Source organism: uncultured Roseibium sp. (assembly GCF_947494555.1).
GTDB lineage: Bacteria > Pseudomonadota > Alphaproteobacteria > Rhizobiales > Stappiaceae > Roseibium.
On the sequence record NZ_CANLVF010000001.1, the window covers coordinates 1318696 to 1373529 of the forward strand.

General features: G+C 56.0%; 58 protein-coding genes (1 of these 58 only partly in view). 25 read left to right on the forward strand and 33 right to left on the reverse strand.

The annotated features are described in order from the left end of the window. Positions 1-331 carry the 5' portion of a class I SAM-dependent methyltransferase gene (locus Q0915_RS05925; protein WP_299480665.1) on the reverse strand. The gene continues 299 nt to the left of window position 1, outside the view, so 331 of the gene's 630 nt are visible here — the first part of the coding sequence; it begins with the start codon at positions 329-331; its stop codon lies off the left edge, out of view. After that, positions 300-1763 carry an MFS transporter gene (locus tag Q0915_RS05930; RefSeq protein ID WP_299480668.1) on the reverse strand — a complete coding sequence of 488 codons (1464 nt, stop codon included), beginning with the start codon at positions 1761-1763 and terminating at the stop codon, positions 300-302. Before Q0915_RS05930 ends, Q0915_RS05925 begins: the two co-directional genes overlap by 32 nt. A gap of 136 nt (positions 1764-1899) precedes the next feature. On the opposite strand from Q0915_RS05930, the gene Q0915_RS05935 reads away from it, so the two are divergent. Then, positions 1900-2346 (forward strand): Rrf2 family transcriptional regulator, encoded by a 447-nt coding sequence (locus Q0915_RS05935; RefSeq protein WP_299480671.1) that lies wholly within the window; start codon positions 1900-1902, stop codon positions 2344-2346. Positions 2347-2686: 340 nt separating this feature from the next. On the opposite strand, the gene Q0915_RS05940 is transcribed toward Q0915_RS05935, so the two are convergent. The 3 genes from Q0915_RS05940 to Q0915_RS05950 form a co-directional block, all read right to left on the reverse strand. Beyond that, positions 2687-2905 (reverse strand): hypothetical protein, encoded by a 219-nt coding sequence (locus Q0915_RS05940; RefSeq protein ID WP_299480674.1) that lies wholly within the window; start codon positions 2903-2905, stop codon positions 2687-2689. Positions 2906-3305: 400 nt separating this feature from the next. After that, positions 3306-3827, reverse strand: a complete 522-nt coding sequence (locus Q0915_RS05945; protein WP_299480677.1) for an aggregation factor core — start codon at positions 3825-3827, stop codon at positions 3306-3308. Between the two features lie 350 nt (positions 3828-4177). Continuing rightward, complete coding sequence (locus Q0915_RS05950; RefSeq protein ID WP_299480680.1) at positions 4178-4666, reverse strand: LysM peptidoglycan-binding domain-containing protein; 489 nt, start codon at positions 4664-4666, stop codon at positions 4178-4180. A 362-nt stretch (positions 4667-5028) separates the two neighbouring features. Here Q0915_RS05950 and Q0915_RS05955 point away from each other — a divergent pair, with 362 nt between their 5' ends. The 3 genes from Q0915_RS05955 to ttcA all read left to right on the forward strand — a co-directional run bounded on the left by Q0915_RS05955 (position 5029) and on the right by ttcA (position 8335). Beyond that, positions 5029-5301, forward strand: coding sequence for a hypothetical protein (locus tag Q0915_RS05955; RefSeq protein WP_299480683.1), 273 nt, complete (start codon positions 5029-5031; stop codon positions 5299-5301). A gap of 40 nt (positions 5302-5341) precedes the next feature. Beyond that, positions 5342-7240 (forward strand): S8 family peptidase, encoded by a 1899-nt coding sequence (locus Q0915_RS05960; RefSeq protein ID WP_299480686.1) that lies wholly within the window; start codon positions 5342-5344, stop codon positions 7238-7240. 153 nt (positions 7241-7393) lie between these two features. Further along, on the forward strand, positions 7394-8335 hold the full coding sequence (ttcA, locus tag Q0915_RS05965) for a tRNA 2-thiocytidine(32) synthetase TtcA (protein WP_299480689.1): 942 nt from the start codon (positions 7394-7396) through the stop codon (positions 8333-8335). A 50-nt stretch (positions 8336-8385) separates the two neighbouring features. Here the strand turns inward: ttcA and Q0915_RS05970 are convergent, their stop codons facing one another. Next, positions 8386-9270, reverse strand: coding sequence for a LysR substrate-binding domain-containing protein (locus Q0915_RS05970; protein ID WP_299480692.1), 885 nt, complete (start codon positions 9268-9270; stop codon positions 8386-8388). A gap of 116 nt (positions 9271-9386) precedes the next feature. On the opposite strand from Q0915_RS05970, the gene Q0915_RS05975 reads away from it, so the two are divergent. The 7 genes from Q0915_RS05975 (at position 9387) to Q0915_RS06005 (ending at position 17349) form a co-directional block, all read left to right on the forward strand. Beyond that, positions 9387-10379: an NAD(P)-dependent oxidoreductase gene (locus Q0915_RS05975; RefSeq protein ID WP_299480695.1), complete on the forward strand. Its 993-nt coding sequence runs from the start codon at positions 9387-9389 to the stop codon at positions 10377-10379. Beyond that, a complete protein-coding gene (locus Q0915_RS05980; RefSeq protein WP_299480698.1) occupies positions 10379-11803 on the forward strand; it encodes an aldehyde dehydrogenase family protein in 1425 nt (474 codons plus the stop codon). The genes Q0915_RS05975 and Q0915_RS05980 overlap by 1 nt, the downstream gene beginning before the upstream one ends. A gap of 420 nt (positions 11804-12223) precedes the next feature. Then, a complete protein-coding gene (locus tag Q0915_RS05985) occupies positions 12224-12748 on the forward strand; it encodes a PAS domain-containing protein (RefSeq protein ID WP_299480701.1) in 525 nt (174 codons plus the stop codon). A gap of 51 nt (positions 12749-12799) precedes the next feature. Further along, the gene (locus Q0915_RS05990; RefSeq protein ID WP_299480704.1) at positions 12800-13948 is read left to right on the forward strand and encodes a methyl-accepting chemotaxis protein; all 1149 of its coding nucleotides are present in this window, start codon (positions 12800-12802) and stop codon (positions 13946-13948) included. Positions 13949-14351: 403 nt separating this feature from the next. After that, positions 14352-14837, forward strand: coding sequence for a DUF427 domain-containing protein (locus Q0915_RS05995; RefSeq protein ID WP_299480707.1), 486 nt, complete (start codon positions 14352-14354; stop codon positions 14835-14837). A 208-nt stretch (positions 14838-15045) separates the two neighbouring features. Then, positions 15046-15687 (forward strand): GDSL-type esterase/lipase family protein, encoded by a 642-nt coding sequence (locus Q0915_RS06000; protein ID WP_299480709.1) that lies wholly within the window; start codon positions 15046-15048, stop codon positions 15685-15687. An 84-nt stretch (positions 15688-15771) separates the two neighbouring features. Continuing rightward, complete coding sequence (locus tag Q0915_RS06005) at positions 15772-17349, forward strand: DUF427 domain-containing protein (protein WP_299480712.1); 1578 nt, start codon at positions 15772-15774, stop codon at positions 17347-17349. Between the two features lie 6 nt (positions 17350-17355). Here the strand turns inward: Q0915_RS06005 and Q0915_RS06010 are convergent, their stop codons facing one another. The 7 genes from Q0915_RS06010 to Q0915_RS06040 form a co-directional block, all read right to left on the reverse strand. Beyond that, positions 17356-17637, reverse strand: coding sequence for an antitermination protein (locus tag Q0915_RS06010; RefSeq protein ID WP_299480715.1), 282 nt, complete (start codon positions 17635-17637; stop codon positions 17356-17358). 380 nt (positions 17638-18017) lie between these two features. Beyond that, positions 18018-18353, reverse strand: a complete 336-nt coding sequence (gene grxD, locus Q0915_RS06015; RefSeq protein ID WP_299480717.1) for a Grx4 family monothiol glutaredoxin — start codon at positions 18351-18353, stop codon at positions 18018-18020. Next, entirely contained in the window at positions 18350-18487 is a 138-nt protein-coding gene (locus Q0915_RS06020) for a hypothetical protein (RefSeq protein ID WP_299480720.1), read from the reverse strand. Before Q0915_RS06020 ends, grxD begins: the two co-directional genes overlap by 4 nt. A gap of 96 nt (positions 18488-18583) precedes the next feature. After that, positions 18584-18817, reverse strand: a complete 234-nt coding sequence (locus Q0915_RS06025; protein WP_008196307.1) for a BolA family protein — start codon at positions 18815-18817, stop codon at positions 18584-18586. Between the two features lie 42 nt (positions 18818-18859). Next, positions 18860-21058 (reverse strand): phosphoribosylformylglycinamidine synthase subunit PurL, encoded by a 2199-nt coding sequence (gene purL, locus Q0915_RS06030; protein WP_299480731.1) that lies wholly within the window; start codon positions 21056-21058, stop codon positions 18860-18862. A gap of 188 nt (positions 21059-21246) precedes the next feature. Then, positions 21247-21453 carry a hypothetical protein gene (locus Q0915_RS06035; protein ID WP_299480734.1) on the reverse strand — a complete coding sequence of 69 codons (207 nt, stop codon included), beginning with the start codon at positions 21451-21453 and terminating at the stop codon, positions 21247-21249. 378 nt (positions 21454-21831) lie between these two features. Beyond that, a complete protein-coding gene (locus tag Q0915_RS06040; protein WP_299480737.1) occupies positions 21832-23343 on the reverse strand; it encodes a PLP-dependent aminotransferase family protein in 1512 nt (503 codons plus the stop codon). Positions 23344-23448: 105 nt separating this feature from the next. On the opposite strand from Q0915_RS06040, the gene Q0915_RS06045 reads away from it, so the two are divergent. Continuing rightward, on the forward strand, positions 23449-23724 hold the full coding sequence (locus Q0915_RS06045) for a DUF1127 domain-containing protein (protein ID WP_299480740.1): 276 nt from the start codon (positions 23449-23451) through the stop codon (positions 23722-23724). A 74-nt stretch (positions 23725-23798) separates the two neighbouring features. Here the strand turns inward: Q0915_RS06045 and Q0915_RS06050 are convergent, their stop codons facing one another. After that, positions 23799-24335, reverse strand: a complete 537-nt coding sequence (locus Q0915_RS06050) for a peroxiredoxin-like family protein (protein ID WP_299480743.1) — start codon at positions 24333-24335, stop codon at positions 23799-23801. A 109-nt stretch (positions 24336-24444) separates the two neighbouring features. On the opposite strand from Q0915_RS06050, the gene Q0915_RS06055 reads away from it, so the two are divergent. Continuing rightward, positions 24445-25248, forward strand: a complete 804-nt coding sequence (locus Q0915_RS06055; protein WP_299480746.1) for an AraC family transcriptional regulator — start codon at positions 24445-24447, stop codon at positions 25246-25248. A gap of 5 nt (positions 25249-25253) precedes the next feature. Here the strand turns inward: Q0915_RS06055 and Q0915_RS06060 are convergent, their stop codons facing one another. The 5 genes from Q0915_RS06060 to purC all read right to left on the reverse strand — a co-directional run bounded on the left by Q0915_RS06060 (position 25254) and on the right by purC (position 27481). Continuing rightward, complete coding sequence (locus tag Q0915_RS06060) at positions 25254-25508, reverse strand: DUF2164 domain-containing protein (protein ID WP_299480749.1); 255 nt, start codon at positions 25506-25508, stop codon at positions 25254-25256. Between the two features lie 23 nt (positions 25509-25531). Beyond that, positions 25532-26200: a phosphoribosylformylglycinamidine synthase subunit PurQ gene (gene purQ / locus Q0915_RS06065; protein ID WP_299480752.1), complete on the reverse strand. Its 669-nt coding sequence runs from the start codon at positions 26198-26200 to the stop codon at positions 25532-25534. 19 nt (positions 26201-26219) lie between these two features. After that, entirely contained in the window at positions 26220-26327 is a 108-nt protein-coding gene (locus tag Q0915_RS06070; protein WP_299480755.1) for a phosphoribosylformylglycinamidine synthase-associated small membrane protein, read from the reverse strand. 16 nt (positions 26328-26343) lie between these two features. Further along, positions 26344-26583 carry a phosphoribosylformylglycinamidine synthase subunit PurS gene (gene purS / locus Q0915_RS06075; RefSeq protein WP_299480758.1) on the reverse strand — a complete coding sequence of 80 codons (240 nt, stop codon included), beginning with the start codon at positions 26581-26583 and terminating at the stop codon, positions 26344-26346. A gap of 133 nt (positions 26584-26716) precedes the next feature. Continuing rightward, positions 26717-27481, reverse strand: a complete 765-nt coding sequence (gene purC / locus Q0915_RS06080) for a phosphoribosylaminoimidazolesuccinocarboxamide synthase (RefSeq protein WP_299480761.1) — start codon at positions 27479-27481, stop codon at positions 26717-26719. A 325-nt stretch (positions 27482-27806) separates the two neighbouring features. On the opposite strand from purC, the gene Q0915_RS06085 reads away from it, so the two are divergent. Further along, positions 27807-28130 carry a DUF1476 domain-containing protein gene (locus Q0915_RS06085; protein WP_299480764.1) on the forward strand — a complete coding sequence of 108 codons (324 nt, stop codon included), beginning with the start codon at positions 27807-27809 and terminating at the stop codon, positions 28128-28130. A 308-nt stretch (positions 28131-28438) separates the two neighbouring features. Here the strand turns inward: Q0915_RS06085 and Q0915_RS06090 are convergent, their stop codons facing one another. Then, complete coding sequence (locus tag Q0915_RS06090) at positions 28439-28690, reverse strand: hypothetical protein (RefSeq protein WP_299480766.1); 252 nt, start codon at positions 28688-28690, stop codon at positions 28439-28441. Positions 28691-29029: 339 nt separating this feature from the next. Between Q0915_RS06090 and Q0915_RS06095 the strand changes: the two genes are divergently transcribed. Next, positions 29030-29839 carry an aldolase/citrate lyase family protein gene (locus Q0915_RS06095; protein WP_299480768.1) on the forward strand — a complete coding sequence of 270 codons (810 nt, stop codon included), beginning with the start codon at positions 29030-29032 and terminating at the stop codon, positions 29837-29839. A gap of 67 nt (positions 29840-29906) precedes the next feature. On the opposite strand, the gene Q0915_RS06100 is transcribed toward Q0915_RS06095, so the two are convergent. The 3 genes from Q0915_RS06100 to purB form a co-directional block, all read right to left on the reverse strand. Then, positions 29907-30461 (reverse strand): alpha/beta hydrolase, encoded by a 555-nt coding sequence (locus Q0915_RS06100; protein WP_299480770.1) that lies wholly within the window; start codon positions 30459-30461, stop codon positions 29907-29909. Positions 30462-30488: 27 nt separating this feature from the next. Further along, positions 30489-31238 (reverse strand): metallophosphoesterase family protein, encoded by a 750-nt coding sequence (locus tag Q0915_RS06105; protein ID WP_299480772.1) that lies wholly within the window; start codon positions 31236-31238, stop codon positions 30489-30491. 251 nt (positions 31239-31489) lie between these two features. Then, positions 31490-32818, reverse strand: a complete 1329-nt coding sequence (purB, locus tag Q0915_RS06110) for an adenylosuccinate lyase (RefSeq protein ID WP_299480773.1) — start codon at positions 32816-32818, stop codon at positions 31490-31492. A 163-nt stretch (positions 32819-32981) separates the two neighbouring features. On the opposite strand from purB, the gene Q0915_RS06115 reads away from it, so the two are divergent. Continuing rightward, positions 32982-33464: an NUDIX domain-containing protein gene (locus Q0915_RS06115; protein WP_299480775.1), complete on the forward strand. Its 483-nt coding sequence runs from the start codon at positions 32982-32984 to the stop codon at positions 33462-33464. Positions 33465-33470: 6 nt separating this feature from the next. Here the strand turns inward: Q0915_RS06115 and Q0915_RS06120 are convergent, their stop codons facing one another. The 5 genes from Q0915_RS06120 to Q0915_RS06140 form a co-directional block, all read right to left on the reverse strand. Continuing rightward, a complete protein-coding gene (locus Q0915_RS06120; RefSeq protein WP_299480777.1) occupies positions 33471-35084 on the reverse strand; it encodes an APC family permease in 1614 nt (537 codons plus the stop codon). A gap of 170 nt (positions 35085-35254) precedes the next feature. After that, a complete protein-coding gene (locus Q0915_RS06125; RefSeq protein WP_299480779.1) occupies positions 35255-35941 on the reverse strand; it encodes an FkbM family methyltransferase in 687 nt (228 codons plus the stop codon). Positions 35942-36235: 294 nt separating this feature from the next. After that, entirely contained in the window at positions 36236-36904 is a 669-nt protein-coding gene (rpe, locus tag Q0915_RS06130) for a ribulose-phosphate 3-epimerase (RefSeq protein WP_299480781.1), read from the reverse strand. Between the two features lie 120 nt (positions 36905-37024). Continuing rightward, positions 37025-37795, reverse strand: a complete 771-nt coding sequence (locus Q0915_RS06135) for a DUF2259 domain-containing protein (protein WP_299480783.1) — start codon at positions 37793-37795, stop codon at positions 37025-37027. A 58-nt stretch (positions 37796-37853) separates the two neighbouring features. Further along, positions 37854-38828 carry a sodium:proton symporter gene (locus Q0915_RS06140; RefSeq protein ID WP_299480785.1) on the reverse strand — a complete coding sequence of 325 codons (975 nt, stop codon included), beginning with the start codon at positions 38826-38828 and terminating at the stop codon, positions 37854-37856. A gap of 112 nt (positions 38829-38940) precedes the next feature. Here Q0915_RS06140 and Q0915_RS06145 point away from each other — a divergent pair, with 112 nt between their 5' ends. The 4 genes from Q0915_RS06145 to Q0915_RS06160 all read left to right on the forward strand — a co-directional run bounded on the left by Q0915_RS06145 (position 38941) and on the right by Q0915_RS06160 (position 41805). Next, entirely contained in the window at positions 38941-40209 is a 1269-nt protein-coding gene (locus Q0915_RS06145) for an FAD-binding oxidoreductase (RefSeq protein WP_299480787.1), read from the forward strand. A gap of 179 nt (positions 40210-40388) precedes the next feature. Continuing rightward, complete coding sequence (locus tag Q0915_RS06150) at positions 40389-40691, forward strand: PepSY domain-containing protein (RefSeq protein WP_299480789.1); 303 nt, start codon at positions 40389-40391, stop codon at positions 40689-40691. A 154-nt stretch (positions 40692-40845) separates the two neighbouring features. Then, positions 40846-41409: a helix-turn-helix transcriptional regulator gene (locus Q0915_RS06155; protein ID WP_299480791.1), complete on the forward strand. Its 564-nt coding sequence runs from the start codon at positions 40846-40848 to the stop codon at positions 41407-41409. Positions 41410-41523: 114 nt separating this feature from the next. Continuing rightward, positions 41524-41805 (forward strand): PepSY domain-containing protein, encoded by a 282-nt coding sequence (locus tag Q0915_RS06160; RefSeq protein ID WP_299480793.1) that lies wholly within the window; start codon positions 41524-41526, stop codon positions 41803-41805. 67 nt (positions 41806-41872) lie between these two features. On the opposite strand, the gene Q0915_RS06165 is transcribed toward Q0915_RS06160, so the two are convergent. Next, on the reverse strand, positions 41873-42352 hold the full coding sequence (locus tag Q0915_RS06165; RefSeq protein ID WP_029064513.1) for an Lrp/AsnC family transcriptional regulator: 480 nt from the start codon (positions 42350-42352) through the stop codon (positions 41873-41875). Positions 42353-42498: 146 nt separating this feature from the next. On the opposite strand from Q0915_RS06165, the gene Q0915_RS06170 reads away from it, so the two are divergent. Then, complete coding sequence (locus Q0915_RS06170) at positions 42499-46020, forward strand: indolepyruvate ferredoxin oxidoreductase family protein (protein WP_299480796.1); 3522 nt, start codon at positions 42499-42501, stop codon at positions 46018-46020. 145 nt (positions 46021-46165) lie between these two features. Here Q0915_RS06170 and Q0915_RS06175 read toward each other — a convergent pair whose 3' ends face one another. Beyond that, complete coding sequence (locus Q0915_RS06175; RefSeq protein ID WP_299480798.1) at positions 46166-46402, reverse strand: hypothetical protein; 237 nt, start codon at positions 46400-46402, stop codon at positions 46166-46168. Positions 46403-46907: 505 nt separating this feature from the next. Between Q0915_RS06175 and Q0915_RS06180 the strand changes: the two genes are divergently transcribed. The 4 genes from Q0915_RS06180 (at position 46908) to Q0915_RS06195 (ending at position 52630) form a co-directional block, all read left to right on the forward strand. Next, positions 46908-47993 carry a DUF2336 domain-containing protein gene (locus Q0915_RS06180; RefSeq protein WP_299480800.1) on the forward strand — a complete coding sequence of 362 codons (1086 nt, stop codon included), beginning with the start codon at positions 46908-46910 and terminating at the stop codon, positions 47991-47993. Positions 47994-48169: 176 nt separating this feature from the next. Further along, complete coding sequence (locus Q0915_RS06185) at positions 48170-50572, forward strand: mechanosensitive ion channel domain-containing protein (protein WP_299480803.1); 2403 nt, start codon at positions 48170-48172, stop codon at positions 50570-50572. 163 nt (positions 50573-50735) lie between these two features. After that, positions 50736-51743, forward strand: coding sequence for a hypothetical protein (locus Q0915_RS06190; RefSeq protein WP_299480806.1), 1008 nt, complete (start codon positions 50736-50738; stop codon positions 51741-51743). A gap of 26 nt (positions 51744-51769) precedes the next feature. Continuing rightward, positions 51770-52630 (forward strand): hypothetical protein, encoded by an 861-nt coding sequence (locus Q0915_RS06195; protein WP_299480807.1) that lies wholly within the window; start codon positions 51770-51772, stop codon positions 52628-52630. A 32-nt stretch (positions 52631-52662) separates the two neighbouring features. On the opposite strand, the gene Q0915_RS06200 is transcribed toward Q0915_RS06195, so the two are convergent. From Q0915_RS06200 to Q0915_RS06210, 3 genes are all read right to left on the reverse strand, one after another. Further along, the gene (locus Q0915_RS06200; RefSeq protein WP_299480809.1) at positions 52663-53301 is read right to left on the reverse strand and encodes a VOC family protein; all 639 of its coding nucleotides are present in this window, start codon (positions 53299-53301) and stop codon (positions 52663-52665) included. Between the two features lie 158 nt (positions 53302-53459). After that, complete coding sequence (locus Q0915_RS06205) at positions 53460-54209, reverse strand: hypothetical protein (RefSeq protein WP_299480811.1); 750 nt, start codon at positions 54207-54209, stop codon at positions 53460-53462. Between the two features lie 71 nt (positions 54210-54280). Next, positions 54281-54709, reverse strand: a complete 429-nt coding sequence (locus Q0915_RS06210; RefSeq protein ID WP_299480814.1) for a hypothetical protein — start codon at positions 54707-54709, stop codon at positions 54281-54283. Positions 54710-54834: the final 125 nt, after the last annotated feature.

A 54834-nucleotide genomic window follows, 5' to 3' on the forward strand; every position in this document is an offset into this window, starting at 1 on the left:
AAACTAGATCGAACTCTCCTTCAGGAAACGAATGTGTGAGGTCGTGCTGCTGGAAATTGATCTTGCCGAAAACTCCATGCGCCTGTGCATTGGCCCCGGCATAGGAAAGGGCGGTCGACGAGATATCGACGGCAACAACCATCCAGCCCATGTTGGCCAGCCACACGGCATCGTCTCCCTTTGCGCAGCCGAGTTCCAGAGCGTGACCGGGCAGGCGATCTGAAGCAAATCTTGCCAATGCGGCTGATGGCTGCCCTTTGGTGCGCGGAGATGCGTTTGCATAAACCTCTTCCCAAAATTCAACGGGTGACTGGTTTTCTTTCGGCTTCATGACGTGACCTTTTGTTTTCGTAAACATTCCAAATGCCTGTGATTACAAGCAGCAAATAGATCCCGACCGGGAAGAGCAGAGCCGTTTGGGCAGCGCGCACGTAGTCGGTGCGACTTTCCGACGGGTCGAGTGTTGCGAAGAAGATCTGCCCGACAATGCCGATACCGACTGCAATGCCAACCTGCTGCGCTGCCTGCAAAACGCCTGACTCAGCGCCGGCATCGGCCGGAGAAACGCGGATCAGCACGGCCTGGAACATGGCGGCAATGGCCGTGCCCATGCCCAAGCCAACCCCGAGCATGGGAAGGAACAGATCAGCAGAGGTCATATCCGCTGAATTTTGGCCAAGAATGCTCCTGACCCAGACCATGCCGGCAAGAAGGAGGCCGCCGCCGAAGACAGTGCGTATTTCCAGCCACCGATTGCCCAGCCGACCTGTCAGCGTGGATGCGATCATGACGCCAACCGGGTGTGGTGCGGTTGCCAGACCTGCCTGTAGCGGTGTCATGCCGAAGCCGGACTGCAGCACGATCGCCAGCATGAAGTGGATCCCGGCAATTCCCGAGAAAAACGCGGTCACTACGGCAAGGCCTCGCATAAATGCACTGTCCGTGATCAGTTTGGCGGGAAGGATTTGTGGCAAGCCTTGCCGCGCTTGTTGCATCTGCGTTTGAACGAAAAACAGCGCGAAAGCAGCAGCAAGGCCGAACAGTCCAAAGCACCACCAGGGCCAACCAAGATGTCTTCCCTCGGTCAGCGGGTAGATGAGGCAGACGATTGCAGCAGCAAACAGCAGCGCGCCTGCCCAATCGGGTCTTGTGCGTGCTGACACCTCGATCCTCGGTAGGAAACGCATCGCGACGAACAACGACAGCACACAGAGCGGCACATTCATCAGAAAAATCGGCCGCCACCCGAGGCCGGCAATGTTGGCTGTGATCAGAAGACCACCGAGCAACGGGCCCGCGACAGCGCCGAGTGCATTGACGGTTCCAAAAAGCCCGATGACCTTCCCTTTCTCTTTGGCAGAGAAGATCACATGCACGATCGCCAGGACCTGAGGGATCATCATGGATGCTGCGAGACCCTGGACGGCACGGGCCGCAATCAGGGTTTGGATGTCCGGGGCGAAACCGCAGACCACCGAACTTCCCAGAAATCCGGCGACACCTGCACAAAAGACGCGCTTCCGGCCGAAGGCGTCGCCGAACCTTCCAAAGGGCAGCAGACCCGCAGCGAAGGTCAGTACGTAGACAACAAGAACCCATTCCAGCTGGGTTGTCGTGGCGGTCAGTTCTGTTCGGATCGCGGGCAGGGCGAGATTCACGATGGTTACATCGAGAATGTTCATGAAAGCGGCCAGAAACAGAGCCGCGACAGCCAGCGGTCGATGTCGTGTGCCGATGGCCGGGTCTGCAGCGACAAGTGACATGCGAATACTCCGGTCGGGAAAGATAGGAACGAATTATGTAACTTAATAAGTTTCATGATTGAACGTGTCAATATCTTGTAACTTTGTTTATTACAAAACGCCGTGTCATCTATGATCCGCAAAAACGGAGAGTGATTTGCCGACAGACAGCCGCCTGCCACGAGTGCTTCATGTCCTGCTGCATCTGGACCAGATCGACGGCCCGGTCACGTCTCAGCAGATCGGCCAGATGCTGGCGACGAATCCCGCACTTGTGCGCAGGGTCATGGCCGGGCTTCGGGATGCTGGATTTGTCGCTTCGACAAAGGGGCATGGCGGAGGCTGGTATTTGCTCAAACCGCTGACCGAGATTTCGCTGGCGGATGTTTATACTGCCTTGGGCGCCCCGCAGCTGTTCGCGGTGGGGCCATCATCGGACAATCTAACATGTCTTCTTGAGAAGGCGGCCAACGAGGCGACAGCCCATGCGCTGGAAGCGGCACGGTCGGTTTTTCAGGCAGAATTGGCAAAAATGACGGTCGCCGACCTTGTTGCGCCGCATGCAGAAACGATCAAGGCCTTTCAGCAAAGTCGACCAACCTAAGCCATTGTTTAGAAAAGAAATTTGAGATGGAAGTGAATATTAGCCTGGTATATTGCTGAGCTGATTGGGTAGCAATGACAATCAGAGCGGCGCGTTTGCGGAGTGCCCGACCTGCAGACCGCAGATCGATATCATGAACATTTGTGAATATGCGGAAGATCCGGATCACAATGTTTGCAGCCGCGAGAACGAAACCCTTCTGCTTGGCGTTGGGATCGCGCTTTAGGGCGATAGCACGGGAGATGTGCGCTGGGTTTATGTAGGGGCCTTATGCAGAAAATGTGGACTTGCGGGCGTCTACACCAGCCACTCCAAACGCGTAGATCCGGGGAAGCAGGCCTTACCTGGAGAAGTTCTGGAAGATGGCCGATTGTTGAAACGAGTTCCCGCGAACTGAGCCTGCAATGGCAACGGAGTGCAATTGGTAAGCCTTGACGGGGGTTGAGTCTTTCTGGGTGTCGCGCGACCAGTCGGTCCAGACAGTCACAGTAGCCGGTTGAACCTTGCTCAGCTTGTCGCTGGCGTGTGTTGCACCTGTGCTGGAATTCAGATTGCTCATGGCGATCTCTCCAATGTGACTTTGCCGTCTATGCGTGGACAGTATGCCAATCGCGTTTGACAGACTGTGATCTTGAACACTTTTCCGGGCACTTTAGTTTTAGGGCGTTAAGAAACCGCCTCTGCAAATGGTCAAGAACCTGACATTTTCGACAAGAGAGTCTTAACTTTCAAAGCCCCGCAGACTGCGCTCCTGCAGAATGGTCATTCAGAAAGGTCTGTTTCTTACGGCTTCGTCGAGAGGTTTGCCGATGAAGGTCTTTCCGAACGGCTCAGCTTGGATGTGCGGCTACGGGCGCCGAGGACATGCAGGGTGGGCCAGCGGGTGAGGTCAAGCACTGCTTCTGCCAAGCAAAGGCAGAAACAGCCCGGCCGCAAAAGAGCAGCCGGGCATCATGTTCTCAGCAGGACCCTGTCTCGATCAGTGCCCTGGCGTTGGACGAGATGAGCGCCGATGATGTCCTGCCATCGGCTTTGTGAACCAGGGCTGTTCCTTCAATTTCAGAACCGGAAACCGTTATCTCGCGCTGGCCCGCAGTGTCATCGACATCGATTGTGAAGGCAATCGTGTCACCTGGCTGCAGTTCGCGAATGCTGAGTGTGATGGTCTTGTCACCATCCGCAACCGGTGTCACGGCGGTAAGCGATGCCGATCCTGCAACGATTTCAAGTGGCTGGTAAACTTCGACGCCCGCACCCTTGCCGGTGGTATCGAATATGAGGCCGGACGCCGAACCTGAGATGTCCAGCGTCAACTCAGAAGACCCTATTGTGCAACTTCCGACGTTCTCGAAACTGAATCTGTCTTTGGGAGCGCCCTCGTCAAAGCGCACGGCAATGTCTGCGAAGGCAACACTTGCTGTCAGGGTTCCGATACACAGGCTTGCGCATAGGGTGGCAAATCGGGTGTTTTGTCGTTTCATGTGATGACGCATCCTTCTCATCGGGTTCGGTTCGACACTTTGATCTTGCCGGTTTGAAACGTCCGGCCTTCAATTTTGACTGCCGATGGTGCAGAAGCTCGGATCGGCGTCTCGCAATGAGATACGAGTGGACATGCCCCGCGGTTCGAGAAATCGCGAAAAGATCTGTAAAATTATCAAAAACGGTTGTTTTTCATATGCTTGAGCAGTGACGATTTTAAAGAAGCGCCAATGATTGCTTGATATTGCGCCGCTGACACGGCTTTTCCATCGACCACCTGCGTTATGCGGGCGGACGTTCGCGGGAATCTTTGTGAATTGCTGCGCCCTGCAACGGCAGCCGTAAGCGCTCAGATATCGTTGCGCGGTATGCGAAGCAGCTGGCCCGGGAAGATCAGGTTCGGATCGCTCAGAATATGCCGGTTGGCTTCAAAAATCGGCTGAAAGTTCGAATTGCCGTATTGCTGCTGCGCGATCTGGCTCAGCGTATCACCCGATTGAACGGTGTATGGCTGCCAGCCGCCATATCCCGGCAGGATCTTCGGGCCGAAAAGCACCGGGATGACAACCGAAGGCCCGTTTTCGTTGCCCGTATCGTCGGCGAGGGTCAGGAACAGCCGGTTAAGCTGAAAGCTGTTGTTGTCAGGAATTGCAATCGATGCCTGAAACTGCCGGAGCCCGAGTGAACCGACATTGGTGAAGGACGTGTATTCATCGTGACCTTCCGAAACGCGAATGCTCAAGGTGCCTTCGAACGCGGTCGCGTTGCCTGCAATCAAAATAGTCGAGCCGACAAGATCAAAAGGTTGCGGCTGCTGAATATCGAGAGTAACCGTCATTTTCAAATCCTCCCACTTTGCACCACCGGCTTTTCAATCCGAACGACCCGGCAGGCATGGCAAAGACTACAACGCTATCGCGGGAGATTCATAGATACAACTTATGATGCAATCTGAAGTATGCGTCCTTTAATAGTGTCATTTCTTTTGAATTTTTGAAGTCGTAATCGCAGCGGTGTTAATTAGTTGGTTTGGTTTTTTCCAATTGTACGTTGTTTATTAACCCGTATTTTGTTTTGCCGCTACGGCATCTTCTGGTTGTTTCCTAAGTTGAATCTTTGAGTGTCGTGACATGTTGTTGTCATGCATAAAATTTGATCATAGACTTATTTTGTTATTTGTTTGTTTTGAAGGTTGCTTCATTGGCTGAGATTGCTGTTCTTATGGCTGATTTCCTGCTGTTCGACTTGCAAAAGGGTGAGCCGGCGGGTGAACAGGCGAGAGAGCTGGCAACACAAAGCAAAACCTATAACGCGCATTCGAATTTCAGTCTTGCAACGCCCAACTCTGATACGGGCAACAGTTATTTTGTATCGTTTTTTGTGGACGAACGGGCCGGTGAATTTGCCGAAAAAATAAGGGAAATCGACGGAGTTTTATCCGTCATTGTGAAGCCTGAATTGGGGCTTCCTTAATACTGCCGGTCAGTCCGTCCTCCAGACAGGAGGAAGTCCAATGGCCAGGAAGACCAGAAAAGTTACTGCAGCGCCGTCACGTCAGCCGGAACTCATTGCTGTCGCCAAACCCGATGTGGGTTTGCGCATGACCGGCGCTTCGCTTCGTTCCCTGGGTGGGACGAAAACGACAAAGGCGGAGAAAGCGCTGAAAAAACACAATTGCGTGGCCTCGCCACTGTTTGGGCCTTCTGAGGAGCGGGTGGAGGCTGCTGTTGCCGCTCAAGCGCCTCACGCCATGGCGCCACTTGAAAACCTCTCAGGCTTTTACAAACTGACTGCACCGGACGCGGACCTTGAAGACCTGCAGAAAGAACTGCTCGACAACGATCTGTTCGAAGGTGTCTACATAAAGCCGCCAGTGGAATTGCCCGAAGAAGCGAAGGGTGTTGAAGCTGCGATGAATGAAATGGTGGCGCTTGCGAACGTTCCGCCACCAGCAACGCCGAACTTTGTAGCGCGACAGATTTATCTGGACCCGGCACCTGCCGGCGTCGATGCGCGCTGGGCCTGGAATCAGGCTGGAGGGCGAGGGACCGGAATTCACATCACCGACATCGAAGGGGCGTGGCGGTTCAGCCATGAAGATCTGACCGAGCGGCAAGGCGGCGTTGTCGGAGGTGTCGAATTCAACGATGTCAGCTGGCGCAATCACGGCACCGCAGTTCTCGGTGAATATGGCGGCGATGTTAATCCCTTTGGCGTCACCGGAATTTCTCCGGACGCGATCTGCACGGCGGTTTCGCACCGGACACTCGGCTCCGCGGGCGCAATCAATCATGCCGCAGCCAGGTTGAGTGCTGGGGATATTCTGCTTCTGGAAATGCACCGTCCCGGCCCCAGGCACAACTTTCGCTTAAGGCCGGATCAACGTGGGTACATTGCCGTTGAATGGTGGCCCGACGATTTTGCCGCCATACTTAACGCTTCCAGGCGCGGCATAATCGTCGTGGAGGCGGCCGGAAACGGAGCAGAGGATCTTGATGATGCTCTCTACGAAACACCCGGATTTGGCTTCCCTGCTGGCTGGACCAACCCGTTCAGACGGGTAAACCGGGATTCGGGCGCAATCGTCGTCGGGGCAGGCGCGCCACCTCCTGGGACGCATGGACGGACCCATGGACCTGACAGGTCCCGGCTGGGCTTTTCGAATTACGGAGCCTTGGTCGACGCGCAGGGGTGGGGCCGAGAGGTCACAACATGCGGCTACGGCGATTTGCAGGGTGGTGGAGACGAAGACCTCTGGTACACCGATACGTTCTCAGGAACGTCCAGTGCTTCACCGATAGTAACGGGAGCCCTGGCCAGCGTTCAGGGAATGGCACGTGCGCGCAACAGGCCTGTTTTCACGCCGGACGAACTGCGCAACGCACTCAGGACCACCGGTTCGCCACAACAGGATGCGCCTGGACGCCCGGCCACGCAGCGTATCGGCAACCGCCCCGATATCCCCGCACTTGCGGGCGTGCTCTTCGGTGTGGGTGGCAACCGGCGCTCGACAGCCTTCCGACGCGAGGTTGAACGTTGGCGGCCGCTGGAAGTTCGCGCGTTCATCGACATCAGCCCGCAGTTGGTTTCCGCTCATTCAACACTTGCCTTGCAGCAGGCGCTCGTATCCGCCCAGCCTGTTCAGGCGAATGCGGACGGTATCCTGTCGAAGATGGCCATCATGTTCCGCGTGTCCGCGCTTGCAGGGCAGGCGATTGAGATCGCGGGACCGGTGGGTGGCTCGCGCTACCGTTGGTGGGGCAGCATCGCGGCTGACGGCCTCGGCCGGCTTTACGTCGATGAAGGCTATTCCTCCACCGGCAGTGACAATTTCGACCTCATTGCCGAGATCCGGGGTGTTGATACGCGATTTGCTTTCGATGTAACCGCGCAGCAATACCGGCCGGTTTGAGGAGCCTGTGTGCGGTGTCGACCGCACGGTTAAAGGTCGTGAAACGGCATTTTGCCTGCAAGAACGAAGGGACCTGCCGTCTGGCAGGTCTTTTCATTTCGCTATGGTTCCGTTACACGCTTCAGCAGAAAATTCTCGAACCCGAGCGCTCGAATGAACGACATTGCCAACAGCACCGACACCGACGTTCCGGCACTTCTTCGGGGCGCGCCATCCAGCGTGGAGTTCAAGAAACTGCGGAAGCGTCTGCTGCGCCAGGCACGAGAGGCGATCGGCGATTTCGGCATGCTGCCGGCGGATGTCTCGAACGAGAAGAGACCGAAATGGCTGGTCTGCCTATCCGGTGGCAAGGACAGCTACACGCTCTTGGCGGTGCTGATCGAATTGAAATGGCGGGGTTTGCTGCCAGTCGACCTGATCGCCTGCAATCTCGACCAGGCGCAGCCCGGATTCCCAACCGACACTTTGCCGAAGTTCTTTGAGGAAAACGGGATCGAGCACCTAATCGTGCGCGAGGACACCTATTCCATTGTAACCGACAAGATCCCGGAGCACCGGACCTATTGTTCGCTGTGTTCGCGGCTGCGGCGCGGAATTCTCTACCGGATCGCCCGCGAGCAGGGGTGCGAAGCCATCGTGCTCGGTCACCACCGGGACGACATTCTGGAAACCTTCTTCATGAACCTGTTTCACGGCGGACGTTTGGCGTCCATGCCGCCGAAGCTGATCAATGACGAAGGCGATCTGCTTGTGTTGCGTCCGCTTGCCTATGCGGCTGAAAGCGATATTGCGCGTTTTTCAAACGGTATGCGGTTTCCGATCATTCCCTGCAACCTTTGCGGCTCGCAGGACGGACTGCAGCGCGAGGAAGTCAAACGCATGCTTCAGGGCTGGGAGAAAGAAACGCCGGGCCGGCTTGGCGTTATGGCCAGGGCGCTCGCACACACCCGGCCGTCTCATCTTCTCGACCGTTCGCTCTACGATTTCGCCAATCTTCGGCCCTCAGAAAGCCAGGCAGAAACTCCAGGCGGGGAAGCGGAAGAGCCCTGCGGCGCAAGTCTCGCCATGACGGCGAAACTGTTTGCGGCAGAATGAGCTGAGAATTCAAGCAAACGTCGGTCTTACGACGGGTCGGCGCGATCGCTTTAGCCGTCTCCGGCAAACAACTGTCGCAGCCATGCCTCGACAACGCGAGCGACCGGTTTTTGAGGCCCGGCATTTTCTCTGTGCAGCAGGTAGTGGCTCTGGCTCGACGGTATTTTCGTTTCAAACGGAATTACGAGACGTCCCGTTGCTGCAAGCCTGAGGGCGATGCGTTCGAGGACGAGGGCGACGCCCCCTTGCGCAGCTGCGAGTTCAACGGCGGCCAGTGACGTGTCGACTGTGACACCGGCAGACCTGGATGGCGGGTCAAGCCCGAGCTCCTCAAAGTATCGCTCCCAATGGTCATCAAATCCAAGCGTATGTATCCGTTTTTTTTCAATAAGATCTGATGGTTTCTTCAATTTCTTTGTGAATTCTGGATGGCACACGGGCACGACGAATTCCGTTCCGAGTGCCTCAGAGCGCATATTAGGCCAGTATCCGGTTCCAAGACGGATTTCGAGGTCAATTCCGGTCTCCAAAACAGTGTCGGCCCAGATGGCGGAGAGCAGGCGGATGTCGAGACCGGGATGATCCAGCTGCAACCCGGGGAGAGCGGGCGCGATGATCAGAACGCTTTCAGAGATCGGTGCGCGGATCGTGACCGAGCCTGGCGTTCTATTCCCGAAGAGACCCTCCGTTGAACCGGCCAGATCCTGCAACGCTTTGCGGACAGCTGGTAAATAGGCTTTCCCGCTGGCGGTGAGATCCACCTTGCGTGTTGTTCGCTCCATCAACTGGTGACCAAGCTGGCTTTCCAGCGAGCTGATGTGATTGCTGACGGCTGCCTGTGTCAGGCCAAGCTCCTGTCCGGCAGCGGTAAAGCTTCCGAGACGACTGGCAGCCTCGAAGCTTCGGATCCAGATCAGGTTAGGGAGCGTCTGCATGGCTTTAATTGATAAAAAAAACAAAGGAATGTCCATAGATTATATCGTTTCTCTTCTTTTTCCCAGCGGCGCAGACTGACCCACTTGATCAATTGTGCTTCGGGGAGGAGCTTGGAATGCATATCGGCTTTATCGGGCTCGGGAATGTTGGCGGGAAACTGGCCGGAAGCATCCTGCGGAACGGACACGATCTGAGTGTTCTGGATCTCGACCGGAATCTCATGCAAAACTTCATTTCGCAGGGAGCTCATCGTGGCGAAAACCCGGGCCGGCTGGCTTCAAGCTGCGACATTGTCATTACCTGCCTTCCAAGCCCAGCGGCGTGTTCGGCAGTCGTTGAAGGCCCCGAGGGTATCCTGGAAGGCATAGGTCCGGGCACGATCTGGGCGGAAATGTCCACCACCGACGCAAGCGAAACGCGGCGTCTGGCAGATCAGGTCATTGCCCGTGGTGCGGAAGCGATTGAATGTCCAGTATCGGGCGGATGTCACCGGGCTGCGACAGGCAACATCTCCATATTTGCCGGATGCACCCGCGAAACCTTTGAAAAGGCGTTGCCATTGCTCACGGTGCTCGGGCGGCGCGTTCTCCATACCGGCGATATTGGGTCGGCATCGATCCTCAAGGTGGTCACCAACTATCTCGCCACGGCAAATCTCGTGTCGCTTGCAGAAGCCCTGGTTACGTGCAAGGCCGCAGGCATCGATCTCAATACCTCTTATGAGGCAATCCGCATTTCGTCAGGCAATTCCTTCGTCCACGAAACGGAAAGCCAGGTGATCTTGAACGGGTCGCGGGATATCTCGTTCACGATGGATCTTGTTGCCAAGGACATCGGTTTGTTTCAGGCGATCGCAGACGCGCATAATGTGCCGCTCGAAGTGTCACCGCTTCTGAACAGCCTCTTTGCGGATGCGATTGAACGGTTTGGGCCAAGAGAGCTCTCCCCGAACATCATTCGCCGCCTTGAGGAAGCGACTGGCCTGAATATACAAGCGCCGGGATTCCCTCCGGAAATGCTTGACGACGAGCCTGAAGAAGCCGGATATGAGGTTGTGCCGAGTCGAGGCGCACAGTTTGGGCAGAGCATTCGGAAAGCAGTGGGTTGATGATTGAAAAGCGGCAGTTCTATATCGGTGGCGCATGGGTAGACCCGGTTGCCACACGGGATCTGGCAGTGATTGATCCTGCGACGGAAAATGCTGTTGCGGTGATATCGATTGGAAGCGCTGCTGATGTTGATCTGGCCGTTGAGGCTGCAAAAAATGCCTTCGTTTCCTGGTCGGAAGTGAGCGTCGATGACCGCGCCGGATTGCTGAAACGCATCATCGACATATACGAGCGCCGCTCCGACGACATGGACGAGGCGATCCGTCTCGAGATGGGAGCGCCTGCCGACTTTGCGCGGACACAACAAACGCCATCCGGCGTCGGGCACCTTCAGGCAACGCTCGAGGCGCTGAAGGCGCACGAATTTGAACGTCCAAGCCCACGTGGTGGGAGTTTGCTGCGCCATGAACCAATCGGCGTTTGCGGTCTGATCACGCCCTGGAACTGGCCGATCAACCAGATCACCGCCAAGGTTGCGCCGGCCCTGGCGGCGGGGTGCACCATGGTCTTGAAGCCGAGCGAGATCGCCCCGCTTTCCGGTTTGCTGTTTGCGGAGATCCTGCACGAGGCCGGATGTCCTGCGGGTGTATTCAATCTGGTCAACGGCGATGGTCCGGGTGTCGGAGCGGCCATGTCCGCACATCCGGATATCGACATGATGTCGTTCACCGGATCCACCCGTGCCGGGGTCGCTGTCTCGCAAAGCGCTGCGCCGACTGTGAAGCGTGTCGCGTTGGAGCTTGGTGGCAAATCCGCGAATCTGCTCTTTGCCGATGCCGATCTCGAGACAGCTGTGCGGTTTTCGCTTGAAAGCTGTTTTTCCAATACCGGCCAGTCCTGCGATGCCCCGACGCGGTTGCTCGTTGAAAACAGTGTCTACGAGCAAGTCGTTGCACTGGCGGAGAAGATTGCGCCCGACACAAAGGTCGGCAACCCGCAGGACGCAGGGGATCACATCGGGCCGGTGATCTCCGAACTGCAGTTTGAGCGCATCCAGGGTCATATCGAAAGGGGCGTTGCCGATGGTGCGCAGGTCGTAGCCGGCGGTCCGGGCAAGCCGGAAGGATTTGAAACGGGTTATTTCGTCAAACCAACCGTTTTTGCAGATGTCACGAACCAGATGTCCATTGCGCGGAATGAGATTTTCGGGCCGGTGCTCGTCATGATCCCGTTCGAAACCGAGGACGAAGCCGTTTCCATGGCCAATGACACGCCTTATGGCCTCGCGGCTTACATCCAGACAGGCGATCCGGAACGCGCTAAACGCGTTTCCAGAAAACTGCGCGCGGGCAGCGTTTACATCAACGGGGCAAGTCCTGACTGGGATGTGCCATTCGGCGGCTACAAACAATCCGGTAACGGCCGTGAATATGGCGAATTCGGTCTGGAGGATTTCCTGGAACTCAAGGCAATTACAGGGTGATTGCGCCACAGGGTTGAGCAAGCAAGCCCGGCTACTTTTAGGAAGTGAGACCTGACTTTTTCGGCGCATTGATACGTAAGCACCAACCGCGTATGTAGTAATACGTATACAAGCATTCGTTGCTTGCTAGACAGTTTTTATATCAAAAGTAGTTTTGTTTGACATGTCGCGCAAAAACATGTCCCGATTGATAACTTTCTCTAACGGATTAATATCTCAGAAATATTTCTGCGTCTAATAACGAAGTCAAGATTTCCGAAGGGGAATAAGTGTATTGAGGGAAATTTGCGATACAATTATTGATTGTATTCCATTTTTTAATCAATCATTTCGAATTTTATTCTCGTTTCGCAGCTTCTATTCTTTGATTTGCTGAGAGCCTTCGGTGTCTGGACTGTTTATTTCGTTGTGGGGGCAAATATGTCTAGAGATGTACTTGTAACAGGTGTTGAGCAATTCTTTGGCGAAGACGAGCTTATTGTCAGTAAAACAGACCTCAAGGGGCGTATCACTTACTGCAACGACGTCTTTTTGAGAATTGCGGGCTACACCGAAAAGGAATGTGTCGGCCATCCGCACAGCATCATTCGTCATCCCGAAATGCCGCGTTGTATTTTTGATCTGCTCTGGGAATTCATCCAGGGTGGGCGTGAAATTTTTGCTTACGTCAAAAACCGGTGCAAGAACGGCGACCATTATTGGGTTCAGGCGCATGTAACTCCAAGCCGGGACCGGTCCGGATCGATACTTGGCTATCATTCCAACCGGCGTGTACCTGATCGCGACATTCTGGAAAACGCTATTTTTCCGCTCTATGACGACCTGCTCAAGGAAGAACAGCGTCATGGAAATCGAAAGGAAGGCCTGCAAGCCTCCAAGCAGCTGATCGATGATTTCCTCAGCAAAAATGGCATTGCCTATGACGAGTTCATAGCCCGCCTTTGATCCACACCGGTCCGTATCCCTTTCAATTATTCCATACCCGTTGAGGACATCATGCTTGGAAACAACAAATCGGCTGTCACGAAAGCCCTTGAGATTGTCGAACGTTTTGCAGAAGGTGATTTTGAAGCCCGTGTGCTGAATATCACCGAAACCGGAGACGCCGGACGGCTCCTTCATGCGATCAACCGGATGATCGACCGTACCGACGCCTATGTGCGCGAAACAAAGGCTTCACTCGATTACGTGTCTCAAAACAAGTATTTCCGGCGCATTTCCGTCCGCGGGATGACGGGCTCCTTCGGTGAGGCGAGCGAATCTATCAATCATGCGATGGAAGCGATGGAAGGCCGTGTGACCTCGTTCCGGGCCGTGGTTGGTGATTTCGAAGCACAGATGACAAGTGTCGTTGAATCCGTCAGCGCAGCCGCCGAACAGATGCAGGTCAATGCCAAGTCGATGAACCAGACGTCAACGTCCATGAGCGATCAGGCATCAGTGGTGGCCGGCCATGCCGAGGAAGCGTCTTCCAACGTCGGTTCGGTAGCCGCGGCAACGGAAGAGATGACCCAGTCCGTGAACGAGATCAATCAACAGGTCAGCCAGTCCGCCAGGATCGCCAGTGAAGCAGTGGATGAAGTCGAGCAGGCGAACAGGGGGATTACCGGGTTGTCCGACGCCTCGGAAAAAATCGGCCAGGTTGTCTCGCTGATCACTGACATTGCCAATCAGACCAACCTGCTGGCGCTGAATGCGACGATCGAAGCGGCTCGTGCCGGCGAGATGGGCAAGGGCTTTGCCGTCGTTGCAGCAGAAGTCAAGGAACTTGCCAGCCAGACAGCAAAGGCGACCGAAGAGATCGGTCTGCAGATCAAGGAAATCCAGTCCTCGAGCGGCCAGGCGGTCGACTTTATCCGTTCGATTGGCGGAACAATTTCCAAGGTGAACGAAATTGCGGCGGCGATTTCGGCAGCTGTCGAGGAGCAGGGAGCTGCCACATCAGAGATCGCCCGAAACATCAATCAAGCGTCCAGCGGGGCGATGGAAGTCAGTTCAAACATTGGTTCCATCAGTGCAATGGCAAACGAGACGCTTGACGGGACGGCTCAGGTGCTGGGTGCCGCAGACGAGTTGCAACAAAAAGGAAACGTTCTGCGCAACGAGGTGGGCGCATTCCTGGAGCAGGTGCGTCAGGTCGTGTGACAACCCGGGGCTCGGCCAAGTCTGCGCTGAAGGCACAGGTATGCGGCGCAATGCCGCCATCCAATCTCGCCGGATTTACGTAGGCGGTTCATGGGGAACGCAGGACGGTCTTTGTGAATATGCCAGACCCCAAACCAATCGTAATGCTGGGGCTTGGCCCGCCGCGGGCTGAGCCACGTTACTGCCGGGTGAAGACCGCTAACCTAGCCGAATGCCAACGAAACCTTCGGCATCTTGGCCCGTTTGCGTTTTCGATCTTGACCACCCGGCAAATGCTCATGCCGGTGAACGACTGCGCACGCGAAGCGCGGAACAAGCCATGTTTCAAGGCACTTCGTAGCCTTTCAATGACCGTAACCTTTGCATTCATTGCCGCTGCCGCTTATGTCCTGACGAGGTTCAAATGACGTTCGAGTTTCCCGAGCTTGAAATCGAAAACGTCCAGGACTATCCCCGGCCTCCGATCGTGGAAGCTGTTCCGCAAAGGATAAGAATAGAGCTTTCGCAGCTCACGATCGTTGACACAGTCAATGCGGTGCGCGTTCTCGAAACACATCACCCGCCGACCTACTACATTCCGCTTGCAGACGTTGAATGTGACATTATTCCCGTGCCCGGGACCAGTTTTTGCGAATGGAAAGGGGTGGCGCGGTATTTCGACCTGAGGGCCGGATCAGTCTCTGCGTCACGCGCTGCCTGGTGTTACGAAAAACCGGTGTCTTCTTTCTCCAGTATCAGAGACTGTTTCGCATTTTACGCGACCAAAATGGATTCGTGTTTTGTTGGCGAAACACGCGTTGATCCCCAAGCCGGCACGTTTTACGGCGGCTGGATTACCCCAAACCTTCGCGGGATGCCAAAAGGCGCTCCGGGTACGGAATTCTGGTGATCTCGGCGGTCACACAAGAGAGCCAGGAGCGCTTGAGCCCCGCCATTTGAAAGACGTTTTCTGAGACAAGGATATCGGTGTTTGGACAGAATCGTTGGATCAGACGCCGTCAAAGCAAAAATAACCTGCATGGTCTGTTCCGCAACAAGGCACTGGACCTGTCGCGAAAATAGCGCGACGGTATCGCAAATTGTTCGGGAGGAACTGCATGCGGGACCTGCGTATCTGCTTCGTCGGTGACAGTTATATTAACGGGACCGGCGACGAGCGCTGCCTTGGCTGGATCGGGCGTTTATGCGAGAGGCGTTTCGCTTGGGACTATCGGTTGTCGTTTTATGACCTTGGAATACGCGGAGAAACCACACCGGAAATCAGGACGCGTTGGAAACAGGAAAGCGATGCCCGTTTCCTGGAAGGAGCCGATAACCGGGTCGTTCTCCAGTTCGGTATGAACGACATTGCCGAAGTTACCGGCAAGGGGCGGCAGGTGGAGGAAGATGTTTCCGTTTCCGAGGCCGAAGCGCTTGTGAGTGAAGTCTCTGCGTTATATCCGACCTTGTGGGTCGGGTTGCCTCCGGCAAATGAAGTCTGTTCACCCATGCAGCCGAGTGAGGGACTGGAGGTTTCGTTTACGCAAAAAAGGGCCCAGGAACTCAACGAGCGCTTCAAGGCCGTTGCAGAGCAACTTTCGGTGCCCTATTTCGATCTGCAAACACCGCTGCTTGCCAATCGCGATTACATGAGCAGCCTCTCCCGGGGTGACAAGATGCATTGTGATGGCACCGGATATGCCATGATCGCCAATCTGGTCGACAACTGGGACGCGTGGGACGCCTGGTTTTCAGACTAGCAATGGCTGGAATCGGCGGTAAATTCGGATTTCACAAAAGCCTCAAGTCTGGACAGAGTCTTTGCTCTCACCTATCTCTTCGCCATGACCATTCGTGTGCAACAGACATCAAATGACTACGGAATACTTGTAGAGCCGTTGTCAGGAGAGGTGACTGCCTGGCGGAACGGGAAATTGCTCGCGCGTTCGACCAGGGCACGGGTGATGTATGAAACCCGCTTGCCACCGGTCGTCTATTTTCCTTCCGAAGATATTCTTGCCAACCTGCTTCCCGCGCCGGATCACAAGACCTTTTGTCCCTTCAAGGGCACGGCTTCCTACAGGCATGTTCAAGCGGACGGGGAGGTGATCGACTATGGCGCGTGGCACTATCCCAACGCGCTGCCGGAGGGCCAGGCCGTCGACGGATGCTATGCGTTCATGCCGAGCGTTGCGACCCGGATCGAGCACCAGGGTGCCGAAATCGCGGAAATGCCGACCGGCAATATCTCCGGTCCGGTCGTTGACTGGCTGCTGCGGGAAGCCTGGCTGGCGAAGACGCCGCAGGATTTGCTTGCAGCAATGGGAAAAAAACTCGTTGAAGACGGCGTCGCGGTCAGCCGGATGAGCATCCTCATCTGGTCGCTTCATCCGATGATTGCGGGCCATAACTGCATCTGGGTCCGTGACAGTGACGAGGTGACGAGCCGCTATCCTTCCTATGAAATACTGGACAGTCCGGTTTTCAAGGAGAGCCCCTTTCAGCATGTTGCCGAGGGGCTCGGCGGCGTACGCCAGAAACTCGATACCAATCCGAACGAATTCAACTTTCCGATCATGGAGGACCTGAAGGAGCAGGGGGTTACCGACTATGTGGCGATGCCGCTGCCGTTTTCCGATGGACGGATCAACGTTCTGACTCTGGCGTCGGATCATCCAACCGGCTTCACGACGGCCAATCTCGGTTTGATTTTCGAATGTTCTGCTCTTATCAGCAGATTGTTCGAAGTTTTCGCGCTGACATCCAACGCGACGTCGCTTCTTGAGACCTATCTCGGAAAACGTACCGGCGCGCGGGTGCTGGGGGGAGAAATCCGGCGCGGCGACGGAGACATTATCGACGCGGCGATCCTGTTCTGCGACCTGCGCCACTCCACGCGTCTTGAAGCCGAACTCGGACGCGATGACTATGTTGCCGTCTTGAACAGGTTTTTCGAAACTGCAACAGATATCGTCAACGCGCATGAAGGCGAGGTGCTGAAGTTTATCGGCGATGCCGTTCTTGCGATTTTTCCGGCAGGATCGGGGCATGATCATGCCTGCCGGCAGGCGGTTGAGAGCGCGAAAGAAATCGTACGAACGCTGGCAATACCCGACGAAAACCTGAATGATCTGACGCTCTCCTGCGCCATAGGTATCGCCTATGGCGATGTGACCTATGGCAACGTTGGATCAAAAGAGCGGCTTGATTTCACCGTGATCGGCAGCGCGGCGAACATCGCCGCCCGGCTCGGGGAGTATGGCAAAGCCCATGGAAAAGAAATTGTCGCCTCGGGCGATGTCGCAGATCAAGAAAGGTATGCCGTGGAAGGCCTGGGCAGCCTGACCCTGCACAACGTGTCGGAATCTGTCGAGGCATTCGCGATTACCGCCAGAAACACCGATAGCGCCGAAACGGTTTGAACGCGTTCAGCGCACCGTGTTTTCACCCAGGAAGCCGCCCATAGGCTGATTGCGCACAAGGATGACGAGGCCGGATTTGCTTGGCTCGGATCCGTTTTCCGCGACGCCGCCGTAATTGGCGCAAAGATCTTCGGCACTTTTGCTTTGCGCTGGTGTGAACATCGTAATGGCCTGACAGTCGACCCGCCGCAATTCGCTATCAGATGATGGACTTCCCGATACGGCGAATCCAAGGCCCGCCAAAGCCAGTGCAAAAGTGGAGGTGGTTGCAACAGCAAACTTGTTCATTGTCCCCGGTCCCATTTCCCGGCCCGTCATTGTGTTGGGCCCCGTGATATGGTCGGAGAATGGCGGAACGCACCTGTACTTACTCTGACATCCGCATTCACCTAGCATTCATATTAGGTGATTCGTCTGGTTTTTCCGAGCGCTTGCCCAAATTCGGCCTGATTTGATTCGAGTTAACGTTGGATAAAGCGCAATCCAGGGTGGTTTCATGCCATCGGAAGGTTTCTTTCAATGTCAGCCACGCAATCGGCGCGCCTCAGTACTTTTCTCGAAGGCGTCGGGCGGACGTGCGGTCAATCGTCAGGGCCAGCGCAGGTGACAACACGAAAAAGGGCGGAAGATCCGCCCTTTGCATTGATCGCTTCACAATCTGAATCAGCTTATGCAGGCTGCTGCGCTGTCTCGATACCTTTGTCGGTGAGAAGGCCCTGAAGTTCCTGGTTCTGGAACATCTCGCGGATGATGTCGCAGCCGCCGACAAACTCGCCTTTTACATAGAGTTGCGGGATTGTCGGCCAGTTGGTGAATTCCTTGATTCCATGGCGCAATTCATCGTCTTCCAGGACATTGATGCCCTTGTAAGGCGCGCCGACATAGTCGAGGATCTGTATGACCTGGCCCGAAAAACCGCATTGCGGAAAGTTCGGCGTGCCCTTCATGAACAAAACCACATCGTTGCTGTCGACTTCGTTCTTGATCCAGTCCTGGATGCTCATGGATGTGTGTCCTTGTGTTTCACGGGTGCGCTTAGTCTGCGGCCCGTGCGATAAATCAGTAGTGCAAACGCTCTCCAGATACGCAGTTCCATGATCAGCATGATCGTCAAAACAGTAAGGAGGAGCAAAACCATCGAATTTCCTATTGCTTCGTCAGCATATGTGTTTCAGCACGGTGGAAGTTCAAGGGGCCGGACAAAGTGTGGAGCGATTTGTTTCGTCCGTCACTCTCAATCCGGCGCCTTAGTCTGAAGTGCAAGAGCGTGCAACGCACCGCCCATATTTCCCTTCAGTGCTTCATAGACCATCTGGTGCTGCTGTACGCGGCTTTTGCCCCGGAAGGATTCCGAGACCACGTTCGCCGCGTAGTGATCGCCGTCGCCAGCCAAATCCCGGATCTCAACCTGAGCATCGGGCAGCGCCTCTTTGATCAGGGTCTCGATCTCGTTTGCGTTCATCGGCATCGTACGTCAGTCCTCATATTAAGTTCCTGAAAGGCATGCAGGTTAGCTGCCCGCCATGTAGTTCGGGAACCAATCTTCGTGCGCTTTTTGCAAGTTTGCAACGGATATGGTGAGTATGCCCTCAACAGTCAAATCCGTACCGCCGGTTTTGCCGATTTGTTGAACCTCGATCCCGGCGTCCAGTACGTCTTCCAGGACAGCGTCAAGCTTGTCCTCGGCAACGGTCAGGACATACCGGCCCTGGTCTTCGCCGAAAAGTGCCGCATGCGCGGGGCCGTCAACTTCGACCGTCGCGCCGATCCCGCTTGCAATGGCCATTTCGGCAAGGGCGACACCGAGGCCACCGGACGAAATGTCGTGAACACCGCTGAGCCGTGCCGCCCCTATCAACTGGCGCACGATGGTGCCTCGGCGCTTTTCTACTGCAAGATCGACGGGGGGAGGTGCACCTTCCTCACGGCCGAGTACATCCGCAAGATATTGCGTGGCTCCGAGATGCTTGCCCTGCCCGCCTATCAAAAGGATGGTGTCTCCTTCGCGAGCAAACGCAGCGCCTGCGCGAACCGTGACATCCGGCAGAAGACCGACACCGCCAATGGCGGGGGTTGGCAGGATCGCTTCACCGTGGGTCTCGTTGTAAAGCGACACATTGCCGGAAACGATCGGGAAATCGAGCGCGCTGCAGGCTTCGCCAATTCCTTTGATGCATCCGACAAACTGCCCCATGATTTCAGGCTTCTCCGGGTTGCCGAAGTTGAGATTGTCGGTTGCTGCGAGCGGTTCGGAGCCTACAGCGGTCAGATTGCGCCAGACCTCAGCCACGGCCTGTTTGCCGCCTTCATAAGGATCGGCTTCACAATACCGGGGCGTGACATCGACAGAAAACGACAGCCCCTTGCGTGTTCCCGCGACGCGGATAACGCCGGCGTCTCCGCCAGGCGTTGCGGCACTGTTGCCCTGGATCAGCGTGTCATACTGCTCATAAACCCACCGGCGGGACGACCCGTTGGCGCTGCCGACCAGTTTCCTAAGCGCCTCTGCGTAGTCGGCCGGCTCTTCTACATCGGAGGCGGCGAGAACGGCGCGCTTTGCTGGTTCATTCCAGGGGCGATCATATTCAGGCGCTTCGTCTCCGAGCTCCTTGATTGGAAGATCCGCGACCACATCGCCCTGATGTCTGACGACGAAACGGAGCGTGTCGGTGGTGACGCCGACGATCGCAAAGTCGAGGCCCCATTTGCGGAAGATCGCTTCGGCTTCCTGCTCCATTTCCGGGCGCAGGACCATCAGCATGCGCTCCTGGCTTTCGGACAGCATCATCTCGTAGGCGCTCATACGCTCTTCGCGCACCGGCACCTTGTCGAGATCGAGGTCGATACCAAGGTCGCCTTTTGCACCCATTTCAACAGCGGAACAGGTGAGGCCGGCCGCACCCATGTCCTGGATCGCTATGACCGCGCCGGTTTCCATCAGTTCCAGGCAGGCTTCCAGGAGACACTTTTCGGTGAAGGGGTCGCCGACCTGCACCGTCGGACGTTTCTCCTCGATCGTGTCGTCAAACTCGGCTGAGGCCATGGTTGCTCCGCCGACGCCGTCCCGGCCGGTCTTGGCACCAAGATAGACCACCGGCAGGCCGATGCCTTTCGCCTCGGACAGGAAAATTGCGTCCGAGTTTGCAAGACCCGCCGCAAACGCATTTACAAGACAGTTGCCGTTGTAGCGTGCGTGGAACTCGACTTCGCCGCCGACCGTCGGGACCCCGAAGGAGTTACCGTACCCACCAACCCCGGACACGACGCCCGAGACCAGGTGACGCGTGCGTGGATGCGCGGGGTCACCGAATCGCAGCGCGTTCATGGCGGCGACAGGGCGCGCACCCATGGTGAATACGTCGCGCAGGATGCCTCCGACACCCGTCGCCGCACCCTGGTAAGGTTCGATGTAAGAGGGGTGGTTGTGACTTTCCATCTTGAAGACAACCGCCTGGCCGTCGCCGATATCGACGACACCTGCATTTTCACCCGGGCCCTGCAGCACGCGCGGGCCCTCTGTCGGCAAGGTTTTCAGCCATTTTTTTGAAGATTTGTACGAGCAGTGCTCGTTCCACATCGCTGAAAAGATGCCGAGTTCTGTGAAGGTCGGCTCACGGCCGATCAGGTCCAGGATGCGTTCGTATTCGTCCGGCTTAAGACCGTGGGACGCAATAAGGTCGGGCGTGATCTTGATGTCGTTCGGGATCATGTCGTTCCAGTGTTTTGTGGCCGCCGTCTGTGGCTCGGGTAGCCGCGGTCGCGCAATGATGCCGCCGTGTAGCAGATTGCGTCCGGAAAAGGGAGGGGAACGAACAAACTTTGTTTCCGGCCGGGTCAAGGCGGGTTCTGTCGGCGACAAAACCCGTTTTGAACGGCCGCGACCCGAAGGCGCGCGCTTCAGATCCGCTTGGTTACCCGTGACTGCAGTTTCAGTGTTACCTGCTGCCAATCACGCATCTGACCTTCGAGGCGTCTGATTTCCTTGTCCTTGAAAGAACTTTCCTGTCGAAGTTCCTGGACCGTGTGTTCAAGTTTCATGATCCGGAGCAGTAACCGTTCGGCCGTCAGCTCCTTTGTCGTATCAGTATGATTTTCTGCTTGCATGGCGAAACTGCGCCTATTCGAATTTGTACCTTGGGAATTAAGTATTTTTTTAAACACGACTATTACGTCATCATTCAATTCCATGGCTATACACATTTTTACTTTAGGTAAGTTGGGAAATAAAGTCTTCTAGACAACTTCGCGTAGAGTAATGGGTTGTGATGGGATTGTAAAGAAAAACAGTGACAAAATAACTAAAAGTTTAAGTGATCCTTAACGTACAGTCCGTGGACGTGCAATGCGCCCGTTGGGCGGGGAGGTTGTCGAGGGAAATCGAGGACCGGGCCGCGGCTGACGCTCGAGAGCTTCTCCTGCTCGGGCTGGCGATGCTTACTGCCGTAGCGCGCCACTTTGAGCCTGTTGAGGACAAAGCATTCCCTATTCGAAGCTGTCGTAGCCGGCGCCGCTGTCTTCGAGCAGGTTCCTGAGGACTTCCAGCCCTTTGATCGTTTCCTCGCGGGTCAGCGGATTGGTAACGCCGACGCGAACATGGTGATAGACTTTGCCGGAGCGGCCGGATTTGAACTCGTCCTCATCGTCGATAAGGGTATGAAAGGCGGCAGCTGCGGCCTTGAATGTTCCGGATAACCAAGGCTCTGGAACCTTTAGCCAGAAGAATGGGGCATCCTTCGAGGAAACGTGCTCGAACGGGCTGATGAATTGTTGGACCAGTTGATGGCGGGCCGCGATCTCGTCGAGGACGCGTTCACGCAATGTCGCGGCAATCCCACTCAAAACGAGGCGGGAAGACAGCTCTGACAACAGGAAGGATACTCCACCGGTCATCATTTTATGCGCCGTGTAGATGCGCTGTGCGTGGGAATTCGGGCTCGAGACCCAGCCACCGCGCACGCCCGCCGTCACTGCTTTGGAGAGCGACCCTACATGAAACGTGCGCTCGGGGGCAATTTCTGCAAATGGTGCGATGTCTGTGGTGCGCAGCGATCCGTAAACTTCATCTTCGATGATCCAGAGATTGTGCCGGCGCGCGACATCCACCAGGTCTGAGCGTCTTTGTGCCCCCATCAACCTGGTCGTTGGATTGTGCATTGTCGGCATGACGAACAATATTTTCGGATGCCGCTGTGCACATACGCGCGCTAGATCGTCCGGCAAAGGCCCTTCGTCGTCGCTTTGGATCTGCACGGGGCGGCGTCCTGAAAGCGCCGAGCCACGGGCAATCGAACTGTAGGTGAGGTCCTCGAACGCGACCTGGTCTCCCGGGGCCGTTGTCGCCGCGATGATTGACATGATCCCGGCCTGCGCACCGGTCGTCGGGACGATCGATCCCAATTGCGGTTGCCAGTTGCCGCGCGACAGCCAGATGCGTCCTGCCTGCCGCCAGCTGTCAGGGACGGATCGTGTATAGCTCGCGATGTCATACGGGCTGTCATCGGCGATTTCGGCCGTCAGGTCGCGAATAGCCCGCGCCTGTCCGACGTCCGGCGCAGATGTGCTGTCAAAACGAATGGCTTCAGGCGCAGGGACCGTGATGCGCGTTCCGGAAAACGCAACATCCTTGGGGGTCTTCATTGCGCCTTGGACCCAGGATATTTCGGATGAAGACGCCTGGCCTGCGCCCGTGCCAGGAGGTTGAGGACTGTCGTCTTGAGAACCGAAGCGCGCGTCGCGCATTTCACCCTCGTTTGTGCCGAGAACGTATGTGCCGCGTCCAACTTCGCCACTGACCAGTCCGCGCTGCCTAACAACCGCGTAGGCACGGCCGATTGTACCGACTGTCACGCCAAGATCATAAGCAAGATCGCGTTGGGGCGGCAATTTGGTGCCGGCTGCAAGTTTTCCTGTCGCGATGTCCTCACCAATGCAGTCGGCAAGCCGAATGTATATGGGGGCCTGACCATCAGGGATGCTGGGGTGCCAATTTGTCATGGTGACAATTTAGTATATTGCACCCACTGAGGAGTCAATTCATATAATTGGTCCGATACAATTTTGAAAATATGCACGGATTGTGCCCCAAAATTAGGTGAGATCATGAGTTCAATGGTAACAATGAGGGCTGGAGTTCTTCAAGAACGAAGCACGAAGACCCATTTCGGCAGAGTTTTGGTCAGAAAACTGCTGTCCTGGTCGCAATTGTACCGGACACGCCGTCAATTGCTTGAATTGACGGACGGAGAATTGGACGACGTCAATCTGACATGGGAAGCTGCGCGCCGGGAAGCGGAGAGACCGTTCTGGGACAGTGACGGACACTTTGATGGCGAGAGCATTGGCGCGCAACGCGTTATCCGGCGCGCTCATACTTGAGCCAGTATTTTTTCCTTACCTGGCATTTCTGTTCCCCGGGTCGGAAGTGGGATCCCGGCCCGGGGATACGACCCTCAGACCGCGCCGGTATATTCGCCGCGGGCCGGGTAGTCGTTCTTTTGAACGAAGTCGAGTGCGCCGATCATTTCCTGGAAATGCGGGCGCACGAACGGCATCGTCTGAACGGAAGCGAAGTAGAGTGAACCGTCACCCTTTACGAGGAAAACGCCCGGCTCGGAGAAGAGAGCCGGTTCCTCGATGCCGATGGATGTCGTGCCACGGCTTGTGGAGACGTAAAGACCCCATTCCTTTGCAACGGTGAGAGGCAGCCCGTAGCCGAAACGAAGGCCCTCGAAGCCGACCTTGTCGGCCATCTGCTGGGCGCGATCCCTTTCGTCGGATGAAATAGCGACCGTTTTGACGCCCTTGGCTGCGAAATCGGGGGTGAGGCGCCCGAGTTCTTTCAGGTAGGTGGCACAAATCGGGCAATGAAGGCCGCGATAAAAGACGACAAGCGTGGCGAAGTCCGCTGCGTCCTGTGCAAGATCAAATGTGCCCGAGTTTAGGGTTTCTACGGTCAGGCCGGGAACCTGCTGACGTGGGATAAGCATCTTTTTCCTCATACTGATTGGGCAAGGCTTCACATTTGCCTTTTGATGCGCTTAAATTAGCGAACGTTTGACGATGAAACATCCCGAAAAGATGATCAGGAGTACGAAATTGCCGATAGCCTATCGAACATCATTCAGCGGAAAACTCGACCGGCTGTCGTCTCTCATCGATCGCCTGCGCGTTCAGGTCTCCAATGCGCTGATTGATGAACCGAATAACGGCGTCGCAAATCTGGTCATCTTTACAGACGCTGCCGGTGCGCACAGGCTGGTTTTCTGTCCATTGAAGGACGAGGAAACCCGGGTTTTTCCCGAGACCGCGCCCCTGGCGGGAGAAGCGCCATTGGTCGCGGCGCACATTACCATTTCAGGCATCGGCAAGCAGTTGATAAACGCCCTGCCTGCCTGCATCTCGGTGCCGCTTTCAGAAGAACCTTACCTGACCGCGGTCGTGACACCGCTGATAGAAGAGGCGACGATGCCAAGATGCGGCGGACAGGCTGCCTTCCAGCGTCTGTGCGAGGTCGTCGTGATCCGTCTGTTACGTCATGCCATGGAAGAGGGCAGGGCCGATACGGGTCTCCTGAACGGATTGGCGCATCCGCGTATTGCTGCAGCCCTTGTTGCGATTCACGAAGCGCCTGGGGAAACCTGGACATTGGAGAAGCTTGCCGAAACGGCGGGCATGTCGCGGACGCAGTTCGCGGTTACCTTCAAGGATCTGGTCGGCGCAACGCCGATGGGATACCTTTCCAACTGGCGGCTCGACATCGCCCGGGCGGAGCTTGAGGCCGGACGGCAAGTGAAGTCGGTTGCAACGCTTTGCGGCTTCTCAAGCCCGGCTGCATTTTCGCGCGCATTTTCCCGCCGTTTCGGATATCCGCCGAAACAAAAGCGCAATCAGGCTGCCTGAGTGGACTACTTTCGATCCTCGACCTTGCGCTCCATGGCGTAGATCTCGTCAGTGACATCATCGGCCTTGCGCGCAAACAGCGCCTGCGCGTCCTTCAGACCGAGATTGTAGAAATGCGCGCCGAGGGAGCCGCTCAGAAAATCGATCAGGAACTCCGCGTCCATGTTGCCGACCTCAAGGTCCAGCTCATCATCGAGATATCTCTGGATCTGGGCGGTCAGGCGCGTCCTGACCTCTTTGTCGAGCTTGAGTTCCTTCATGGCGTCCTCCCGCGGGCTGCGATTCAGGCTGCCTTGTCAACGAGGCTCTCGAACAGAAGGCGGCCGTCAAGGCCGCCATTGAGCGGTTCGACCAGATTCTCCGGGTGCGGCATCATTCCAAGAACGTTGCCTTTCGCGTTCGTGATGCCCGCGATGTCATTGATCGAGCCGTTGGGATTGGTTCCCTCGGCGTATCTGAACACGACCTGGCCATTGTCCTCGATCCTGGCGAGCGTGGTCTCGTCGGCAAAATAGTTGCCGTCGTGATGTGCCACCGGACAGCGCCAGACCTGACCTTGAGTGAACTTCGACGAGAAACGCGTGACGTTGTTCACCGTCGTCATTTTCACTTCCTTGCAGACGAAGGTCAGACCCGCATTGCGCATCAGTGCGCCCGGCAGGAGGCCTGCTTCTGTCAGGATCTGGAAACCATTGCACACTCCGAGGACCGAAACACCGCTCTCAGCCTTCGCGACCAGATCCTTCAGGATCGGCGAACGGGCGGCGATGGCTCCGGAGCGCAGATAGTCTCCATAGGAAAACCCGCCCGGGACGACCACAAGATCCGCGTCGGGCAGAGTGTTTTCGGTGTGCCAGACACTTTGGGGCTTTGAGCCCGTGATCAGCTCCAACGCATGGAACATGTCACGGTCACGGTTGGAACCTGGGAAAACGATAACGGCGGTTTTCATGGGTCGACCCCGATTTTATTTAGAGCATCACAAGAACGGCGATGAGTGCCGCCAAGGCCGGTATCAGGATGAACACTGCTGCCTTGATCGCCATGAAACGAATGGCGTTGCGGGCATCGTCATCCATTCTCCGGATCCCGAATTCACACGATTTCGATCGCGTAGTTTTCTATGACCGTGTTCGCGAGCAGTTTTTCGCACATCTGCTCAAGCTCGCTTCTTGCGGCATCCTCGTCGGCTCCCGCGAGCTCGACATCGAACACCTTGCCCTGACGGACCGACCCGACATCACCAAAGCCGAGGCCATCAAGTGCACCCTCGATTGCTTTCCCCTGGGGATCGAGAACACCGTTTTTCAGGGTGACGATCACGCGTGCTTTCATATGTCTTTGTCTCCTGCGAAGCCGGTCAAGCTGCCTTCGTGGCTCCTTACACCAGCTTGTCCGGTTCTGAAAGGGAAGAAGGGAGAAGAACAGAAAAACCCCCGCCAATCTTTCCGATTGCGGGGGTCTTTTCTTATTGCACCAGCGTCGGTCCGGAATTGGGCGGACGTTCCGTCGCCATCATGATGCCGAGCCGCTTGGCGACTTCCTGATAAGCTTCCAGCATACCGCCGAGGTCCCGGCGGAAGCGGTCCTTGTCCATCTTGTCGTTGGTCTCAATGTCCCAGAGACGGCAGCTGTCGGGAGAGATCTCATCAGCGACAACAATGCGCATCATGTCGCCCTCGAACAGGCGGCCGCATTCGATCTTGAAATCGACGAGGCGAATGCCGACACCCAGGAACAGGCCGGACAGGAAATCGTTTACGCGGATGGCAAGGGCCATCATGTCGTCCAGCTCCTGCGGGGTCGCCCAGCCGAAGGCAGTTATGTGTTCTTCAGCGACCATCGGATCGTCGAGCTCATCGTTCTTGTAATAGAACTCGATGATGGAGCGGGGCAGCTGTGTGCCTTCCTCCAGCCCGAGGCGCTTGGCGATGGAACCGGCGGCGACATTGCGAACGACCACTTCAAGCGGAATGATCTCGACTTCCCGGATCAACTGTTCGCGCATGTTCATGCGCCGGATGAAATGGGTCGGGATGCCGATTGCATTCAGGTGATTGAAGATGAACTCGGATATCCGGTTGTTGAGAACGCCTTTGCCGTCAACAATCTCGTGCTTCTTGTTGTTGAAGGCAGTCGCATCGTCTTTGAAGTGCTGAACCAGAGTTCCCGGTTCCGGGCCTTCATAGAGAATCTTACCTTTACCTTCGTAAATGCGCCGACGGCGATTCATGTGCTATACCGTTTTTTCGTGAAACCTTTGGACGGGCTCTGCTTACCTTGTCAAAAATCCTGCGGGACATTTCCTGGTCAACCGGCAGGTGCCAATAAGGCTGCAATCCCCGATTTGCGGCGCGGAACTTACCCGAAGCGGGGCAAAAGTACAATCGTATGTTTTTCCGCGCCTCCCGTGCGCACCCGAATTGGCGGGTTTGTCATGCTTTTGACGCAAGTGTGTATGTATCGCGTTGATTTGGCGCGCTTGCAGGGATATGCAAGAGGCCAACGAATCCCCATATGGGGTGCAGTGCATGAGCGCAGTTCAGGAGACGAAGAGTATGAGCACATTCGACAAGCGCGAACAGGGGTTTGAAAGCAAATTCGCGCATGACGAGGAGTTGCGGTTCAAGGCGACCGCACGCCGCAACAAGCTTTTGGGCCAATGGGCTGCCGGACTGCTGGGCTATGAAGGCGAAAAGGCCGAGGAATATGCCAAGGAAGTTGTCCGCGCAGACTTCGAAGAGCCGGGTGACGAGGACGTTTTCCGCAAGATCCGGGAAGACTTCGACACAAACAATATCGATCAGTCCGACCACCAGATTCGCCGCAACATGGACGAACTGATGGCGACCGCTGTCGAGCAGCTGCAAAACGACGGCTGACACCACTTTCAAGTGGAGCGACACGTGTCCAACGCCCGTCGGAAACGGCGGGCGTTTGTTCATACGGCGATTGAAAATGCGCCGCGTGAGCTTTCGTGCGAGTGCGCTTGATTGTGTTCCTCGGCTGCCTTGAGTGTTTTCAGGCCGGTTGAGTGTTTAATTGCTCATGCAGCCTCCAGCGACACAGTTGCCGCCAGCTGTGGCTTAAACGCCGGAATTGCCGGCGCACGAGGTCCATGCGGTCGCGTCCTGCTCGGGCGCACCGCTCGTGATACAAGCGCGGTCATCACTGGTCACGAACCCGAAAATCAGGTCCAGGCGATCGCTGTTCCTATCAGGACAAGCGCCATGCCGGCGAGTTCTCGAACGGAGTAACTTTCACCCAAATGCAATTGCGTGATTGCACCGATAAAAATCACTTCTGCACCCAGTATTCCGATATAGATCAGGCCAAGTCTTTCCTGCCTGAGGGCAAACACCTCGAAGGCGCCGGCCGTGAGCAGGGCGGCTCCAATGATCAGTGCCAGACCGATGCTTGGAAATTCCGCCAAGGACTTCATCGCGACCATTGCTACACTGTAAAAAAACGCCGAAATTAGCGCGAGTATTGCTACAGAATTGAACATTTTTCTAAATAAAATAATTAAAGATTACCTAGCGTAAGGAATGCAGATTCTCCGGTCAAGGAAAAAGGGATTCTCAGGCTTGCAAACGCAGCGAAGTTTTAAAAAAACTCCACCGGAAGGGCGCGGTTCATACGTTCTCAGTTGTTTACCAAGCCAAGATGCCGTGAATTGATTCATTCATCGCGTGATCATTGAACGAATTTGTCTCCGACAGGGCTTGCAGCCATTGCCGTCGCGCGGTTTGATCGCGGCAAAACAAATGGGAGATCGAGCGTGACGGAAAAACAATTTCTCGCAGACAAGATGCGGTCTGGACAGCCGGTTGTGACAAGCTGGTGTTTTCTCCGGTCGGCGATGATCCCGGAGATCCTTGCTCGAGCGGGATATGGTGCTGTCACGATCGACATGCAGCACGGCATGTACGATTTCGATGGGACTGTTGATGCAGTAACGCATATTGCCCTTGGTGGCGCGCATCCCATCGTCCGCATCCCGGTTGGCGACAATGCGCTTGCCGGACGGCTGATCGACATGGGCGCTGAGTGCATTATCGCACCCATGATCAATTCAAAGGCTGATGCTGAGGCGTTCGCGCGGGCCTTAAAATATCCGCCGGTCGGAGATCGCAGCTGGTCACCGCGCCGCGCGGTAATGCTGACAGGCCAGACCAATGAGGAGTATCTGAAGGCGTCCAATTCCCAAACGCTTGGGCTTGCGATGATCGAGACGCGTGAAGCGATCGATGCTCTGGACGATATCCTGTCGGTGCCGGAGCTCGACGGCATTTTTGTCGGACCGAGCGACCTGTCACTGTCACTTTCCAATGGTTCTGCACTCGACCCGAATGGGGAGGCAACCGCCCGCGCCTGTGCCGAGATCGCGCAAAAGGCACTTGCGGCCGGCAAGCTCGCCGGGATCTTCTGCCTCAGCGGCGAAAAGGTGGAAGAAGCCGTTTCAATGGGATACCGCCTGATCTCTCACGGGATCGACACGCTCTTTATCGACGGTGCAGCGCGCAACGCGCTCGGCGAAGTCAGTTGGCTCAAGGACAAGGTCTCTAAAGCAGGCGGAACCGGCTACTGACAAGCGGCGAGCACCGGGATTGATACGCTGAGCGTAAGCGATCGGCGTGTCCGTTGTTGTCGACAGACTAACCCAGGCGTTTCATGAAATGCGCAAAGGACATCATGCCCTCCGGCCAGGGGCCGTGTCCGCTTTCCAGATTGATGTGTCCGGCCTCGCCCGCATCCTGAAATGTCGTTCCCCACGCGTTGGCGAATTCCTGCGCGCGCTCAAAGGTACAATACGAGTCATTTCTGCTTGCCACGAGATGGGCTGGAAACGGGAGCGGGTCTTGAGGAACCGGCTTGAAATCACCGCCATCGAAGTCTTCGACAAGTCCTTCCCGGTCCCAATCCGACGGTGCCACGAGATAGGCACCTCTTACCTTGTCCCTGAGCACATGTGCTCCATGCGCCACCAGGATGCAGCCAAGTGAATGCGCGACCAGGACGACCGGTCGCCCGGCGGCCTCAACCTCTTCGACCAGTTTTCCAAGCCATTCCTTCTTGACCGGTGCCAGGAGCTCCGTCTGCTTGACGACGCGGGCCGTTGGCATCTTGTCGCGCCAACGCAATATCCAATGACCCGGGAGCGGCTTGCCATAACCTGGAATGAGCAATATGTCCGTTTCGGAAATTTTCATTCTTGTGCCTTGTACGTGTTCGCAACGTCAGGAAAGCGGGCCGTAAAATCCATGGGCCAGGGCGCGCGCCCAGCCTCTCCGGCCGTTTTTTTCCGCTTCGCGGCTTGCTGCATCCCAGTCGTAGCTGAGGACCTTTTCCTGAAAATTCCAGTCCTTTCCGGACTTGGTCATAAGGGCATAACGCGCGTGCGGGCTGCCGACTTCCATCTTGTGAAGTGCCGGATGATCGTCCTGGTAGGAGGGCAGGCCAACGCTGCCGGGATTGAGGATTGTCTGTCCTGTCACTTTGAGGCGAATGATCCTGGGAATGTGTGTGTGTCCGCAGCAAATGATGGGCGATTTCTCGCCCTTGATGTCGGCAAGCAGGGTGTCCTCATCCGGCAGATGCCCCTTTGGTCCCTCAATTTTTTCTGTCAGATAGCAGTTGTCGTTGTCCGGCGTCCCGTGACACAGAAATATGTCGTCGCTCAGACGGATCGTCGCGCCGGTGGTACGCAGCCAGTCCAGGTTCTCCTGCGACAGCCGCTCTGCAGCAAAGATGTCGGTTGGTCCGAGGGCTTCAAGAGGATCCTCGATCAGAAACCGGTCATGATTGCCACGGACGGTCGGCCAGTTTTTTTCGCGCAGAATAGTTGCGGTTTCATCCGGCCACAGCGGTCCTGAAACACAGTCGCCGAGATTGACGATCACATCCGGGCTCTCATGCTTCAGGTCTGCAAGAACCGCTTCGAGAGCGAGCAGGTTGCCGTGAATGTCTGAAACAACGCCGATTTTCATGAAGGTCTCCGCCTGACAGGCACAATGAGCTAGGATTTTCGGTTGGATCAATCCCGCTCGAACCATCCTGCAGCGTATCTGCAAGCTTGGGTTCGACAATTTGCCAGGTTTGGTTGCGAGCTGACCAATCTCAGTCGTGACAAACGTGGCAAATTTCGATCCGATTGTCATCCCGGATGAAGCGACGATCCGGGATTCCATATTCCGTCTTTGCTGCCAAATCTGACAAACGCCGTCGTGGTGTCGACGCGTCAGCTATCTGAGAACACCCGGTCGAAGATCACGTCGACATTCTTCGTGTGATAGCCAAGATCGAACCGGTCTCGAATTTCCTGTTCGGACAGATAATTGCGCACATCGGCATCTGCGAGCAATTCGGCCAGGAAGTCGACAGAGGCAGCGCCGGCGACCTGGTAGCTGTCCCAGACCTTCATCGCATTTCTCTGAACCAGCCTGTAGGCATCTTCCCGCGACGAGCCCGCCTGGGTCAAAGCCAGCAGAATACGCTGGGAATGAACCAACCCGCCGAGCCGGTCCATGTTGCCGATCATGCGCTCAGGATAGACCATCAGCTTGTCGATAACGCCCGTGAGGCGGACAAGTGCAAAGTCGAGCGTGACGGTCGCGTCCGGACCGATCATGCGTTCAACGGAGGAATGCGAGATATCGCGCTCATGCCACAGCGCGACATTTTCCATGGCCGGGATGGAATAGCCGCGTACGAGGCGCGCAAGCCCGGTCAGGTTTTCGGTCAGCACCGGATTGCGTTTGTGGGGCATGGCGGACGAGCCCTTCTGCCCCTTTGAGAAGAATTCTTCCGCCTCGAGTACTTCGGTGCGTTGCAGATGCCGGATTTCGGTGGCAACCCGCTCAATGGAGGATGCGATCACGCCGAGCGTTGCAAAATACATGGCATGGCGATCACGAGGAATAACCTGCGTGGAAACGGGTTCCGGCTTCAGGCCCATGGCCTTTGCCACATGTTCTTCAACGCTCGGGTCGATATTCGCGAACGTGCCCACGGCGCCGGAAATGGCGCAGGTCGCGATCTCCTCGCGAGCCGCCAGAAGGCGGGTCTTGCAGCGGTCAAATTCTGCGTAAGCTTCGGCCATCTTGAGACCGAAGGTGACCGGCTCGGCGTGGATACCGTGGGAGCGACCGATGCACACGGTGTCCTTGTGTTCCATGGCACGGCGTTTCAATGCGGCCAGCAGAGCCTCAAGGTCGTCAAGGAGAAGGTCGGTCGCCTTGACCAGCTGTACGTTGAAACATGTGTCCAGGACGTCGGACGATGTCATGCCCTGGTGCACGAAGCGGGCGTCTGGACCAACGATTTCCGCCAGATGCGTCAGAAAGGCTATGACATCGTGCTTCGTCTCGCGCTCGATCTCGTCGATGCGGTCGATGTCGAAGGTGGCGTTGCCTCCTTTTTCCCAGATGGTCGCCGCGGCTTCCTTGGGAATGACACCGAGGTTGGCCAGCGCGTCGCAGGCATGGGCCTCAATCTCGAACCAGATGCGGAATTTGGATTCAGGAGACCAGATGGACACCATGTCGGAGCGGGAATAGCGCGGGATCATCGCGGGCAGGACCTCATGTGGAAGGAGTGTGTGGCTGCGAAATAGCAGAGCAGGGCGCACCCTTCAATGCAGCGAAGCCGATTTTGCTTGCAGGCATCCCCCTCCTTGTGAATTTTACGGGCTGGGGAAGAACAGACGATCCTCTCAGGTGATGGAGACACACATGCCAATCTGGCGTCCGGCAAATACAATCACCGTCAAGGCACTCGCACTCATCTGGCAGGACGACGCGTTGCTCCTTTCCGATATTTTCGACGATACCGGCCGGGTCAAGGGTATGCGGCCCCTGGGTGGAACCGTCGAATTCGGTGAGCCCTGGCGAGATACGCTGCAGCGAGAATTTCTGGAAGAGCTGGGGGCTCGTATCACACTTCTCGACAGCTACTTTGTCGTTGAGAATCTTTTCGAACATCATGGTGTTGCCGGCCACGAGATCATTTTTGCCTGCCATGCCCATTTTGCTGAAAGCCGGTTTTACCAGAAAGACAGTATTGCGTTTGAAGACAGCGATGAAACATCCGGCATAGCCAAATGGGCCTCACTCGCTGAACTGGACGCCAAGGGGTTGGAATTTTACCCGACAGGGCTCAGGGAAAAGCTTACTGAGCCTGGCCGGCCTTTGACGGCGAAACCGCGCCTTAGCTGATTGCTGTCAATCCCGCTTGAAACCGGGCTCTTCGACGGGTGCATCCTCCACAACATCGTATTCGCCGATTTCGTCGAGTTCTTCTTCGGCCATATAGAGATCGAACTTGTCCTTGGGCAGACTGAGACGGTTGGCCATGAAATATACGCCTGTGGCAAGCGCACTGACGGCGAGTATGTCCGGGCCGACAGGGATGATGTCCAACCCACCGCCGAAAGACCCAAGATAAGACAGGATTACGAGGCCCGGCAGATAGGGCAGAAGCCAAAGCGCTTCACGCCAGTCCAGACTGTCAAAACCGCCTTGTGCATTTCGGACAAGCAGAAGCATAAGACCGATCAGCAGGCATATGACCAGATGGACCATTGTGTCCCAGCCGCTCCAGTAGATGATCAGGCTTGCAACGACGAAGGCGAGGCATCCCGTAACGGGCGCGACAGGCAGAACAAATGCCCTCGGTGTGTTGGGAAGCAGGCGCCTGAAGGCAAGCACGGCTATCGGGCCGACGACAAATGACAAAACAATGGAAGACGTGTTGAGCGCGATGACCTGCTGAAAAGGCAACACCACAAAGAAGACCGCCGCGACCAGAAAGTTCACCAGAAGGGAAAACAGGGGAACGCCGCGGCTGGAAAGTATTTCCATGAATTTCGGGAACAGCCCGTTTTGAGCCATTGCAAGGCCGAGCCGCGCGTTGGAGCCGACCGACACCAGACCGGATGCAAAACTGGAGACGCGTGCGCTTGTGTCGAGAATACTCACGATCCAGAGAGCTCCGACCGCGGTGGCAAGCGACGCCATCGGCCCGAGCTGTCCCGAAAAATGCAGCTGATGCCAACCGCCTTCGAGGTTTGCGTGATCCAACGCTCCGAGAAATGCAAGTTGCAGTCCGCCGAGGATCAGAAGGCAGACGACGAGGCTCAGAACAAGTGCAAGCGGCACGTTTACCTTCGGGTTTTTTGCTTCGCCTGCCATATCGATGACATGGCGGAACCCGATCAGGGCAAAGATGACACCACCGGTTGAAATCGCCGAGAGAATGCCCTTTACGCCTTCTGGTGCAAAGCCTCCGTAGTCACTGAAGTTGGCGATCCGAAATTCGGATGTGAGAATTACCGCAGCAAGGAGCGCCGGTACGATGACCTTCACCCAGGTTAGTGCCGTGTTGATACGCGCGAAGAATTTGACTCCAAAGGCGTTCAGCACAGTGAAAACCAGGAGCAGTACGCAGGCAACCCCGAGCCCGCTGACCGTCAGCTGCCCGTCTGTGTCATAAAGCCAGGGCGCAATACTTCTGGAATATCTCAGCACCGCCTCGACCTCGATGGTCGCGGCGGTGTTATACCCGATCCAGGCCGTCCATCCCATTGTCATTGAAACGACCGAGCCGTGCGAAAAATGCGGGACACGGCCGATGCCGCCGGCAACAGGGAGAATCGTTGCGATTTCTGCAAAGGTTGCGGCAAGCAGAAGCATCGCGAACCCGCCGATGACCCACGCAATAAGCGCTGAAGGCCCGGCAGCCTGGGCAGCAAGGAGTGGCGCGAACAGCCAGCCGGATCCCAAAATGCCGCTGATAGCGACGAATGTGAGCCCCAACAGGCCAATGCTGCGACGCATGTGTGCCAAGATGTCCCCCCGACAATCAATAAAGCATCTCGGACGACCTTAGCCGAGGGGAAGCCCGGTCGGGAAGACAGGAGTGAGAATTGTGTTTGGGCAACCTGTTGAAGAAATGCGCTTTTTGATGAGTTTTATGCGGCCAACCGGTTGCCAGGCGCTCGAATTTGTTATCGCGCCAGCACGAGAGCCGCCTTGCCGCCATTCTTCAGATCGAATGGCTCACGCCTGACGCGTGTTGAGAACATGTTCCTGACGTCCCGCCTGAATACTTCAAAGCGCGTGTATCCAAGCGATTCCAGTGTTGAAATCAGGTCGGCTCCGCTCTTGTCGGAAAGAACCTCGCAAAGAAGCGGTATCGTATTTTTTGAAAGCGTTTCGACGCCGCCGCTGATGACGCTGGTTTCATGCCCTTCGACATCGATTTTGATCATTTTGATCTTGGCTGCATCGAGTTGATTTTCGTCCACGAACGCATCAAGCGTGGTGCATACGATGTCGGCCCTGTCGACCGCGATTTCATGATGAGAAGCATCAAGCGTCGCCCAGCCAAGATTGCCGTTTCTTGGAATGAATATCGGGACCTGACCCTGCCGGTCGGAAAGGGCCATATTGACGGCCTCGACATTTCCGGCACCCGACAGGCCGAGATTGGCCTTCAGAATTTCGTAGGTGACCGGGTTCGGTTCGAAGGCAAAAACTGTCTTGAAACGGTCGCGAAGCAATATCGAATAAACACCGATGTTGCCGCCGACATCCAAGAAAATCGCATCTTCTTCCGGAGGGTTCTCATCGAGCAAATCGAGAACTCCGTCCAGCTGGGTTTGTTCGAAACTGCCGGTGCTGAACAATCGCATTCCGATGACATCGTTCATCGGTACGCAAATGTGCGTGAAGCGGTCTTTTTTCGACGCGCGCTTTCGCATCATTTCCGCTAGGGCATAAAGGGCGCGATCAAGTATTAAATCGGATAGTTTTCTCTCACGTAACATATGCGCCCGCTGTTCGCCTGGAGTGACTGTGCGTCTGAGTGCGAGAGGGTGGGTGACGGGGCTTTCGAAACAATTAAAGTGATTGCACAAATTTCTGGCGTTTGGCGCTTTGCAGCGTTGTTTTTACATTGAGACAACCGGAGAGTGCTTCGAAAGTACTTACACTTTAACAGCATCCCTGATCGCGGATATGTTCGCCGAATAGGCCTCTTTTGTGCCTCCCTTGAAGACTGCAGACCCGGCAACCAGCACGTTCGCGCCCGCAGAAGTCACCAATGGAGCGGTCTCCGGTGTCACACCGCCATCGATTTCAAGATCAATCGGGCGGTCTGCGATCATATCCTTAATCCGGCGGGTCTTTTCGACTTGCGAGTGGATGAATTTCTGGCCGCCAAATCCGGGGTTCACAGTCATCACCAGAATAAGGTCGACCCTGTCCAATACGTATTCCAGCACGTTTTCCGGCGTCGACGGATTGAGCGAAACACCTGCCTTTTTGCCGAGATCGCGGATCGCCTGAAGTGTACGATCAAGATGAGGCGTTGCTTCAGCATGCACTGTGATGATGTCCGATCCGGCTTTCGCGAATGCCTCGAGATAAGGATCAACCGGTTCAATCATCAGGTGTGTGTCAAACACCTTGTCTGAAAGCGGACGCAGTTTTGCGATGATGTCCGGACCAAAAGTGATATTCGGAACGAAGTGACCGTCCATGACATCCAGGTGGATCCAATCGGCACCGGCCTCCACAACGTCGCGGACTTCCTGTCCAAGCTTGGAAAAGTCTGAGGCAAGGATTGACGGGGCGATTATTGTTTCGTGCGGCATGACAGGCTCCCGGAAAAGTCGGCGTCCGGAGTGCTTCACCAACCGGACAGACGGTATTGCCTGCGCGGCTATCATGCACGCTCGCGACTTTCAAACTCTTTTTGCCGCCGTTTCGGGTTCCTAGAGCCGGCCTGCTATCGCCAGATACCTGCGGTCGGGCCCTTCAAATCCGAGGCTTTCCATTTGGATCAGCACGGCGAACACCGGCGGGGCCTTTTCGGGGTAGTAAGTAAAAAACCGCTCAATTCGGTACGCCGTGGGGCAAACACGACTGTTTGGAAGGGTTGTGTCGTGGTTCAGTGTCCGCGTCACGCCGTTGTTGACCATGGTCAACCGAAAGCCCTTGCTCTTGACGTCGTAAGCGGTGCACTGGGCGTTCTGTAACGGGAACTCGGACAAGGTCAGGTCGACCGACGTCTCGCCGGACAGGAGTGGCAGTCTGGGAGCGGCGACCATCTTGTGTGGATTTGACCCCAGTTCTGTTCTGGGATTAAACGCAACGGTCTGGCCCATGCCGGCAATCCCCTTCAATTCGAGGAGTTTTTCGGCCGCGCCGAAATTACGCGCACGGGATTCGGTCAAGTACGCATACTCGTCTGTTCCCTCGAGGTACTCCATCTCGTCAATTCGGCGAAATGGCGAGGGTTTCACCCAGCTGTCGCCAAGCACATCGATCACGAAAATGTCCGTATAAGGATAGCCCGAGCCATCCTGGAACCCGTATTGTTCGAAGGCAAAGAAATCACCGTGTTTGGAGAAGCCGAAAATCTCCAGCTTTGCGTCGTCTCCCGCAAAGGCAGAACCGGCTGAAGCCGAGATCATCACGAAGGAAGTCAGCAAGCAAAACACGGCTTGCTGGAGCTTTCTCTTCAGGCAGGACTGGACGGGCATGCGTTTACCTCCGACTTCAAACGTTCGTGTCGGTAGTTAAGCATGGCAAGTCCCGGTTTTAGTTCCCCGGCGTCACAGTTTTTGCGTTTTGGCGGCAAAAAACACGAACGAATGGTTTGAGGAACATGGGAAGCAAATAAATCGGGAATTGTCCGACCGCAAACCAGAGCCAGGTGAATTCGGGAAGAGTTCCTCCGAAGGCGGCGACCATCAGCCCCATGTTTCGCGTGCCGCAAGTGTGAGCGATCGCATAGGCGTCCTCCCGGGTCGCCGGGGCGAACAGCAAAAGCGACAGACCGATCTGAACAAGGGCCAGACAAAATGTGAGCGCGGTTATCATGAGCGTATGAAGCGGCCGGTCCGCGAAGCTGGCGGCAACACCGTCCATTGCGGCAATTGCAAAAAACAGCAGGAGGAGAACATTCAATCCGCCGATATGGTTCGCGCTTCGCTTCAGCCGTTCTTTTCCTGCAATTTTCCTGAGTAGCATCGCGAGCAAAAATGCGCCTGCAAGCAGGATCGACAATTGTGTGGCAAGCCCGGTGACGCTCAGCGGAAGAGCCGGGCCGAGCATGAGGCTGCCGATAAAGGGTGCCGTTAGCGGGGTTACAATCAAGGCCGCAACAGAAAGTGCAAGGCTGAGCGTTCCGTCGAGGCCTAGCAGATAGATGAAGGCCGGCGCGGCCATGACAGGAGGTGCTGCCGTCGCGATGTAAAGCGCCAGCACGACGTCTGTTCCCAGCGCGGCAACACCTGAAAGCCGGATGAGGAGATAGGTCAGCAAGGGTGCGCCGAGCATCATCCATACCAGCGCAGCGATCAGAAGTGCAGGCCGTTTCAATCGGATCTTGATCGCACTTTTGTCGACCCGGAGAAACGCCAGTGTCAGGAGACTGAAGACTGCGAGCGCGAGATAAGGGCGAAGATGGGCTGACAGGACCGGCAGGGCCATTCCGATAAAGATGCTCGCGGCGAGTGCAGCGGTGCCGTGTCTGCCGATAAACGCCAATCCTGCCCCGAGTAGTCGAATCATCTAGTGTTGTCTCCAGAAACCGCAAGGTGAGGCAGAAACCTTGCGCTACTTAACCGAACCGCGGCGCCCACACCAGACGCAATGGTGTGCAGGAAATGTCTTTAGCATTGGTATGGCAATAGAAAACGGTCAACACACTTCATTCGACGTCGTGGTCCTGGGGGCCGGTATCGTCGGGGTCTCGACAGCTTTTCACCTGAAGCTGCTGGGGCTTGATGTTGCCCTTGTGGACCGGTCTCATCCCGGCGAGGAAGCGTCATTCGGAAATGCGGGCATCATTCAGTGCAATGGGTTTGTTCCCCACGCAATTCCCTTAAATCCGGTGCAGATCCTGAGCATCTTGTTCGGGCAATCCAGTGCTGTGTCCTGCGATCTGAAAAAAGTTGTCAGCCTTGCGCCCTGGCTTCGCAAATACCACGCGGCCAGCAGCGGACGCGGGATAGAGCACTATTCCAGAGCCATCGCGCCTCTCAGGGCACTGGCTGCGCAAGACCATCTTGAACTCGCCCGTCTGTCGATCGCAGAGCGATTTTACCGCAAGGGTGGATGGCTGCATCTTTATCGATCGGACAGCTCGTTTCGGGAGGACGAAGTTGAGCGTCATTACGCGCGCGTTCACGGGGTTTCCTATGACGAGTTGTCCAAGGACGAAACGTCCACCCTCGAACCGGGTCTGAAACCCGTGCATGTCAAAGCAGTGCATTGGAGCGAGAGTTGCTCCGTTTCCAACCCGGGAGCCGTGGTTGACGCCTTTTGGAGAGGATACATACAAGCGGGTGGCCGATCCTTCAGGGGGGATGCCCGCAAGTTGCAGCGGCAGCGGGGAACCTGGCGGATCGAGTGTGAACGCGGTCCGATCAGCGCTCGGAATGTGGTGGTGGCGCTCGGTGCGTGGTCCATGGATCTCTTGAAGGAGTTCGGGGAAGATTTCCCGCTGGTCGCAAAACGCGGCTATCACATGCATTACCAGCCAGAACCCGGCGCTTCGCTTTCCCGGCCGGTCGTCGATGTCGACAACGGCTTCGCGCTGACGCCGACGGACAACGGTATCCGTCTGACCACCGGCGTCGAACTGACGGATAGGGATGCGCCAGCAAATCTGAATATCATCAAGCTGGCGAAACGCCGCGCTTCGGAGCTGTTCCCGTTGGGCAATGCACTTCAGGAAGCGCCCTGGTTGGGGTCACGTCCGTGTCTTCCCGATTCGTTACCGGTCTTCGGCGCTTCTTACAAGACGCCTGGCCTCTGGCTAAATTTCGGACATGCACACGACGGTTTTACGCTCGGCCCTGTCACCGGGCGTCTATTGGCCGAGCAGATTGCAGGCAAGGATACTGGTTTGGACCTGACAGCCTTTGCGCCTTCACGATTTGCGATTTGAGCATGTGCTGTCCGCATAAACCCCGCATAAACCTTCCAGGAAGGCGCATAAACTTTGGTTCATTCCCGGGTTGATAAGCCTTAGGCGTATGGCGCCAGTCGCATTCCTCAAACCAAATCCGGGCGAGCCGGTGATTGGTTCGCCGGTGCTTCACCCCACCTGTCAAAGGAATGCAGTCAATGAAGAAACCATTCACATCCTCAGCGCTCACACTTTTTTCGATTTCCGGTCTGGTTGCCAGCATGGGCGTTGCAGCGGCCGCTGTCTCATTGGGTGACAAGTTGGGCACGAGCGAAGATGAAATCCGCTCCGCGCTTACCCAGCAGGGTTATACCGTTGAGGAAATCGAAGCTGAAGACGGAAAACTTGAAGCCGAGGTCACGCTGGATGGCCAGGAAATGGAAGTCGTCGTGGACGCTGCCTCCGGGATGGTTCTTGAACTTGAACTGGAGAAAGACGAAGACAGTGAAGACGACGACTGAGATTTGTCCTGAGCCAGCCCTGGCCGGACCGCACCGGGATCCGCCCCGTTCCCGCCGGCTGGGGTTTTATCTGGATTTCATTTGAGCAAAGTCGGAAAATCAGACACAGGAAGCAAATCTGGATGGTCGCCACCGGCACAGAAAAGGACATTGAATGAACTCGCTTGAACGTTGGCGTACGGCGTGGCCCTGGATAATCGTCGGTCTGCAGGCTGTGTGTGTACTGTTCCTCTTGAGTGGAGAAGTGTCTGAGTTTTTGTGGGGAGAAATGACGGGGGGCATTGTCGACAATGACCTGCTCGAAAACCTTGTCATTTCGGTGCTTCTGGTCAGTCTGATCGGATCCGGCTTGGAGGTGCGCAAAGTCATGAGCCGCCAAAAGCGATTGGAAAATCAGGTCAAAGCAGCTTCCGGCGCTTTTGCCTCAATGTTGGAAGAGCATTTCGAGGAATGGGCGCTCACGCCGTCCGAATGTGACGTGGCGATGCTGTGTCTCAAGGGCTTTTCAATTGCCGAAATCGCCAGGATCCGCAAGACCGCCGAAGGCACGGTGAAAGCTCAGTGCAACGCCATCTACCGCAAGGCCGGCGTAAGTGGCCGGCCGCAATTGTTGTCGCTCTTTCTCGACGAACTCCTTTATGGGGCAGTGCTTGAGGAAGGTGATTCAGACCCCGGGCAGGGTAAAAGACGGACCCGCCTCGAACAGGTTCAGGTATAAGCCGATTTCATGTCAGGCTTGGCCTGATTGTGTAAGATCTTTAACTTGAAGCTCTCCGGATCGCCCCCATCTGGCAGTCAACAGCCAAAACACGTGAGCGAAGTCTGGAGAAAAATGTTTCCGTCCAATCCAAAAACTGCCGCAAGGCCCGGAGCACTGGCTGCGGCGGTGTTCGTTGCCACCGGCACAGCCGCGTTTGCCCAGGTCCAATCCGGGGACACCGTTGGAACTTCGGTGTCCGGGATAGCCCTGGCCCTGGAAACAAGCGGCTATGATATTCGCGAGATCGAAGTCAAAAGGTCCCGCATCGAGGTTGAGGCGATCCTTGAGGGGAACAAGTTCGAGATCAAGATTGATCCGCAATCAGGCGAAGTGATTGCTGTGGAGCGCGACTGACACCCGCAAACCGGTCGAAAACCTGGTTCTTCCGTGGGCGCCCAGGTGAGCTGCGGCCTGGTGCCTATCAGTTCTCCCTAAGAGGCAAAGCGACGGTGTCCTTGACCGTATTGACGACGATCCTCGACTGGACATCGGAAACCAGCGTGTTGTCCAGCAGCTTCAGCCGGAGAAAATTGTCGTAGGTCTTTATGTCGTCGGTGACGACTTTGATCAGATAGTCCACTGCGCCGGTAATGCGTTCGCAGGTCACGACTTCAGGCCAGTGATGCACCAGCTTGTCGAAAGTCTCCATATTGTCGCGACTCGGGACAGCCAGTTTGACAAATGAATAGGCGACGAAACCCAAGCCGACGGATTCCCGGTCGATAATCGCGGTGATCTGGCGGATAATGCCCTGTTCCTTGAGTCGTTTGATCCGGCGCCAGCAAGGTGTCTGACTCATTCCCGCTTCTTTGGCCACTTCGGCGATGGACAGCGATGCATCCCGCTGCAAGACTCGGAGAACACGTATGTCGGATGGGTCGAGAAGATATTTATCGGTCATCGTCTATTTGGGGAATTTTTATGCGGTCTTGACGTTATTGGCCGTGACGATAGCACAGAAATTGCCCAAGAAAAGGATGATATTTATCTGGAAGAGAGTGGCGGGGAGGCGCTGCCGCCAAGATCGACGTTTCAGGAGGACGCCGGATGAATGTTCATATGCCAACCGTTTCGCTGGAAGACAAATATGTAGCGACCGAGGGACGGGTCTATCTGACAGGCATACAGGCACTCGTGCGGCTGGCACTGGATCGGGCGAGGCTGGACCGCGACGCAGGCCTGAAGGCCGGAGGGTTCATTTCAGGCTACCGCGGATCGCCACTTGCCGGTTACGACACTGAGCTCATGCGCGCGCAGCGCCATCTCGACACATGTGACGTCGTGTTCAAGCCGGGGGTCAATGAGGAGCTGGGTGCAACGGCAGTCTGGGGCAGCCAGAAACTGAGAGGTGAGGGCGGCGTCGGCAGACCGACGGACTATGACGGTGTTTTCGGCATATGGTACGGCAAGGCTCCAGGCGTTGATCGCGCCGGAGACGTGTTACGTCAGGCCAACGCATCGGGCACTGACCGCAATGGTGGCGTACTCGCGCTTGCGGGCGATGACCATCTTGCAAAGTCCTCCATCCTTCCTGCGCAGAGCGAGTTCTTCTTTGAACATGCCGAAATTCCCGTTCTGAACCCTTCGGACATCCAGGACGTGCTGGACTTCGGCCTTCACGGACTTGAAATGTCCAGGTTTACGAGCCTTTGGACGGCGCTGATCTGCGTTGCCGATACAATGGACGCATCGGCGACAATCGATATCTCCGCCGACAGGCTCCAGCTGATGCGCCCTCTGGAAGGCGATCCGCGCAAGGACTACCGGCAAAATCGTGACCTGATGCTGGGCAACAGGCTGGAAACGGAACGGCTCGTTCGGGACCTTCGCATTCCGGCGGCTCAAAACTATGTCAGAACAAACGGTCTTGACCGGGTGACTTTTGGAACGCGCGGGCAGGCAAAACTCGGCATTGTCGCGTCCGGCAAGGCCTATCGGGATCTCTTGCAGGCACTCAATCTTATGGGTGTCAGCGAGGATCTGGCCAAATCCATCGGCCTTGCTGTCTACAAGGTCGCAATGACGTGGCCGCTGGAGCCGTTGGGGCTTCGCGAATTTGCCCGCGGCACCGAGCGGTTGCTCGTCGTTGAGCACAAGCGTGCCTTCATGGAGAGCCAGATCAAGGAGATTTCCTATCACTGGCCGGAAATGAGCCGGCCAGAAATCTGGGGCAAGCGCCGTCCGGATGGAAAGCCGTTCCTTTCGGACGTGCTGGAACTGTCCGTTGCCGAACTGATCAAGGGACTGATGGCGTGGCTGCCGCAAGAGATCGTGTCGCAGGACATGGGTGCGGTTGCCGACCGGATGACCAAACAGGTCATGTGGGCTCAGGGACATGCCGAGCGCGCGGCCCGTATTCCCTATTTCTGTTCAGGATGTCCGCATTCGACCTCGACCAGGACGCCGGAGGGCTCACGCTCCATGCCGGGGATCGGGTGCCACGCGATGACCGAAATGGCTGGCCGTACGACCGAGGGTCAGATTGCGATGGGCGGCGAGGGCGTACTCTGGGTCGGTCAGGAACCGTTTTCCGGCGACAGTCACGTTTTCGCCAACGTCGGCGATGGCACCTATTTCCACTCCGGGATTTTGGCCATCCGTCAGGCGCTCGCTTCGAATGTGCCGATCACATACAAGATCCTCTATAACGACGCGGTCGCGATGACCGGTGGACAGAAGGTCGATGGCCTTTTGTCCGTGCCGCAGATCACGCGCCAGCTGGAAGCCGAAGGCGTGGAACGCATTGCCGTCGTGTCGGAGAACCCTGAAAACTACGGCTCCTGGACGCCTGTTGCAAAAGGCACGAAAATTTACCACCGCGATGAACTGATGGATGTCCAGAAAGAGCTTCAGACGTTCAAGGGCGTTTCGGTCATTGTCTATGACCAGACCTGTGCTGCTGAAAAGCGCCGCCGGCGCAAGCGGGGACAATTTCCGGATCCGGACAAGAGACTGTTCATCAATGACCGCGTTTGCGAGGGGTGCGGAGACTGTTCGGTTCAATCAAATTGCCTGTCCGTCGAGCCCCTTGCGACGCCGTTCGGTGAAAAACGTGTCATCAATCAGTCGAGCTGCAACAAGGACTTTTCCTGCATCAAGGGCTTTTGTCCGTCCTTCGTTGAAATCGATGGCGCGGCGCTTCGCAAGCCGAAAAAGGCCGAGATCGACATCGATGTTCTTGCAGATGCGTTGCCTGATCCTGTCCTTCCATCGCTGGAGCAGACGCAGAATACGCTCGTTGCCGGCATTGGCGGCATGGGTGTCACGACAATTAGCGCTGTTCTTGCCATGGCAGCGCATATCGATGGCAAGCAAGCATCGACGCTCGATATGACCGGGCTTGCCCAAAAGGGCGGGCCGGTTACGTCTCATGTACGTTTTGCCGCCAGTGACAGATCCATCGAAGGACCACGGGTTCCGACAGCAAGCCTTGATCTGCTGATCGCCAGCGACATGGTGGTGGCCACCAATGCAGATCAGCTTGCCTTGGCACGGTGTGGACACACAGTCACTGTGGCAAACACCAAAGTTGCGCCGACCGCGGAATTTGTTCTCAAGCAAACGCTGTCATTTGACGAAAAGCGCATGGATACGGCATTGCGCGAGGCGTCGGGAACCTACGTTTCCATGAACGCCGCGGATATCGCGGAAAAGCTGCTTGGAGATGCCATTTTTGCGAACATGCTGCTTGTCGGGATGGCCTACCAGAGCGGCGCGCTGCCTGTGTCGGATCACGCGCTTGAAACCGCGCTTCAGCTCAACGGTGCGGCAGTTGCAAACAACATCAAGGCGTTTCGGGCTGGCCGTGTTCTTGTGGCGCATCCTGAGAAACTTCTGAGCGCGTTGCCCGCCGCCGAGACGCAGCCGATATTCACGCTCGACGAAAAAATCGCCTTTAACGAAGAAGAGCTCACCAGATATCAGGATGCAGAATACGCCGCCGGCTACCGCGATCTCGTGGACAAGGTGAAGTCGGCTGACGAATTGAACGGTCCCGGAACATTGAGGCTTACGCAGACCGTTGCCGATATGCTGTTCAAAGTGATGGCCTACAAGGATGAATTTGAGGTCGCGCGTCTTTATTCTTCACCCGACTTCAAGAAGAAGGTATCGCAGCGGTTTCAGGATCCCAAGAAGATCAAGGTCCATCTGGCGCCGCCACTTCTGGCACACCGGAAGGATCCCAAGACCGGACGTCCTGAAAAAATCGCCTTTGGTCCCTGGATTTTCCAAGCTTTCGGCGTTTTGGCGAAGTTCAAGCGGGTTCGCGGCAAATGGTATGATCCGTTTGGCAGAACAGCCGAGCGAAAGGCGGAACGGGCACTGGTCCGCCAGTATAGATCCGATATCGCCGAGATCCTGAACCGGCTGCCAGACGGAAACTATGGTCTCCTGGTTGAACTGGCGCGCGTTCCGGATCTGGTACGGGGGTTCGGTCCGGTCAAGGAAGCCAATCTGAAGAAGGCATCCGACAAACGCCGCTTATTGCTGGAGCAGCTCAACAAGACAGACAGCGGCGGCGGTGATCGCGAGACCGCGGCATCGCAGTATCTGGAAGCCGCCGAGTAGGCGCATGGTGATGAACGGGAGACGGTAGCCGGCGCTGACCGGTTGCACATCCTGTTTAGACCGGAACACAAGGGCAAAGCTTCAGAGCAGCCCATCACTGTCATTGCCCGCCTTTGCAGCGGCCATTGATGGCACAAGGGCGCGCTCAGTCTTCCATCCAGGTGATCGGCTGAAAGGATGTCCTGCGCATTCTTTCACCGGTTCTCGTGTCCTCATCTGAAATGACATCGTCCAGCAGTTCGTCCGGAATAGCGCGCAAGGACTGCTGGCGCCGGAGACTGAAAATACACCAGTTGAAGAAGGAGTGGAGCCTGGAGGCTGACGCTGCCTTGCTTGCAGATCGTGTCGGTGCAGGTCTTTCAAAGGGGATTGGATCTGGCATCGCTCGCTCCATAAAGAAAGAAATGTATTTTTTTATTTTGGATGCAATGACGCTAAATTCAATATAAAAAGGAAAATATTATTTTATTATGTTCACCGTCTTTCCAGCGAGACCGGTCGATGCCGCTATGCCATTGAGACGGCTGGCGACTGCGCATGAGGCTCCAGGCAAGGGCCTGCGTTTTAAAAGGACGTTTTCATGCCCTGGAACATTTCACATGTCAGCCGGTGGTTCGTCCGTTCCCGCGCCAATAAAGCGAACTTTTTTCGATTGAATTTACAATTTTTTTCCTGTGTATGCATTGCGCCGGGAAGATTGCTTGAAGTCTTTTTGTTTTTTAAATTCAATAACTTAACTTCATTTCAGTCAATAAGCCTAGAATTTTCGGTAAATTTGGCACAAAGACAATTACATTCCCGACATTCCTGTTGGGCTCTTCTTTAATTCTCGCAGCCATTTTCGATAAGACGCCGCAATCGGACATTTTGAAAATTGGTATCGAAGCATGAGTGAAGCGTTGAAAACCGAACTGGTGAACTTTTCGGAGCTGACCGGGGAAGCTGGAAGCGCCAGGAAAGCAGAGCTTGCCCGGCACGTTGCAGCCCTGTTTGCGTTGACATCGGAAAGGTGTTCGGACGAGCAGGTCGGCGTATACGACTCGGTGCTGCTTCGGCTTGTCGACATGGTGGAGGCTGAAGTCCGCCGCTATGTCGCCGAGCAGATGTCCGGTTTGAGCCGCGGTCCCCAGGATACCATTCGCCGTCTTGCGGATGACGATATTGAAGTCGCCGAGCCGATCCTCCTTCGGTCTTCCATTCTCAGTGACGAAGATCTGATTTCGATCGCAGAAAAGCGCGGCAATTCGCATTGTTATGCGATTGCGCAACGGGAAGTGCTTTCCGAGAATGTCACGGATATTCTCGTGCAGCGGGGCGACCTCAAGGTCAAACGCAAGGTCGCAAGCAATGACGGGGCAAGTCTTTCAGACGCCTCTGTTCAGTCGCTCATCAGCGATGCGGCCTCCGACGCAACCCTGCAGAATTTCCTGAGTGACCGCGCAGACCTCGCCGAGGCGCATATCTCCAGTCTCGTTGCGATCGCAAGCGATGAAGTGCGCAAGAAACTTCATGATTCCGGGCAAAGCGAAGCGGCAGAACGTGTCGGGGAAGCGGCCGACATCGCCGCTCAGCACATGTCCAACCAGTATTGGCTTGGGCGATATGATTTCGACACCGCGAAGGCACGCGTCATGCTGCTTGCAAAGCGTGGCATGGTCAACGAGGCCGCTTTGCGCCGGTTTGCGTCTGAAGACCGTTTTGCCGAAGCTGTCGCAACGTTTGCCCTGATGATCCGGGGCGACGTTGAGGAACTCAGCCATTGCATGGTGAGTCCCAATCCCGAACCGTTTATCGTTCTGGCAAAGGCCTACGGTTTTTCCTCCATATCCGTAAGTGCGCTCCTGTCGATCGGACCCTGGCGTCACCGTCTTACCCCGGAGGTTCGCAATCTCGCCGTGGCGTATTTCGGCCGGCTGACAGTTGCTGAGGCAAAACGCAAGATGTCACACTGGAACACCAACGTGGTCAGCTGACACGCTCGCGATATCGGAACACTGCTATCGAAGGCCCGGCTCTTAGCTGGGCCTTGTGCATTGGGGGCTGCCTTGTGTTGGAGCGATTGGGGCCGGGCCGGTCTGGTTTCTTTTAAATTTTGCGGAACCGTGCTTAACAGGGGCAAAGAAAAAACAGCGACTCGCGCGGGGCTGAAATGTTTGCGACAGATATCCGTTTCCCAAAATCTGTTTTCCGGTCGACAGCAGCACGGGTGTTCACCCTTGCTTTGATCGCATTTTTGTCGCTCGCGTCGTCGGGCAGTTTCGGGACATTCTCGGCAAATGCGCAGGGTTTGACCGGTGTCGTGACGGGAATGACGTCTGGCGAAACTGCCGACAAAAAGGAAGCTGACGAAACCGAAGCTGCGGAAAAGAATGAGAGCGGAACGCAGGCTGCGTCGGAGGCTGGTGAAGGCGCCGGTGTCCTTCAGGATGTTGATCAGTTTGTGGATCAGGCGGTATCGGCGCGAGACGTCCTCAAGTCGATCCTGAAGGAAATCCCCATCATCCACCAGACGATGCTGTGGACATTGCGGGCCGAGGGAGAAGGGCGTGGCCTGAGCTGGATACCAACGGCTCTTATCGACATAGCGGCCGGTATTATATTTGGTGTTCTGGCAATGACGCTGCTTGCAAGATGGGGACGCAGGCAGTTCGCAGGGATGTACCACGAAGACGTCTATAGCCGCTCCGACAAGATCATTTATCTGTTCTTGCGTGCACTCTTGATGATTGTCGGCGTTGCGCTGTTCTTCATTGTTGCCGTTCTGATCTATCTCATGGTCGGCTCAGGCCTGGAGGCTGCGAACCAGACAGCGCTGGTGGTCTTTGGCGTCTTTGCGTCCTTTCTCGTTCTTCGCATCATTTTTCTCAATCTTCTTGCGCCGGATGCAGACAGCCATCGCCTCCTGAACATGTCCAGCCAGGAGGCAGGGAGCCTCTACAGGGCACTGCTGATCGGAAGCGCGGTATCATTGTTTACCGTCGGCTTCTGCCTCTGGATGGAACGGCTCGGGCTGTCTCGGGACGCGCACAAGATCGCACTCATTGGTGCTTCGGCCCTGTCCATGATCATTCTGATCGGGATCTCGATCGCCTACAGGAAAGTGATTGCGCGTCTGATCCGGGGCGAGGCCGGGGCTGGCGCGCCGATCTGGCGCAAGTTTCTGGCGAATGTCTGGCACTTCGTGGCGGTCTTCTACTTTGTTGTCGCCTGGGGCATTTCCGCTGTCCGCATCCTTCTGGATTTGCCCGATGCGACGGGGCTTGTCGGTGCGCCATTGCAGGTCATGTTGCTGGCATCGATCGCCTACGGCATCCTTGTGCTGATCATCGACAAGGTTCTGCTCCCAAGACTCGATACGGCGGATGTTCAGGCAAAAATCGCTGAAGATATCAAAAGGACCGACGAGAGCGAAGGAGTGCAGGACGACGCTGAAAGCGCGATGGCCCAGGCGCGCGCGGAAGCAGCCGAACGGGAGGCACAGCGTTCACCTTTCCGGGATTTGTTCGATCGAGGGGCTGGAATCCTGGTCCTCTTCGCTTCATTTGATTTTTTGGCTTCCTGGTGGGGTGTACCGCTTGCCGGCAGCACTTCTCTGATCGGTTCCTTCGTTGAGGTTCTGCTCGTCACATTCCTTGGCTACATGTCCTATGAGGCGGTGAAGATCGTCATCGACCGGCAGATCGCCAAGGAAGCGCCAGCGGAGGAGGATGAGGAAGTCGAGGTCGGCGGCGCTGGTGAGAGCCGCATAGCAACGCTGCTTCCGATCTTCCGGAACTTCCTCCTGATCACGATTGTCGTCATTGCCGCCATGGTCGTGCTGTCTGAGCTCGGCGTGAACATCGCCCCGCTCTTTGCAGGTGCCGGTGTGGTTGGCCTGGCCATCGGCTTTGGTGCGCAGACACTCATTCGGGATATCTTTTCAGGTGCGTTTTATCTGGTCGATGACGCCTTCCGCAAAGGCGAGTACATCGACATCGGCAGCGCCAAGGGAGTTGTTGAGAAAATTTCCATTCGCTCAATGCAGCTAAGGCATCACCGCGGCGCTCTGACGACCATTCCGTTCGGGGAAATCCAGCAGGTCGAAAACTTCTCGCGTGACTGGGCCGTGATGAAGCTTGCCTTCCGCGTTACCTATGACACGGACGTGGAAAAGATGCGCAAGCTGATCAAGAACTTCGGCAAGGAGCTCCTGCAGGACGAATATTACGGGCCGATGTTCCTGGCGCCGCTGAAGTCGCAAGGCATCATGTCGATGGAAGATTCTGCCATGATCGCGCGAGTGAAGTTCACGACCAAGCCCGGAAAGCAATTCGAACTCCGCAAGATCGTTTATGCGGGCTTGCGGGATATGTTTGAACAAAATGGGATCAAGTTTGCCCATCGACAGGTCACCGTGCGCGTTGCCGGCGAGGGCGGGGAAGGTCAAGTGGCTCCCGAGTCAGCGCGTGCTGCCGTCCAGGCCGCCATCCAGGCCGCCGCTGCCGGAGGTGGTGCTGCTGGTGTTTTCGATCCCGACGAAGTGGGCAGCGAGGGAACGACCGATCAACTCTGAGGCCCGATTTGTACTTTGCTGAGGCAGGCGTCCAACGGTCGCGTTGCAGCGCGCTCAAATTCATGGACCTTGAGGTCGAAACCCTGTATCGGTCCCGCAACCAAGAGCAAACGGGACCGGAATGCTGATCGGATTTCAGGCTGGGGCCATTAATGAGCGCGGAATGAGCGTCGCGCTCTATGACTATGCGCTCGGCGTGCAGACCGTTCTGGGTCATGAAGCCGTTGTCTACTACGCCGAGGTCGGCAGTGATGCTTCGGTCGTCGAAAAATTTCGCAAATCTCTTCGCCTGGTGCCGGTTTCGACCGGTCAGGACTTGCGGCGCCTCAGTGAACGGGAAAATCTGGATTTTTGCTATTTCATCAGGGACGGGCGCAAGCGGCCCCTTGAAATCAGTGCTGAGCGCACGGGCGTTCATGCCGTCTTCCGGCACTTCGAACCGCATGGCGATGTCTATGCCTATGTTTCAGACTGGCTGTCCGACTGGATGACGGGAGGGCGTGCCCCGGCTGTGCCCCATATCGTCGACCTCCCGGAGAATGACGGCAGTCTCCGCCCGGATCTGGGCATACCGGATGAAGCGTTTGTTGTTGGCCGGTACGGCGGGTACGACCAGTTCAACCTGCCATTTGCGCACAAGGCGGTTGAAACCGCGCTGGAAAGACGGTCGAACCTCTTCTTTCTCTTCGTAAATACGGAAAAGTTCATAGACCACCCGCGCGCGCTTTTTTTGCCACCCGTTGTGGGAACCGCCGAAAAGGCACGTTTCCTGGCCAGCTGCGATGCGGGTATCAATGCCAAGAAAATTGGTGAAAGTTTTGGTCTCGCCATCGCTGAGTTCTTATACTTCGGCAAACCGGTTTTCAGCTGGGCCGGAGGCATGGATCAAAACCATGTCGTGATGAGTCCGAAACAGGAGTGGCTCTATCGCACCCGCAAGGACCTTGAGCGCCTGCTGATCGAATACGAACCGGACGAGTGCGACATGGATCTTGCCAGAACGTCCGTCGAGCCCTACAGACCCTCTGCCGTCATGCGCCGGTTTGAAAGCGCCTTCCTGTCGGGAGACTGCTCTGCGCAGAGCCTGCACCTTCCTGCCGGTTTCAAGGCCAGGCGCTTCCTGGAGGAAAAGGCGATGAGAACGAAATTCCGGCTTTGGAAAAGCCTCTGAAGGGCGGCCCGGCGATAGAGATAAAAATGCTTTACGACTGTTTTGTTTTCCATAACGAGTTTGATTTGCTCGAAATCCGATTGCGGGAAATGGGCGAACTTGTCGACCGTTTCGTACTGGTCGAGGCGGATCAGACCCAGCGAGGTGCACCCAAACCCTTTTACTTCGACGAAAACCGCGAACGGTTCGCTCCTTGGGCCGACAAGATTATCGATCTGCAGATCAGGTTTCCGGACGAGCTGCCGCCTGCGCTCGGCGTCTACAAAAACAGGCGCAAGAAGGACTGGGAACGCGAGAATTATCAGCGCAATTGTATCGCGCAAGGACTAGAAGAATGTGCTCCGGACGACCTCATCATGCTGTCCGATGTCGATGAGATCGTGCGCGGCCATGTGCTTGCAAGAGTGCTCGAAAAGCGCCTTCACAAGGGACGCCTCCTAGTTTTTGAACAAAGCCTTCACAAGCATCATCTCAACCGGGTCGTCCCTGAGAAGACCTGGCTGCTTGGAACCCGGATGCTTGAACACCGATACCTGACAACGCCGCAACAGCTTCGGCGCACGAAGGCGCGGATGACCAAAAAATCCTATGTGCCCGATTTTGCCGCCCAACCGTTTCTCAGAATACGAAACAACAGTTTGTCGGGTATCAGCCGACCGGTGAAGATCCTGCCGAACGCGGGCTGGCACTTTTCGTCGATGGGTGGGCTGGAAGCGTTCAAGACCAAGCTGGACTCTGTCGTTCACGGACAAACCGTCGACACCAGCGACATTCAGAAGCTGTATGAATTGGAGCTCTTGGGAACCGAGCTCATCAGCACAAATACGCTGCCTGAATGCATTCAGGCGGGCAATTTTGATCATATGCTCGCCAGACCAGGCTCCTGAGCGGGCGCTGCACGGCAAAGCAGTGAAGCAGGTCAAGTCAGTGTCTTCATACCCGCCGGCGTTTCTATCTTTGCCTCGTAACGCATTTGCGCGCCCTTGACGATTGAGGGCTGCCGGCCGATTTCAAGATCCCGGTATAGCGACCTTATGGCCTCCGGGTCGGGGTGCTCCAGCGAGAACGAGCGAAGCTGGGCGCCCAAGTCCGGAATGTCGGCCATGGCCGTCGGATTGCCCCAATGATCGATCAGAGACGGTGCGGCTCCATCCAGTGGCAAGGAACCGTCTTGTGGAATGGAGAATGAAAATTCCGGTGTGTCGAAGGGAAGGGCGGTCTCTTCGCCGAAGATGCTTCGGTGCGCGGGTGACAAGTTCTTGAAGGAACTTATGTTTGCGACCCATCCCCGCAAGCGCCTGCCGCTTTCCCAGTCTTCTCTGACCTTCCTTTGATCGTCCAGCCCAAACCAACGGGCGCGGCCGGGTGCCGTTCCTTTGGGGTCCAATGCGACGATCTCGAGGTAAACGTGATCGCCGAGCTGGAGCCGGTGATTGTGAGTGCCCATGTAAGGGTGGCGTGTTCCAAAGGGGATATCGATGTCCAGGCAATCGCGGATATGCTCGGTACCCTCTTCAAGTGTTGGGGCAATGACGGTGATGTGGTCGAGGTGAAGCATGCGCTGGTGATCCAGTTGTAGGCAAGAACCATGTCGATAGCTTGGGAAAAGCCATTTCATTTCAGCAGTTGCTGGCTCTGCTAACTGGGTGTCCTGGTGATCTCATTGTCAAACGAGATATTCTGAGTCTCGCGAAATGAAGCCGCAGCCGGTGAAACTTATCGGAACGAGGCGACGAGCTCAGAAAAATCGTCAAGGATCTTTGTCAGCCCTTTGCTGTCGCACTCCGGGCACCAAAGCCCTTTCTTGCCTTTCAGAAACAGTTCTTTCTGGCGCTTGCGACATTTCTTGCACGGCATGCCGTCAATCGGGTAGTCCGGCAGGTCCATCAATTGGTCGAAAAACCAGGGATAGGCCGCAGCAACCTTTGCAAGCTCGGAAGGCTGAAAATTCGGGCCATGAAGATAGAGCTGCTCCAGGTTCGGCAATTGTGTAATAGGTGTCAGATCAAGTTTCGCACCGTCAATGGCCGTCAGCGTCAATTCCGTAAGCGGCAGGCCATTGAGAAAGTCGAGACTGGCGATTTTTTGAAGCGAGGGAGGGCCGCCAACAATCGACAGGCTCCGCAGTTTCGGTAGCGATTTTAGGTCTGCCGCGTCCTCCAACAGGCCTGTTTCTCTCAATTCAAGAGTTTCCAGGTCAGGTGCCGCCTCGATGCCTTTGAGACCTTTGAGTTTCGACGAATGCCAGATCCTGAGTTCGGTCAGTGTTGCAGGAAGGGGTACGGCTTCGAGATTTGGCGCGGACAACCAGCGCAAGCTCAGCGTCGCCAGTGGCAAGACATCAAGCCCTGTCAGGCGTTTCATATCGGCCTTGCGAATTGTTTCAATTGCGAGAGAAGACCCGCCTGGCATCCTTCCGGCGAGATCGGAAATGTCGAGACGCGCCGCTTCGAAAGTCCTGTCCACCTTAGAGTATCCCACTCTGTTCGCGTTCGGACGATCGTCGTCCGGACATGAGCGACAGTGCGCATAAGGTGTTAAGGTTTGCTTTCACTCTTTTTACGATTACTTGCTGCAGGTAGCAGCACCGCCGGAACTGCCTTCTCAGTCCAACCCTTGGTTTGGAATGGTATAATTTCCGCTGAACGCAAACGGTGCTTCAGGACCCGCCGATAAGTGTGGTTCTTGAGCTGCTCGCGGGTTATGCCAAGATCCTGAAGAACGCTGTCCGGCTCGTGCTCAATCAGTTTCGCGCGTTCTTTTTCAAAGTGTCTTCGGTTCTTCCATTCCAGCGTTAATGACCTGATATAGCGAAGGCCAGATCTTATGTGAGAAAAGAGAACGGATGGAATCGAGCGATCTGTTTGTGGTGTCGCCGCGTCGGTGGTGTCGAGACAATAGAGTTCTCCCGGGCGATTGTGTGTATATTCCTTTTGCATTAGCGGTTTTGGCATGATTTGGGCCATTTCGACGTCGTTCCAGCTGTCTAAATCATGACTCAGGCGACACAAAAAAATTAGGGAGAAGATTTCTTCTCGGTGTGAAAAATATTCACAATACCTTATTTGGTGGTTCGTCTACTGAAATGGCT

Bases quoted from the DNA above. Each gene is read 5' to 3' on its own strand.
- Q0915_RS05930 (WP_299480668.1), bottom strand. From the start codon at position 1,763: ATGTCACTTGTCGCTGCAGACCCGGCCATCGGCACACGACATCGACCG.
- Q0915_RS05940 (WP_299480674.1), bottom strand. From the start codon at position 2,905: ATGAGCAATCTGAATTCCAGCACAGGTGCAACACACGCCAGCGACAAG.
- Q0915_RS05945 (WP_299480677.1), bottom strand. From the start codon at position 3,827: ATGAAACGACAAAACACCCGATTTGCCACCCTATGCGCAAGCCTGTGT.
- Q0915_RS05950 (WP_299480680.1), bottom strand. From the start codon at position 4,666: ATGACGGTTACTCTCGATATTCAGCAGCCGCAACCTTTTGATCTTGTC.
- Q0915_RS05960 (WP_299480686.1), top strand. From the start codon at position 5,342: ATGGCCAGGAAGACCAGAAAAGTTACTGCAGCGCCGTCACGTCAGCCG.
- ttcA (WP_299480689.1), top strand. From the start codon at position 7,394: ATGAACGACATTGCCAACAGCACCGACACCGACGTTCCGGCACTTCTT.
- Q0915_RS05970 (WP_299480692.1), bottom strand. From the start codon at position 9,270: ATGCAGACGCTCCCTAACCTGATCTGGATCCGAAGCTTCGAGGCTGCC.
- Q0915_RS05975 (WP_299480695.1), top strand. From the start codon at position 9,387: ATGCATATCGGCTTTATCGGGCTCGGGAATGTTGGCGGGAAACTGGCC.
- Q0915_RS05980 (WP_299480698.1), top strand. From the start codon at position 10,379: ATGATTGAAAAGCGGCAGTTCTATATCGGTGGCGCATGGGTAGACCCG.
- Q0915_RS05985 (WP_299480701.1), top strand. From the start codon at position 12,224: ATGTCTAGAGATGTACTTGTAACAGGTGTTGAGCAATTCTTTGGCGAA.
- Q0915_RS05990 (WP_299480704.1), top strand. From the start codon at position 12,800: ATGCTTGGAAACAACAAATCGGCTGTCACGAAAGCCCTTGAGATTGTC.
- Q0915_RS05995 (WP_299480707.1), top strand. From the start codon at position 14,352: ATGACGTTCGAGTTTCCCGAGCTTGAAATCGAAAACGTCCAGGACTAT.
- Q0915_RS06000 (WP_299480709.1), top strand. From the start codon at position 15,046: ATGCGGGACCTGCGTATCTGCTTCGTCGGTGACAGTTATATTAACGGG.
- Q0915_RS06005 (WP_299480712.1), top strand. From the start codon at position 15,772: ATGACCATTCGTGTGCAACAGACATCAAATGACTACGGAATACTTGTA.
- Q0915_RS06010 (WP_299480715.1), bottom strand. From the start codon at position 17,637: ATGAACAAGTTTGCTGTTGCAACCACCTCCACTTTTGCACTGGCTTTG.
- grxD (WP_299480717.1), bottom strand. From the start codon at position 18,353: ATGAGCATCCAGGACTGGATCAAGAACGAAGTCGACAGCAACGATGTG.
- Q0915_RS06020 (WP_299480720.1), bottom strand. From the start codon at position 18,487: ATGGTTTTGCTCCTCCTTACTGTTTTGACGATCATGCTGATCATGGAA.
- Q0915_RS06025 (WP_008196307.1), bottom strand. From the start codon at position 18,817: ATGCCGATGAACGCAAACGAGATCGAGACCCTGATCAAAGAGGCGCTG.
- purL (WP_299480731.1), bottom strand. From the start codon at position 21,058: ATGATCCCGAACGACATCAAGATCACGCCCGACCTTATTGCGTCCCAC.
- Q0915_RS06035 (WP_299480734.1), bottom strand. From the start codon at position 21,453: ATGCAAGCAGAAAATCATACTGATACGACAAAGGAGCTGACGGCCGAA.
- Q0915_RS06040 (WP_299480737.1), bottom strand. From the start codon at position 23,343: ATGACAAATTGGCACCCCAGCATCCCTGATGGTCAGGCCCCCATATAC.
- Q0915_RS06045 (WP_299480740.1), top strand. From the start codon at position 23,449: ATGAGTTCAATGGTAACAATGAGGGCTGGAGTTCTTCAAGAACGAAGC.
- Q0915_RS06050 (WP_299480743.1), bottom strand. From the start codon at position 24,335: ATGCTTATCCCACGTCAGCAGGTTCCCGGCCTGACCGTAGAAACCCTA.
- Q0915_RS06060 (WP_299480749.1), bottom strand. From the start codon at position 25,508: ATGAAGGAACTCAAGCTCGACAAAGAGGTCAGGACGCGCCTGACCGCC.
- purQ (WP_299480752.1), bottom strand. From the start codon at position 26,200: ATGAAAACCGCCGTTATCGTTTTCCCAGGTTCCAACCGTGACCGTGAC.
- Q0915_RS06070 (WP_299480755.1), bottom strand. From the start codon at position 26,327: ATGGATGACGATGCCCGCAACGCCATTCGTTTCATGGCGATCAAGGCA.
- purS (WP_299480758.1), bottom strand. From the start codon at position 26,583: ATGAAAGCACGCGTGATCGTCACCCTGAAAAACGGTGTTCTCGATCCC.
- purC (WP_299480761.1), bottom strand. From the start codon at position 27,481: ATGAATCGCCGTCGGCGCATTTACGAAGGTAAAGGTAAGATTCTCTAT.
- Q0915_RS06085 (WP_299480764.1), top strand. From the start codon at position 27,807: ATGAGCACATTCGACAAGCGCGAACAGGGGTTTGAAAGCAAATTCGCG.
- Q0915_RS06090 (WP_299480766.1), bottom strand. From the start codon at position 28,690: ATGAAGTCCTTGGCGGAATTTCCAAGCATCGGTCTGGCACTGATCATT.
- Q0915_RS06100 (WP_299480770.1), bottom strand. From the start codon at position 30,461: ATGAAAATTTCCGAAACGGACATATTGCTCATTCCAGGTTATGGCAAG.
- Q0915_RS06105 (WP_299480772.1), bottom strand. From the start codon at position 31,238: ATGAAAATCGGCGTTGTTTCAGACATTCACGGCAACCTGCTCGCTCTC.
- purB (WP_299480773.1), bottom strand. From the start codon at position 32,818: ATGATCCCGCGCTATTCCCGCTCCGACATGGTGTCCATCTGGTCTCCT.
- Q0915_RS06115 (WP_299480775.1), top strand. From the start codon at position 32,982: ATGCCAATCTGGCGTCCGGCAAATACAATCACCGTCAAGGCACTCGCA.
- Q0915_RS06120 (WP_299480777.1), bottom strand. From the start codon at position 35,084: ATGCGTCGCAGCATTGGCCTGTTGGGGCTCACATTCGTCGCTATCAGC.
- Q0915_RS06125 (WP_299480779.1), bottom strand. From the start codon at position 35,941: ATGCGATTGTTCAGCACCGGCAGTTTCGAACAAACCCAGCTGGACGGA.
- rpe (WP_299480781.1), bottom strand. From the start codon at position 36,904: ATGCCGCACGAAACAATAATCGCCCCGTCAATCCTTGCCTCAGACTTT.
- Q0915_RS06135 (WP_299480783.1), bottom strand. From the start codon at position 37,795: ATGCCCGTCCAGTCCTGCCTGAAGAGAAAGCTCCAGCAAGCCGTGTTT.
- Q0915_RS06140 (WP_299480785.1), bottom strand. From the start codon at position 38,828: ATGATTCGACTACTCGGGGCAGGATTGGCGTTTATCGGCAGACACGGC.
- Q0915_RS06145 (WP_299480787.1), top strand. From the start codon at position 38,941: ATGGCAATAGAAAACGGTCAACACACTTCATTCGACGTCGTGGTCCTG.
- Q0915_RS06150 (WP_299480789.1), top strand. From the start codon at position 40,389: ATGAAGAAACCATTCACATCCTCAGCGCTCACACTTTTTTCGATTTCC.
- Q0915_RS06155 (WP_299480791.1), top strand. From the start codon at position 40,846: ATGAACTCGCTTGAACGTTGGCGTACGGCGTGGCCCTGGATAATCGTC.
- Q0915_RS06160 (WP_299480793.1), top strand. From the start codon at position 41,524: ATGTTTCCGTCCAATCCAAAAACTGCCGCAAGGCCCGGAGCACTGGCT.
- Q0915_RS06165 (WP_029064513.1), bottom strand. From the start codon at position 42,352: ATGACCGATAAATATCTTCTCGACCCATCCGACATACGTGTTCTCCGA.
- Q0915_RS06170 (WP_299480796.1), top strand. From the start codon at position 42,499: ATGAATGTTCATATGCCAACCGTTTCGCTGGAAGACAAATATGTAGCG.
- Q0915_RS06175 (WP_299480798.1), bottom strand. From the start codon at position 46,402: ATGCCAGATCCAATCCCCTTTGAAAGACCTGCACCGACACGATCTGCA.
- Q0915_RS06180 (WP_299480800.1), top strand. From the start codon at position 46,908: ATGAGTGAAGCGTTGAAAACCGAACTGGTGAACTTTTCGGAGCTGACC.
- Q0915_RS06185 (WP_299480803.1), top strand. From the start codon at position 48,170: ATGTTTGCGACAGATATCCGTTTCCCAAAATCTGTTTTCCGGTCGACA.
- Q0915_RS06190 (WP_299480806.1), top strand. From the start codon at position 50,736: ATGAGCGTCGCGCTCTATGACTATGCGCTCGGCGTGCAGACCGTTCTG.
- Q0915_RS06195 (WP_299480807.1), top strand. From the start codon at position 51,770: ATGCTTTACGACTGTTTTGTTTTCCATAACGAGTTTGATTTGCTCGAA.
- Q0915_RS06200 (WP_299480809.1), bottom strand. From the start codon at position 53,301: ATGCTTCACCTCGACCACATCACCGTCATTGCCCCAACACTTGAAGAG.
- Q0915_RS06210 (WP_299480814.1), bottom strand. From the start codon at position 54,709: ATGGCCCAAATCATGCCAAAACCGCTAATGCAAAAGGAATATACACAC.